Origin of the sequence: Trinickia symbiotica (assembly GCF_002934455.1) — a bacterium.
Lineage (GTDB): Bacteria > Pseudomonadota > Gammaproteobacteria > Burkholderiales > Burkholderiaceae > Trinickia > Trinickia symbiotica.
In genome coordinates, this window is record NZ_PTIR01000015.1 from 114329 (window position 1) to 171999 (window position 57671).

At 59.7% G+C, this 57671-nt stretch carries 47 protein-coding genes and 1 pseudogene (2 of these 48 running past the window's edge); 17 read left to right on the plus strand and 31 right to left on the minus strand.

What is annotated here, in order from left to right:
• Positions 1 to 681, plus strand: the 3' portion of a protein-coding gene (locus tag B0G57_RS20760; RefSeq protein ID WP_018440509.1) for a porin. 465 nt of this gene lie to the left of the window's left edge; only the last 681 of its 1146 coding nucleotides appear in the window; its start codon lies off the left edge, out of view; the stop codon is at positions 679 to 681.
• Between the two features lie 180 nt (positions 682 to 861).
• On the opposite strand, the gene B0G57_RS20765 is transcribed toward B0G57_RS20760, so the two are convergent.
• Complete coding sequence (locus B0G57_RS20765) at positions 862 to 2088, minus strand: Bcr/CflA family multidrug efflux MFS transporter (RefSeq protein WP_018440508.1); 1227 nt, start codon at positions 2086 to 2088, stop codon at positions 862 to 864.
• A 529-nt stretch (positions 2089 to 2617) separates the two neighbouring features.
• On the opposite strand from B0G57_RS20765, the gene B0G57_RS20770 reads away from it, so the two are divergent.
• Positions 2618 to 3466 (plus strand): helix-turn-helix domain-containing protein, encoded by an 849-nt coding sequence (locus B0G57_RS20770; protein ID WP_158256625.1) that lies wholly within the window; start codon positions 2618 to 2620, stop codon positions 3464 to 3466.
• A gap of 4 nt (positions 3467 to 3470) precedes the next feature.
• On the opposite strand, the gene B0G57_RS20775 is transcribed toward B0G57_RS20770, so the two are convergent.
• From B0G57_RS20775 to B0G57_RS20835, 13 genes are all read right to left on the minus strand, one after another.
• Complete coding sequence (locus B0G57_RS20775) at positions 3471 to 4943, minus strand: PAS domain-containing protein (protein ID WP_018440506.1); 1473 nt, start codon at positions 4941 to 4943, stop codon at positions 3471 to 3473.
• Entirely contained in the window at positions 4940 to 5392 is a 453-nt protein-coding gene (locus B0G57_RS20780) for a response regulator (protein ID WP_018440505.1), read from the minus strand. Before B0G57_RS20780 ends, B0G57_RS20775 begins: the two co-directional genes overlap by 4 nt.
• Before the next feature lie 310 nt (positions 5393 to 5702).
• Entirely contained in the window at positions 5703 to 7079 is a 1377-nt protein-coding gene (locus B0G57_RS20785) for a sigma 54-interacting transcriptional regulator (RefSeq protein WP_018440504.1), read from the minus strand.
• Positions 7080 to 7214: 135 nt separating this feature from the next.
• On the minus strand, positions 7215 to 8228 hold the full coding sequence (locus tag B0G57_RS20790; RefSeq protein ID WP_018440503.1) for a helix-turn-helix domain-containing protein: 1014 nt from the start codon (positions 8226 to 8228) through the stop codon (positions 7215 to 7217).
• Between the two features lie 287 nt (positions 8229 to 8515).
• On the minus strand, positions 8516 to 9589 hold the full coding sequence (locus B0G57_RS20795) for a glycosyltransferase family 4 protein (RefSeq protein ID WP_018440502.1): 1074 nt from the start codon (positions 9587 to 9589) through the stop codon (positions 8516 to 8518).
• Positions 9586 to 10851 (minus strand): oligosaccharide flippase family protein, encoded by a 1266-nt coding sequence (locus B0G57_RS20800; RefSeq protein WP_018440501.1) that lies wholly within the window; start codon positions 10849 to 10851, stop codon positions 9586 to 9588. The genes B0G57_RS20795 and B0G57_RS20800 overlap by 4 nt, the downstream gene beginning before the upstream one ends.
• 35 nt (positions 10852 to 10886) lie before the next feature.
• A complete protein-coding gene (locus B0G57_RS20805; protein WP_018440500.1) occupies positions 10887 to 11321 on the minus strand; it encodes a hypothetical protein in 435 nt (144 codons plus the stop codon).
• A gap of 66 nt (positions 11322 to 11387) precedes the next feature.
• A complete protein-coding gene (locus B0G57_RS20810; protein WP_018440499.1) occupies positions 11388 to 13637 on the minus strand; it encodes a polysaccharide biosynthesis tyrosine autokinase in 2250 nt (749 codons plus the stop codon).
• 28 nt (positions 13638 to 13665) lie between these two features.
• A complete protein-coding gene (locus B0G57_RS20815; RefSeq protein WP_018440498.1) occupies positions 13666 to 14970 on the minus strand; it encodes a WcaI family glycosyltransferase in 1305 nt (434 codons plus the stop codon).
• On the minus strand, positions 14967 to 15935 hold the full coding sequence (locus B0G57_RS20820; RefSeq protein ID WP_158256626.1) for a helix-turn-helix domain-containing protein: 969 nt from the start codon (positions 15933 to 15935) through the stop codon (positions 14967 to 14969). Before B0G57_RS20820 ends, B0G57_RS20815 begins: the two co-directional genes overlap by 4 nt.
• Positions 15936 to 16167: 232 nt before the next feature.
• Entirely contained in the window at positions 16168 to 17295 is a 1128-nt protein-coding gene (locus tag B0G57_RS20825) for a polysaccharide biosynthesis/export family protein (protein WP_018440496.1), read from the minus strand.
• Positions 17296 to 17406: 111 nt separating this feature from the next.
• Positions 17407 to 18792, minus strand: a complete 1386-nt coding sequence (locus tag B0G57_RS20830) for an undecaprenyl-phosphate glucose phosphotransferase (protein ID WP_018440495.1) — start codon at positions 18790 to 18792, stop codon at positions 17407 to 17409.
• 93 nt (positions 18793 to 18885) lie between these two features.
• Positions 18886 to 20460 (minus strand): mannose-1-phosphate guanylyltransferase/mannose-6-phosphate isomerase, encoded by a 1575-nt coding sequence (locus tag B0G57_RS20835; protein WP_018440494.1) that lies wholly within the window; start codon positions 20458 to 20460, stop codon positions 18886 to 18888.
• Positions 20461 to 21040: 580 nt separating this feature from the next.
• Between B0G57_RS20835 and gmd the strand changes: the two genes are divergently transcribed.
• The 4 genes from gmd (at position 21041) to B0G57_RS20855 (ending at position 25284) form a co-directional block, all read left to right on the plus strand.
• Positions 21041 to 22135 carry a GDP-mannose 4,6-dehydratase gene (gene gmd / locus B0G57_RS20840; RefSeq protein ID WP_018440493.1) on the plus strand — a complete coding sequence of 365 codons (1095 nt, stop codon included), beginning with the start codon at positions 21041 to 21043 and terminating at the stop codon, positions 22133 to 22135.
• An 18-nt stretch (positions 22136 to 22153) separates the two neighbouring features.
• A complete protein-coding gene (fcl, locus tag B0G57_RS20845) occupies positions 22154 to 23158 on the plus strand; it encodes a GDP-L-fucose synthase (protein ID WP_018440492.1) in 1005 nt (334 codons plus the stop codon).
• A 158-nt stretch (positions 23159 to 23316) separates the two neighbouring features.
• Entirely contained in the window at positions 23317 to 24366 is a 1050-nt protein-coding gene (locus B0G57_RS20850; protein ID WP_223258616.1) for a glycosyltransferase family 4 protein, read from the plus strand.
• A gap of 33 nt (positions 24367 to 24399) precedes the next feature.
• Complete coding sequence (locus B0G57_RS20855; protein ID WP_035468588.1) at positions 24400 to 25284, plus strand: glycosyltransferase family 2 protein; 885 nt, start codon at positions 24400 to 24402, stop codon at positions 25282 to 25284.
• A gap of 52 nt (positions 25285 to 25336) precedes the next feature.
• Here the strand turns inward: B0G57_RS20855 and B0G57_RS20860 are convergent, their stop codons facing one another.
• The gene (locus B0G57_RS20860; RefSeq protein ID WP_317615658.1) at positions 25337 to 26815 is read right to left on the minus strand and encodes a glycosyltransferase family 4 protein; all 1479 of its coding nucleotides are present in this window, start codon (positions 26813 to 26815) and stop codon (positions 25337 to 25339) included.
• A 167-nt stretch (positions 26816 to 26982) separates the two neighbouring features.
• On the opposite strand from B0G57_RS20860, the gene B0G57_RS20865 reads away from it, so the two are divergent.
• From B0G57_RS20865 to B0G57_RS20880, 4 genes are all read left to right on the plus strand, one after another.
• Entirely contained in the window at positions 26983 to 28257 is a 1275-nt protein-coding gene (locus B0G57_RS20865) for a glycosyltransferase family protein (RefSeq protein WP_018440488.1), read from the plus strand.
• Between the two features lie 16 nt (positions 28258 to 28273).
• On the plus strand, positions 28274 to 29494 hold the full coding sequence (locus B0G57_RS20870) for a glycosyltransferase (protein ID WP_223258615.1): 1221 nt from the start codon (positions 28274 to 28276) through the stop codon (positions 29492 to 29494).
• A gap of 200 nt (positions 29495 to 29694) precedes the next feature.
• The gene (locus B0G57_RS20875; RefSeq protein ID WP_223258614.1) at positions 29695 to 30126 is read left to right on the plus strand and encodes a putative colanic acid biosynthesis acetyltransferase; all 432 of its coding nucleotides are present in this window, start codon (positions 29695 to 29697) and stop codon (positions 30124 to 30126) included.
• 413 nt (positions 30127 to 30539) lie between these two features.
• On the plus strand, positions 30540 to 32219 hold the full coding sequence (locus tag B0G57_RS20880) for a hypothetical protein (protein WP_102606806.1): 1680 nt from the start codon (positions 30540 to 30542) through the stop codon (positions 32217 to 32219).
• 66 nt (positions 32220 to 32285) lie between these two features.
• Here B0G57_RS20880 and B0G57_RS20885 read toward each other — a convergent pair whose 3' ends face one another.
• A complete protein-coding gene (locus B0G57_RS20885) occupies positions 32286 to 33596 on the minus strand; it encodes a hypothetical protein (protein ID WP_018443318.1) in 1311 nt (436 codons plus the stop codon).
• A gap of 40 nt (positions 33597 to 33636) precedes the next feature.
• A complete protein-coding gene (locus B0G57_RS20890; RefSeq protein ID WP_018443317.1) occupies positions 33637 to 34821 on the minus strand; it encodes a glycosyltransferase family 4 protein in 1185 nt (394 codons plus the stop codon).
• Positions 34822 to 35933: 1112 nt separating this feature from the next.
• On the opposite strand from B0G57_RS20890, the gene B0G57_RS20895 reads away from it, so the two are divergent.
• Positions 35934 to 37838 carry a hypothetical protein gene (locus B0G57_RS20895; protein ID WP_223258613.1) on the plus strand — a complete coding sequence of 635 codons (1905 nt, stop codon included), beginning with the start codon at positions 35934 to 35936 and terminating at the stop codon, positions 37836 to 37838.
• Positions 37839 to 37914: 76 nt separating this feature from the next.
• On the opposite strand, the gene B0G57_RS20900 is transcribed toward B0G57_RS20895, so the two are convergent.
• Complete coding sequence (locus B0G57_RS20900; protein WP_399276799.1) at positions 37915 to 38076, minus strand: ATP-binding protein; 162 nt, start codon at positions 38074 to 38076, stop codon at positions 37915 to 37917.
• 488 nt (positions 38077 to 38564) lie between these two features.
• On the opposite strand from B0G57_RS20900, the gene B0G57_RS20905 reads away from it, so the two are divergent.
• Genes B0G57_RS20905 through B0G57_RS20915 form a run of 3 tightly spaced genes read left to right on the plus strand, consistent with a single transcriptional unit; the run spans position 38565 to position 42360 of the window.
• On the plus strand, positions 38565 to 39605 hold the full coding sequence (locus B0G57_RS20905; protein WP_018442825.1) for an ABC transporter substrate-binding protein: 1041 nt from the start codon (positions 38565 to 38567) through the stop codon (positions 39603 to 39605).
• A gap of 10 nt (positions 39606 to 39615) precedes the next feature.
• Positions 39616 to 41880 carry a HAMP domain-containing histidine kinase gene (locus B0G57_RS20910; protein WP_018442824.1) on the plus strand — a complete coding sequence of 755 codons (2265 nt, stop codon included), beginning with the start codon at positions 39616 to 39618 and terminating at the stop codon, positions 41878 to 41880.
• A 24-nt stretch (positions 41881 to 41904) separates the two neighbouring features.
• Entirely contained in the window at positions 41905 to 42360 is a 456-nt protein-coding gene (locus B0G57_RS20915) for a response regulator (RefSeq protein WP_018442823.1), read from the plus strand.
• A gap of 23 nt (positions 42361 to 42383) precedes the next feature.
• Here the strand turns inward: B0G57_RS20915 and B0G57_RS20920 are convergent, their stop codons facing one another.
• From B0G57_RS20920 to B0G57_RS20940, 6 genes and pseudogenes are all read right to left on the minus strand, one after another.
• Positions 42384 to 43112, minus strand: a complete 729-nt coding sequence (locus tag B0G57_RS20920; RefSeq protein WP_223258618.1) for a methyltransferase — start codon at positions 43110 to 43112, stop codon at positions 42384 to 42386.
• 48 nt (positions 43113 to 43160) lie between these two features.
• A pseudogene (locus B0G57_RS32380) lies at positions 43161 to 43409 on the minus strand (methyltransferase family protein); the annotation flags it as partial.
• Between the two features lie 76 nt (positions 43410 to 43485).
• A complete protein-coding gene (locus B0G57_RS32280; RefSeq protein WP_018442821.1) occupies positions 43486 to 44247 on the minus strand; it encodes a DUF6875 domain-containing protein in 762 nt (253 codons plus the stop codon).
• Between the two features lie 15 nt (positions 44248 to 44262).
• The gene (locus B0G57_RS20930; protein WP_223258612.1) at positions 44263 to 45375 is read right to left on the minus strand and encodes an ATP-grasp fold amidoligase family protein; all 1113 of its coding nucleotides are present in this window, start codon (positions 45373 to 45375) and stop codon (positions 44263 to 44265) included.
• Positions 45376 to 45509: 134 nt separating this feature from the next.
• On the minus strand, positions 45510 to 46028 hold the full coding sequence (locus tag B0G57_RS20935; protein WP_020566448.1) for a winged helix-turn-helix transcriptional regulator: 519 nt from the start codon (positions 46026 to 46028) through the stop codon (positions 45510 to 45512).
• 58 nt (positions 46029 to 46086) lie between these two features.
• Complete coding sequence (locus B0G57_RS20940; protein ID WP_026230067.1) at positions 46087 to 47625, minus strand: MFS transporter; 1539 nt, start codon at positions 47623 to 47625, stop codon at positions 46087 to 46089.
• Between the two features lie 311 nt (positions 47626 to 47936).
• On the opposite strand from B0G57_RS20940, the gene hemL reads away from it, so the two are divergent.
• Genes hemL through B0G57_RS20955 form a run of 3 tightly spaced genes read left to right on the plus strand, consistent with a single transcriptional unit; the run spans position 47937 to position 51027 of the window.
• Complete coding sequence (hemL, locus tag B0G57_RS20945) at positions 47937 to 49220, plus strand: glutamate-1-semialdehyde 2,1-aminomutase (RefSeq protein WP_018442817.1); 1284 nt, start codon at positions 47937 to 47939, stop codon at positions 49218 to 49220.
• Between the two features lie 17 nt (positions 49221 to 49237).
• Positions 49238 to 50368, plus strand: coding sequence for a bifunctional diaminohydroxyphosphoribosylaminopyrimidine deaminase/5-amino-6-(5-phosphoribosylamino)uracil reductase RibD (gene ribD, locus B0G57_RS20950; protein WP_026230066.1), 1131 nt, complete (start codon positions 49238 to 49240; stop codon positions 50366 to 50368).
• 20 nt (positions 50369 to 50388) lie between these two features.
• Positions 50389 to 51027 carry a riboflavin synthase gene (locus tag B0G57_RS20955; protein ID WP_018442815.1) on the plus strand — a complete coding sequence of 213 codons (639 nt, stop codon included), beginning with the start codon at positions 50389 to 50391 and terminating at the stop codon, positions 51025 to 51027.
• Between the two features lie 41 nt (positions 51028 to 51068).
• On the opposite strand, the gene B0G57_RS20960 is transcribed toward B0G57_RS20955, so the two are convergent.
• The 7 genes from B0G57_RS20960 to B0G57_RS20990 all read right to left on the minus strand — a co-directional run.
• On the minus strand, positions 51069 to 51533 hold the full coding sequence (locus B0G57_RS20960; protein WP_018442814.1) for a YaiI/YqxD family protein: 465 nt from the start codon (positions 51531 to 51533) through the stop codon (positions 51069 to 51071).
• A 139-nt stretch (positions 51534 to 51672) separates the two neighbouring features.
• The gene (locus B0G57_RS20965) at positions 51673 to 52578 is read right to left on the minus strand and encodes an intradiol ring-cleavage dioxygenase (protein WP_018442813.1); all 906 of its coding nucleotides are present in this window, start codon (positions 52576 to 52578) and stop codon (positions 51673 to 51675) included.
• Positions 52575 to 53636, minus strand: coding sequence for a maleylacetate reductase (locus B0G57_RS20970; protein WP_018442812.1), 1062 nt, complete (start codon positions 53634 to 53636; stop codon positions 52575 to 52577). Before B0G57_RS20970 ends, B0G57_RS20965 begins: the two co-directional genes overlap by 4 nt.
• A gap of 59 nt (positions 53637 to 53695) precedes the next feature.
• Complete coding sequence (locus B0G57_RS20975; protein WP_018442811.1) at positions 53696 to 55066, minus strand: MFS transporter; 1371 nt, start codon at positions 55064 to 55066, stop codon at positions 53696 to 53698.
• Between the two features lie 172 nt (positions 55067 to 55238).
• Complete coding sequence (locus B0G57_RS20980; RefSeq protein ID WP_018442810.1) at positions 55239 to 56231, minus strand: amidohydrolase family protein; 993 nt, start codon at positions 56229 to 56231, stop codon at positions 55239 to 55241.
• A 19-nt stretch (positions 56232 to 56250) separates the two neighbouring features.
• Positions 56251 to 57486 carry an acyl-CoA dehydrogenase family protein gene (locus tag B0G57_RS20985; protein ID WP_018442809.1) on the minus strand — a complete coding sequence of 412 codons (1236 nt, stop codon included), beginning with the start codon at positions 57484 to 57486 and terminating at the stop codon, positions 56251 to 56253.
• Positions 57487 to 57589: 103 nt separating this feature from the next.
• Positions 57590 to 57671, minus strand: the end of a protein-coding gene (locus tag B0G57_RS20990; RefSeq protein ID WP_018442808.1) for a flavin reductase family protein. Its footprint extends 410 nt past the window's final position; only the last 82 of its 492 coding nucleotides appear in the window; the start codon falls outside the window, past its right edge — the gene reads right to left on this strand; its stop codon occupies positions 57590 to 57592.

Consider the following 57671-nt stretch of genomic DNA (forward strand, 5'->3'; position numbering starts at 1 on the left):
AAGTACGTTTCGCCGAAGGTATACGGCTTGCAAGCCGAAGCCATGTACGCGTTCGGCGGTCAGGCTGGCGCGTTCAGCAGCCAAAGCACGGTCGGCGGCGGCCTGAGCTTCTCCACGGGTCCTCTCTATGTGGGCGCGGGCTATTTCTACGCCAAGGACCCGGCGGTGCAGTTCAACGACGGCAACTTCCTGGGTAACACGACCCCGCCGTCGCTGGCCGCGGCCCCCACGGACGGCATCTGGGGTCTCGTCGGTTCGCCGAGCAACATGCAAGTCATCAGCGCTGGCGCGACCTACAACGTCGGACCCCTGCTCGTCGGCGGCAATTTCTCGAACGTGCGGTTCGACAACGCGAAAGGTGTGGGTGGCAATACGGTCTGGTTCAACAGCTATGAACTGTGGGGTCAGTACAGCCTGACGCCGGCGGCAACGCTCGGTGCCGGCTATACGTTCACGAACGGCAAGGACCACGGGACGGGCCAACGGCCGAAGTATGGCCAGGTCAATGCGATCGCCGACTACGCATTGTCGAAGCGTACCGATGTCTACCTGCTGGGCAGCTACCAGCATGCGATGAGCGGCGGCGTCACGGCGGACATCTACTCCGGGCTCTTCGCCGGCGGCGCGAGCACGAACTCGAACCAGGTATCGGCCCGCGTGGCCATCCGCCACAAGTTCTAAGCAGCAACGGAACAACAGCAAAAACAACTCGCCGGACGGCAGGGCTTCGGCCCTGCCGGGACTCGACGAGATGCGCAGTACCCTCCGAAAGCGCCGCTTCACGCGGCGCTTTTTTTATCGGCTATCGATCGAGCGAGAGGCCCGAGGCACAAGGAGCAAAGGGCAACGGTCAACGGTCAGCTAGCGTGGCACCGCCGTCCCATGCGCCGGCAACGCGTGCCAGCGTATGACGATCGTCCGCCCGACGTAGCAAAGCACGCCTGTCGCCAGAATCGTGATGCCCAGCCCCTTTGGCGTGCCGTTCTGCAGGGCACCGACGATGAGGCTCGCGAGCGCGCCCAGCGCCAGCTGCGCGGCGCCGAACACGGCCGCGGCGGCTCCCGCGTTCTTCGGATAGCGGTGCATGAGATCGGTGGTGCAATTGGCTGTCAGCACGCCCACGACGCCGACGACGAAGAACAGCGACGCGACAATCGACAACAATCCGCCCCACCCCGTCAGGCACGCAACTGCCACGGCGAACGAAGCGATGCAACTGACGAGCGATGCGCCGGCCACGAGCCGCAGCGATCCGAAGCGCCCGATCAATCGCGTATTGAGGAAGTTGCCGATCATGATGCCGACGATGTTGAGTCCGAACAGAAACCCATAGTGCTGCGGCCGGACGTGGAAGTAGTCGATATAGACGAACGGTGTCGCCGTGATGTAGGCGAACATCGAGCCGAACGCCATGCCGCCGCAAAGCATGTAGCCGAGCGCGACGGGATCGGTGACGAGCCGCCCGTAGATCGCGAACGACGCCCATACATCGACGCCCGCGCGTTTTTGCGCCGGCCATGACTCGCGCACGCGCGTGAATGCAAGCGCCGCGCAGAGCGCGCCGAAGACCGCGAGCACGACGAAGACGGCGCGCCAGCCGCCGAGCAGCAGCAATTGGCCGCCGATCAGCGGCGCGAACAGCGGACCGAGACTCGTCACGATGGCGATCATCGATAGGACGCGGGCGGCGTCGCGCGGTTCGTGCACGTCGCGCGCGATCGCGCGTGCCATCACCGAAGCGGCGCCGGCCCCGAGCGCTTGCACGAAGCGCACGCCGACGAGCAGTTGGATCGAGCCCGCGCTCGCGCAGACGATGCTCGCGATCAGAAAGAGCGCAAGGCCGACGAGCAGCACCGGCCGCCGGCCGAAGCGATCCGAGAGCGGCCCATAGAGCAGCATGCCGAGCGAGAAACCGGCCATGAAGCTCGTAAGCGTTGCCTGGGCGGCCGCGTCTGGAACGCTGAACACGCGCGCGATCGATGGCAGGCTGGGAAGATACATGTCGACGGCGATCGGGCCGCAAGCGGCGAGCGCGCCAAGCAGGATGATCAGCCGGATATCCGGCGTGCGCCTATCTGTCGGGGTCATTCAAGGTGCTCGAAAAAAAACGGAGGCCCGTCAATGAAAGTTCTTCGGCTCCGAGCCGCAACCGTGTCGCAATGAACCGCGAAGCAAATCGAAAGGCTGATTCTACGCGAGCCGGACAAGCCGGTCTGGTCACCGTCAAGGACGCGCCGCGTCGGTCCCCACGGGGCGTAACGGTCGACCGCATGACCGTCCGCGACGGCGATCGACAATAGCCCAACCAACTACGAGCGGATTTCGTCCGATGTTTTTTTGAATCTCAAAACGGAGCCGGATGAAGGCGAATCACTGCTCAATATCGCCAAAAGCAGAAAGTTAAACCAGAAACACCACGCTTTCTGAAAGGGACGAGGAAACGTTTGCGCGTCAAGCCTCTGATGGCCGAGCGTAAGCAGGTTCGCGTCAAACCCGCCAACGAAACCTACGATTCAGACAAGGCGCACACCCAAGGCTGTAAATTATGAATTTTGCCTCTCGCACCGTTAGAATCGAACTAAACGCTGGCGTGGTTTTTTGGCGAGGGACCAATGAAATGCTGTGGGCCGTGAATGGAGCTGGTCACCGCAAATGTGAACCAGACAACAACAAGGTTGGCATGACCGCTGGAATCGATGAATGCTCCGACAGCAACCATCGTGTCGCAATACTCATTTGCGACGGCTGCTCCATGACGCATATCGTCGATATGCTTACGAAAGCTTGCGCACTCTTCACTGAAAACGGGCAATTCGCCGAGGACGGATGCCGGCTGAACATCCAGATATTGTCGAGCCGTACAGGATTCGTCTCGTGCGGCGACTGGTCGATACCCGTTTGGGCGGAAGCGCTGGAAAGTGCGACGCCGAGCGAGTTCGAGATGATCGTGATCGCACAGCGGCCCGCATTTGAGAAAACAGCGGAGCTCTCCAGCGTGCACGACTGGCTCGCGCAGGCAGGCCCCGACGTAAAGATTATCGAGCTCGCCCCGGACGCGAAGAAGTTCCTCGCCGGGCACCCGGCCCTGACCGAAGGCGCGCGGCCGGTTCACCACAAGACTCCTCAGCTCAGCGAAAGAATCGAGGCCTCCATTCAATGGTTGAATGAGCATTATGCGGAGCGCATCTCAATATCAGCGATCGCGCAACGCGCATCGATGAGCGAACGCAATTTTCTGAGGCGATTCAAGGCCGAGGTGGGGCAAACCCCGAGCCAATACTTGTCGTCGATTCGGTTGGAGAGTGCAAGGCAACTTCTTCTGCATACGAACCTGCCAGTCGACAAGATCGCCCGTCACTGCGGATTTTTCAATGGAGATCATCTGAGAAAGCAATTCCTCAAGTATTTCGGTATTTCTCCCGCCAAGTACCGCGCGACGAAATCCGAAAGACCTGACCTCCTGTAGTTACTTAATTCTCGGCGACCAATGCTTCGAGAGGCAGAATGGCGGTCAACGAGAAACCCGCGCCCGGCGCCGTTCGAATCCGGATTTCGCCATTCAACCGGGCAGCTCGTTCACGCAGTCCGAGCAAGCCGAGCGAATGTCGGCTCGGACTTGCGTCGCGCGCGGCACCACGGCCATTGTCGCTGATCCGCACGATGCAGTACCGGCTGTCGTGCTCGATCGCGACCACGACTTCAGTTGCGCCCGAATGTCGCGCAACGTTGGTCAGCGACTCCTGGACGATGCGGAAGACCTCGATCCTGCTTTCGCGGCTGAATGCCATGCCGGCAACATCGAAGCGGCTGGTTACGCGCATGCCCGAGCGTATCGAAAACTCCTTGATCAGCCATTCAATGGTCGGAATCAACCCGAGATCGTCGAGCATCGCCGGGCGCAGGTCGGCCGAGATTCTCCGCACGGAGTCGATCAAACCATCGATCAATGTATAGATGCCGCGCAAGCCCACCGAGGATCGTGACGACACCTCCATGTCGAGATCTTGCTCGAGCAGCGTCACCGCCATTTTTAGCGCGGTCAGTTGTTGCCCCAGATCGTCATGGAGTTCTCTGGCAATGCGGGCCTTTTCCTCTTCTCTGACCTGTTGCGTATGCCCCGACAATCGCTTCAGTTCTTCGCGAGACGTCCGCAACGCCTCCTCGTTTCGTTTGCGATCGCTGATGTCGATCACCCAGCTCACCATGCGATAGGGCTTGCCGGCAAGATCCCAAAGCGCCTGCCCGCGGGACTGTACCCAGCGGAATTGACCCGATCGGGTCGACACACGATATTCCACGTCGAAGGGTCGCCGGTGCTTTAGATGCGCGTTCAAGGCCTCCCTGACCTTGCCGGTGTCGTCCGGATGAATCGCATCGAGATGCGCCCGCCTCTCATTGGGTAGCTCATGATCTCCATATCCCAGAATCGCCTTGAATTGAGGCGAAAAATAGATTTCGTCCGATTGCAGATTCCAGTCCCACAGGCCCGCGGCTGCCCCTCGTACGACAAGCTGAAATCGCTCCTCGCTCGCCGCGAGTGCCGCAGCGGCACTGTGCCGCTCTATGGCGTAGTGAATGGCGCGCCTCAGTAACGACGGTTCGATGTCCCGCTTGAGTAAATAATCCTGCGCGCCCTCGTGTATCGCCAGCAAACCGACGGACATGTCGTCGAGCCCAGTGAGCACGAGCACCGGCAGATCGGGGGCCTGCCGATGAAATGCGCGAAACGTATCCAGCCCTTGCGCGTCGGGCAAGCCCAGGTCGAGGAGCACGACATCGACTCGTGCCGCGCGCAACTGGGCCGCAGCCTCCGACAGCCGCTCGGCCCTCAGCAAGCGAAGCTTGAATGCCGAAACTTCGGAGAGCGCATCCTCGATGAGCCAAGCATCTGTCGGACTGTCTTCGACGAGGAGAACCTGAACTTCCGCGTCGGGTGAGTTCATGGCTTGACCGGAGGAAGGGTAACCACGCTGAACCAGAAGTCGCTGATGCTGCGCACTACGTCCGTGAACTTTTCGAAGTCGACTGGCTTGGTGATATAGCAATTCGCGTGGAGACCGTATGACCTCAGAACATCTTCCTCCGCTTTCGATGTCGTCAAGACCACGACCGGGATATCGCTCAACGCGGGATCGCGTTTCAATTCCTGAAGCACTTCCCGACCACTCATTTTCGGCAGATTCAGATCGAGAATGATGAGTCCTGGTCGGTGTGCGGAGCCGTTCGGCCCTCGTTGCTTCAAATAGCGCATCGCAGCCACTCCGTCTTCAACGACATGGAGCGGATTCAACACGCGGTACTCGAGCAACGCCTCGCGCGTCATCATCGCATCCGAGGGGCTGTCCTCCACCAGAAGAATGTCTACGAGGCTGCGCGACATGTCGATCACCATGCACCGTCCCTTCGCATCGTGCGATTGAAGGCTTTCCCAACGGTAGCTCTCGGCAAGGCAAAGCGCTTGACTTCGGCTTCCCGCTCACGTGTGCCAACAAGCACGACTTTGAAGAATGAAGCTCCAAAAAGTATGCGCGCAGCTGCAAACCGACTGAGCGTGTCGTCTAGCCGCGGTGGCAACCGAAACCCAAGTCGACAAGAAAAAAATGACTGAGAAATGAATTGCAGTATAGACGGCGACATCGGCTCGACAAGAAGAAAAAACAACTGATATCGCTGACGTTGATGCTGCCCAACATCGCGCGGGGTTATGCGCTGATTCGCTCGTTATCGAAGATCCGATACTTTCGCATCTTTTCCCACAAGACCTTCCGACTGATCCCCAAATACTGTGCCGTTTCCTGGCGCCGCCACCCGTTCGTTGCCAGCGCTTCGAGCACGCGGCTCCGATCGGCCATGTCCAACCTGTTTCGCCCCATGGCTGATTCGGATATCCGTTCCGCCAATGTAGCCTGTATTCTCTGCGCGTTCGCGAGCAGACTGCGTAACCGCGGGGCGTCCCAGGCCCGAGTCTGCATCACCGTGACCCCGACTCTCTCGGCCAGGTTACGGAGCTCTCGCACGTTGCCGGGAAATCGCATCTGCGAGATCGCGGTGCACAGCCACTGCGGCACGTCTGGCAGCGCCGCACGCAGTTCGTCACCCAGCATCGCGGCGATGACCGACTTGAAGATGGCGATCTTGTCGATCTCGCCCCGCTCCTCGAGCGACGGAACATGCAACTCGATGACGGCGAGCCGATAGTAAAGATCGGCCCGAAATGCGCCGTCCCTCACGAGGTAAGGAAGGTCCTTGTTGGTCGCCGCGAGAACACGAAGGTCCACCTGCACCGGCGTCCCGGCCCCGACCCTCGTCACCGCGCCATCCTCCAGCACTCGCAAAAGCTTCACCTGCTGATGGAGCGGCAGATCGCCGATCTCGTCGAGAAACAATGTGCCGCCGTGGGCTCGTTCGAAATAGCCCTTGTGCGTACCCACCGCGCCCGTAAACGCTCCTTTTGCGTGGCCGAAAAAAAGCGATTCGAAGAGGCCATCAGGAACCGCGCCACAATTGACAGGCACGAACGATCCTATGCAGCGACGCGAGTGCTTCTGATGCAGCAACTGCGCAATGCGCTCCTTTCCGACCCCCGTCTCGCCGCGGATCAGGACGCTCGTATTGAAATCGGCAACCATGTCGACTTCACGAAGTAATGCCCGCATACATTCGGACTGTGCCACCATCGCACCGGCGTCAGTCGCTCGGGTGGCACTCGCCTGCAATCGCACCGCGAGATTCGCGACCATGGTGCGTAGCCCCGCGCGTGAAAAATCGAGCGGCAATGCATGGAAGTCTTGCGGCAAAAGCTGACCTGGCCCCCGTGGCACTTCGCCGATCCAGATGATCGGCATCGAGATGGCGCGCTGGCATTCGCCGATCGCCGCGGCGGATCCGTCGATCACGGTGGTGCTTATCATCGCCAGCGATGCGCGCGACGGACTTGCCGTCGCCGGGATCGCCAGCTCGTCGGTCGGAATGATGTTGATGTCGACACCGTTCAGGTAGCGCGCAACACGGTCGGCGAGGTCGACGTCCCCTCCCAGTACATAGATATCGAGTTCGCCAATTTGGTCAGCGCCTTTCATCTTTCGCTCGTCAGTGGACGGGCCCGCTTGCACGACTCGTAGCGAGCGTTAAGTCTCGCGAAGTCGGTGCGCAGCCCTGAGAATCGTTTCCAGCCGATTGATTCGGATTGTTTCTTTCAAAAAGTCAACCGAAAATTAATCGACACCCATGTCAGCGGCCGACCGCATGATACTGACTCGCGTCGAACGGTATTCCGCCGGTGTTATGCCAAACCTTTTCAAAAATTGCTTGCGCAAATGATCGCCGTTAAAGAGGCCACAGTGGCGCGCAATTTTGTCCATCGGCAGCGCGGTATTGTCCAACAAAGACCTGGCGCTCTCCAATCGGACCTTCGAGAGATACTCGTGGGGGGTCATCCCGACTTCACTCCTGAATCGGCGCTGGAAATTCCGCTCGCTCATCAACGCCAGCTTGGCCATCTCCGATATGGATACACGTTCGCCGTAGTGCTCTTTCAGCCACTGAACGGCAGTCTCGATCCTCTCGCTAAGACCGGAAATTTCGGGTTGTCCAGCGGAGACCGCGAGGGTTCGCATACGCAGCGCGATCGAAGCCTTCAATGCCGTTTGATGCGTGCTGCGCTCCGTTTCTGAAGCGATCTGCCGGCTCTTCGCTGTTCGCCCGTTGCGTTCGGCGCCAGCGTGATCCAGCGCACTCGAGGCTCCAGGTAAGCCGGGAAAGCCCGCCACCATTACCGCTCCGGCTTGCAAAAAAAGCGGGATTATCTCACTCTTTCCGTCAGCGTCCGCGAGCCATGAAAGAATTTCCGCGTCGCAAGTGGCCGAATCGGGAAATGGCTGCGGCACGACGATTGCATCGAAATCGGCCGGGTCGACATCGCTAACGGCGACAGACCATACCGGCATCGAGGAATTTTCCCGAAAAACGAAACCGGCGTGGCCGGAGACAACTGTAATGCTCCCGTTTTGGCAATGGGTGGCCTGCTCCTTTCCGACGCCAAACCGCTCACAGGTCCTCGCCAAGGTTTGCGCGACGTCAATCAATGGAAACTCATCATGCACGAGAATAGCGACACGTAGGCCGCTGCCGAAGTTCGCCGTGAAACGGTTCCCGATGTCTTGTTGCTCGGCGACGGGTTGGTACGCGTACTTCACTGTTGGCTGGCTTTCGCTCTTACTTGAAGTCATAAACCCCTCGTTATGGCTGGCAAGTCGACGTTCCGCACCGCGTCATAAGTCTACCTATATCTTTTTCCGCCCACAGGGGTTTTGTCGGAACGGTAGGTTTTGTTGGCAGAATTTGCGTGAGTCAATCTCATCCGCATGAGGGCAAAATCCGGAAATTCTTTCCAATTGTCAACAACAAACGAGCGATTATATATATGTAATATTCACCAAAAATCGGGACGCGGAAATATACAGACCTGCCTGTTCAGTTCCGGTGTCATTGACGTGCTTCACCTGCGGCCCCTACATCAGGCCCCTCGCCCATACACCACCCTCGACGCGATCGATCCGTACTGGTCCGCGGTATCGGCGAGCGTCAAACCATGGAGCCGGCGTTCAGCTCTGTCCTGCCGTAGCGCCACGACGAGCGCGCGCGCATAGGCCATCGTGTCGTTCGCTTCGATCAGTTGGACGTTTTTCAGCCGCTTCGCGAACACGAATGAAGGAATCGCATTCGCAACGATAGGGACCCCGGATGCGAGCGCTTCGATAAACGCAATGCTGTGCGCTTCCGAGAGCGATGGCATAGCGAATACATTGGCTTCCGACAGCAGGTGCGGGATATCCGAGCGCGGACCTTCGACGGTCACTCGATCCGCAATGCCCAGTTCGTGCGTAAGCTCGATCACCGCTTGGTGGTAGGCCGGATCTTCGATGACGCCATACAACCCGAGGCGAGCCGTCGGCACTTCCCTCAGCACCTCTCTAAACGCTCGCACGGTTTGGAGTTGGTTCTTGACCGCCGTATAACGTCCGAGCTGCACCACGTGAGCCGAAGCCTTACCGCCCTGTGGGCGGCCCACAGTTGAAAAGCGCGAGACGTCCACGCCGTTCGGAATGACCGACATTGCGGGATGAGCGCCGACTGCCGCGATATAGTCGTCGACGTTCGCCTGCGAGACGCCGATCACCGCGCGCGCGCGTCGGCGCAAGATTCGCTCTACCCCGCGGAATACCGGATACGCGAAATCGTTCGTGGCCGAATGCATGACAAACACGATCGGAACAGCGATGGGGAGAGCGCGCGCATAAAACGACGGAATAGTCGCATGCGCAAAGACCACGTCGGGTCGAAAGCGCCGAGCGACTCTGAAGAGATGCCATAGCTTTCCTAGCAGAGGATATCGTCGCCGTGGAAACCGGCATACGACGCCGTCTTTATCGAGGGCTGCGCGCAGTTCGGCGAAGTCCTCGTGTTCGGGCAAAAGCGAAGTGACCCCGACGGGGTGCCCTTGACGGCGCTGATATGCAGCAAGGTCCTTTACCAGCACTTCAGCGCCTGACAACCGCGGCGCCAGCACGAGATGAAGTATTCGCATCATGACCTCTTGACGAGCCGATAGAGCATCAGCGCCGCCGCAGCGCCAAGTCCTGCTGTCATCGACCAAGCAAGCCCGACTACGCCGTAGTGCCTTGTTGCGATCGGCACCATCACGGCAAGCATGATGACCTGAAGCAGCGAACCGTGTGTTGCCGCTTTCGCGTCGCCTACTGCGCGCAGGTACGCTACCAGTACCGCAATCAGAGCACCAATAGCCATGTTGACAACAAAGATCCTGAAGAGCGGAACAGCAACCAACCACGATCGGCCGAGCAACAATGATAAAAACGGTCCGGCGAACGCACGCAATAGCAGGACGATCGCCGCCAATCCCACGGTCGCGAGCGCAAGATATCGTTTGACGAGGAGGGCCGCCTTTGCCGGGTCGAGCCGGTGATTTGCGGAGAACGTCGGGAAAAGATATTGCGACATGGCGATCGCAGCGTCCGCAAGCAGCAGCTGGGCGAGCCTCGATGACATTTGATATGCCCCAAGCTCTGACGGCCCGAGCAGTCTTGCCACGATAACTTTGTCGAACTGGTTGAGGAATAGGCTGACTACACTTGACGCCCAGATCCAACGACTGAAGTGGAGGTAATGTCCGATTCCCGACCACGACAGACGAACCTGCGGTCTCGGGGTCATCGCCGTCCACGTCAGCGTTGTCTTCAACGTCTCCCCGGCGATCGCGCCGATCAGCGCCGAATAGGCCCCTATACCACCCACAGCCATACCGATGCTCGAGCAGCAATCCACGAGCGCTACAGATATTTCGACGCCGGCGACCTGCGCAAACCGACGCTCGCGTTGCGTCACGAAGTAAGCCGGCGATGCAAGACCTCGCATCAGCGGCGGCACAGCCGCAAGTTGCAACAGCATCAGCGCTCCGCCGAGATGAAACGCGCTTGCCATAACCGGAGCGAGCAAGAGGAGGCAAAGCGAGATGCATAGGCCGCGCGTCGCGAGCGTCGTCAGCACCGCACCGAGTTCGGCTCGGCTGGGATCGTTTCGCCCTTGCACGATCGCCTGCGAGAGGCCGGTATCCGAAAGCGACTCTGCGATAGCGATTGCAAGCAGCGCCACGCCGATGCTACCGATGGCCGCGGGCCCGAGAATGCGTCCGAGCAGCAGGAATTTCGCCGCAACGAGCGCACGCACGAATGCCTGCTGCAAAAGCACCCAAGTCGCGGCGCTCGTGCCAAAGCCCGCTCGCACGGATAGTTGCGGCAACCCGATCGACCGAAATAAGTTCGTTAGCTGCATGGATCGAGAGCGATTCGCGTTGGCCTTGTGTTCATTTACCGTAATTTGGCGGGACAAACATTGATCGGGTAACTCCTGCATCCGCGCAGCGATACACGCTTCTTGACTTTGCGCGCGGCGAGGAAGGGATAGCTCGACATCGGCGGCGCGGGTTCGACGGACAGGTTCGCGAGCGACGGCACGAGGTGCCGATTGTCGTCCGGTATCGAAGGTGCAAGCAGATCTTGGTCCGCCCGAGACGTCGCACCCGCTGCCGCAGCAGGGCCAAGTTGCCACATATCGTTGTGAATTGCGCTGCCCGTGCGTGGATCGACCAGCCCCGGATTGGTTGACCGATCGAGTTCCGCAAAACCGGTGCCGCCGTACGCAAATGCATCGCCACGGGCGCCCGAATAGGGCGATGAATCGCCTGCGAAGCAGTAAGCAGCATGAACGACCAGTATGCAACAGACGGGCAACAGCTTTGTCATGGACACCTCGTAAAGGTTGACCTGTTACACGGCGGGGAAGCGTGAGAGACGCCTCCACGCCCTGATTCAAACCTTGGTCTGGTTGCTATAGATGTAGTAACCGTACTGATCGTGCCGAAAACGGCTGTATCGTGAGCCGTAGGTTCGATGGCTCGTATTGAGCTTGATGCCGTTCAGAACGACTCCTTTCACACCCACTCCCGCAAGCGCGAGGCGCCTTGTCGACTCCTCGATCTCGCCGAGCCGGTTAACGTCGGCGCGAGTGACGATGAAGACGGTGCCCGCAAGCGCACCAAGCGCCTGCGCGTCCGACACAGGCAGGACCGGCGGCGAATCGATGAGCACGATGTCGTAGCGCTTCCCGACTGTCTCGAGCGCGACGCGCAGCGCCGGCGATAAAACGAGCTCCGAGGGATTCGGCGGGAAAGTGCCGGTCGCGATGAAATCGAAGCCACTCCCGATGCCACGTCTCGTGACCTCTTCGATGGTCATTTTCCCGCCAATCCATTCGGATAGGCCGTCCTCACGCGCCACCTGCAGGTACTCGTTCAGGTTCCCTCTATGCAAATCGCCATCGATCAGCAGCACTTTCTTGCCACCCGCAGCCAGAACCTCGGCGAGGTTCGCAGAAATGAATGACTTGCCAACGCCAGGGGTGGCACCCGCCAGCATCACGACATTGTTTCGGGCACCGAGCATGGCGTACTGCAAAGCCGTGCGCAGGCTGCGCAGACTCTCGACGGACGGGTCATGCGGTTCGCGATGGACGAGAAGCCTCATCGGCGATCCGCCACGCCGCGCTTCGCTTAAAAGCGCTTGTTGGCGTTCGCTGTAGGGAACGGTGACTATGACATTGAGCCCAGTAAGCTGCTCGATTTCGTGAGGGTCCGACAGACCTGCGGCGAACGTCTTCCGTGCGAACGCGACGACCACACCCAACACAATCCCGCCAATCAGGGAAAGCAGGATGATGATCGGCACTTTCGGCTTGACCGGCCGCTCCGGAACTACGGCATCGTCGACCAGGCGCACCGTACCCGTCTTGCCGGCTTTGATCACCCTCAACTGCTGCGCGCTATTTAGCAGGCCCGTATAGAGAACAGTGTTGACTTGGACGTCGCGCATCAGCCCGACCGCCTGCCGTTCAAGATCCGGCAATTGCTTGATCTCTTGCTCGGATTGACTGGCAGACGCCTCCAACTCAGCGATCTGCTTGTCGAGCGCAGTCACACTCGGATGAGTCGCCGAAAAGCGGGTGAGTAGATCTTCTCTTTGCACGCGTAGGTCCACCAATCGCTCCTGGATACCGCCCGCCTGTGTAAGCAGTTGGCGACCCTCGGCCCCGAGGTCGATCGTTCCATGCTCGTCCCGGAAACTCGTGTACTTTGCCTCCGAGTCTTCGAGTTGCTTCTTCAGTTGCGGCAACTGTGCGTTGAGAAATTCAAGAGACTTCTCCGCATCGGCGACTTTTCGCTCCCTGTTCTGCGTAACGTACGCTTCGCCGATTGCATGCAGGAGGTCCTTGCACCGGATGCGCTGAGTGCATTCGAGCGACACTTCGATCACATCCGATTCCTTATCCTTTTCGGAGATAGCAAGTTGCTCCTGCAGTTTCTCGATCGTTTGCAGCGGCGACGCGTGCGTCAGATTGAAGCGAATACCTGGCTTGGCCGAGATGGAAGCGACTCGCAGGGAGACGTCGCCCGCGGGAAGGTGAAATGTTTCGAGTCTCCCTACACTTCCTTCGAACGTGTGCTCGCCGTCTGGCCCCGTCACCCGGTATGCGCCGTGCCCCAGATATTCGAGTTCGAATCGTTTTCCGTACAGGCTCTCGGGAACGTCGAATGCACCAACGTCGGCCTGCTCTCGCCCCCATGCGAAGCCTCCCCATCCCAAAACACCAGGGTCGGACAAACCCTTGCTCCGCGAGGCAATGAACGCGCCAATCACTGGAAAGTAGCGAGGCTCGGCACTGTAATCCCAATGAACCGCATCGACCGCTCGCGACACCACGAGTCGAGATCGCAGGATGTCGATTTCTGTCGCCGCCGCCGTCTTGATGTCAAAGAGCGAAGAGACATCGCCGAGCAAGCTCTTCGTCGAATCCGCGGAAGCCTTTTCGACTTGGATCAGCAGATCCGCCCGATACACGGGCTTGGCGAGCAGCGCGTACGCCGTGCCGAGCAGCGTGGCAGCCACGGCGAAAACGAGAATCAACCAGCGGGCCTCGATAAGGAAATCGACGTAATCGGTAATGGAGATCGCATCTCCTTCAGGTTGCAAAAAATTGCTCTTTGGCTGATCTAGTGGCTTCATTGCTTTTCCCTAAATAGACCGCTTGTCGTCAGCTGCCGCACAACTGCACGAGCGAGTTCACAAAACGCTCCATCACATGGCGACGATCCAGATTCGCTATCGCGTATTGACGTCCGCGCATGCCGCACCGGCTCGCAAGCTCCGGTTCGTCGATCAATGCCTCGATCGCCGCGGCAAACGCATCGCGGTCGCCTGGCGCCACAGCGACGCCGCATTGCGATGCGACGGTGCACACGTCCGTTCCTTCTTCCGCGATCGCAACGATCGGTCGCCCGCTGGCCAGCATTCCGGCCAGCTTCGAGGGCATCACAAGATCCGCGACACTGGCACGCTGGGGCAAGAGATGGACGTCTGCACAATCGAGCAATTCCGCGAAGGTATGTGCGGGCTGCAGCGGGAGGAACGTTACATTTCGCAATCCTGCACAATGCTCGACCAACGCTGGCCGCCCCGAGCCTTCGCCGCAAAACACAAAACAAATGTCGGCACGCCGCGCGAGACGCCGCGCCGCGTCGGCCAGTACCTCGAGCCCCTGCTTCTGCCCCATGTTTCCGGCGTATAGACAAACTTTCGTGCCTGCAGCGAGACCCAGTTCTTTGCGATACCGATTCCCTAACCGGTCGTTGCGAGGTTCGGCGATATCGACCCAATTGGGCAACGTGACGAGCTTGCGCGAATCCACGCCTTTTGTCTTCGCACGTTCGACCATTTTCGTGGAGATCGACGACACGACGTCAAATCGGCGCATCAACCAGCGTTCGGCGCCAAGCGCAAGCCTCTTCAACCAAGCCGATTTCACCAGCCCGAGCCCGAACGCCGCATCGACTTCGTAATCTTGCACGTGGAGCCAGCACTTGGCACCGACGAGTCGCCCAGCGACCAGCGCGATCGGTGCACACATCAGACTGGGCTCGACCATCCATATGACATCGGGCCGCCAGAGCAGAAGCCGCGCCATGACTGGCAAGGTCGCCGCCACGAAGCTGGCGTGATGTATGAGGCGTTTAATCCCGCTCGGCCGAGCCGGCACGTAAAGCGGACAACGGTAGACCGTGATGCCAGGCCTCGTGCGGTCGATTGCATACCGATTGCGAAATCCATCGAAAATTCGCCAGCCAGGATAGTATGGTTGCGCGGTAACGACTGCGGCTTCGCCGCCGTGCTCGCGCAGCGTCTCGACGAGTTCGCCAGAATACTTTCCCACGCCAGTCAGCTCCGGTGCGTAGTTCAAGCTGTACACGAGAATCCGCAGCGGGGCTGCGCCGCTCACCTGCTTTTGTCTGCGCCGCCGAACCCCACGGTCGACGTCCTGCGCTTGATCGACATGGCTCACTCTTCACACTCCATTGCTGCAGGCGTGCCTTGCAGGGTCCTTTGCTCATATCCGGGGGGACGGGGACGGGTCGGCGAGGTGGCGTCGTCATCCCGGGGCTGAGTGCGGAGCCGATACTCCGTCGGCGACGCGGCGAAGCGTTTGCGGAACATCTTCGCGAGCCGATCGCCATTGCGCATGCCCGTGCACCGTGCAATGTTATCGACTGGCAGGTTCGTCTTCGCAAGCAAGTGACAAGTCAAGTCCAATCGTGTCTGCAGAAGGAATTCTGAGGGTGTGACGCTCATCTCACGCTTGAAGCACCGCAGGAAATTGCGCTCGCTCATGGCTGCGATTTCCGCGGCATCGGCAATGGTGACCGGGTGCTCGCAGTGCGCAAGGAGCCAGCGTGCCGACGCGCGGACCTTGTCGCCGACCGTTTTGCCGCTGACTTGACTCAGAAGCGGAGCGAGTTCACTGCCGAAACCCGGAGATAACCGCTCTGCCACCGCGACGGCGACATCGAGTCCCCAATCGCGCTTCACTTGCACCAGCGCCGCGCACATCGCCCGATAGGGATCGTCGTTGACGCTCGAGTGCCCCTGCTTGACGTGCCGCTCCATGCTGATTCGCTGCCCCCACCCCGACGTGCGCGGCCGCCGTGCGCTGGCGGCTCCAAGCTCAATTCGCGCTCCGAAAGGATCCATCGGCGCGGTATTCGGATAGAGAAGACGGACCAGCTTGATGAGCCGCCGATCGCGTGCCGCATTGCCCTCGCCTTCCTTGCCCATGATGAAGGCAGCATGCAGTTCCCCGACCTCGCGCGGATCGAGCCGATCCGTGCATGCCTTCGCCGAAGAAGCGCAGGCGATGTCTCCCCCATCGAGCGACAGCAGGCGAAGGTCGTAGGATCGAGACTTGCCCATCTCGGTGCAAGCAACCTCATTGGCCATCTGGAATACCTCGGTCACCATCGCCAAAGCCAAGAAAGAAAAATCCTTGAGCAACAGCAATCCGATTCGACGGCTGTGCGTCGCCGGGTCAGGTGTCAAAGGTTTCGACCCGTCGGCCCGGATATTTTCAACATCGATGTAAGCCATATTCGATCCCCACGATTCAATCAAGTCACGTTGTGTCCTGAAACCACATTCCCGTCGCCCATCAAATCTGTCGCCCGAGGGTCGTTGAACCTCGCGCCTCGCTCCGAGGCCGGGCCTATTACTTCGTCAAGATCGCCCCTGTCAGCCCTGCGTCGATCGCCGGCAGCAGCAAAGAGAGGAAGCGGTTGAATCGGACGAGCCCGTTGCCGTCTACATAAACGATGTCCTTCGGCCTTAACGTGAACTGGTTGGCCAGCACCATTGCGACCGGCGAACGTGCGTTCAAGTGGTAAACCTCGGGCTTTCCGCCGAGAGAACCGCGAATGACGAATATCTGGGCCGCGTCTGCGCTGGCGGGATTGATGCTCCCGGCTTGCGAGATCGCCTCGCCGAGCGTCAGCTCGCCATTGATCGTCGGCACGGCCGTCGTTGGCCGATTGACTTCACCGAGCACGTACGCGCCGTTGTCGGCGCGCGTGGATACGCGCAGCAGATCGCCCTTTTTCAACATGATGCCGGCTGGGTTCTGCCCGCGCGCGATCATTCCGGCCAGATCGAGCGGATACGACATGCCATCGCGCACAAGCTTCACTTGACTTTCATCCGCATTGGCCGTGAAGCCCCCTGCCCGATTGATCGCTTCGTAGACCGTCATTGGCACATCGTTGATCTGCACTGCACCGGGCGTACGAACTTCACCGTCCACGTAGACTTGGTTGGAGCGATACGACTCGACGCGCACTGTTACTTGCGGTTTCACGAAGCGCCCCGGCATCGAAAGCAGTTCGAGCAAGCGCTGCTGGGCCTGCTCCACCGTCAGGCCAGCCACATGGAAGGTGCCCGCGTACGGGAACTGCAGATTGCCTTTTTCGTCTATGACGAATCCTTGCGCGGGATCGGACGGCCTTGCATTCGTCTGCTGCATCGTACCCAGCGCTGCCGCGAGCTCGGGGTGATCCCAGACCGTGATCTGCAGCACATCGCCCGGGCCCAGTACGTAGGGATGCGCAGGCCCGATGAGCGAGCTGATCAGATCCGACTCGCCGTCCTTCCTCCCCGCTTTCAATTCCTTGATCAGATCGATCGTGATGTCTTCGATCGTGACGGGAAGATTCACAGGCGACGTCTGCGCGTTGCCACTCGATAGAGGCAGCGTCGGGTTGTCCGGCATCCGCATACCCGTTGCGACGCTGCATGCCGAAAGCAGTGCAGCGCATCCAATGACGACAATCGTCAAGCGCTTCATAAGTTTTTCTCCACAACCAGTCAGTCATGCTCGCATCGTCGTTATTTCGACGAGCTTCCCGAAAAGCACACCAAGCCGTCGACGCATGTGGGCCGCTCGCCCGGCAATCACTCAATAAGCGTTCGGATGCGCGAAGCCTTTTACGATCGTCGCCGCGATGATTCGAATGTCGAGTGCAAACGACCAATTGCGCAGGTAGTAAAGATCGTGCTCGATACGGCGCTGCATCTTCTCAACGCGATCCGTTTCGCCGCGCAGGCCGTTGATCTGCGCCCAGCCGGTTATTCCGGGCTTCATCCGGTATCGATGGATGTAGCCATTGACGATGCGTCGGTAGAAGTCGTCGTGTTCCAACGCGTGCGGACGCGGCCCTACGACTGACATTTCGCCGCGCAGCACATTGATGAATTGCGGCAACTCGTCGAGGCTCGTGCGCCGCAAGAAAGCGCCTACCTTCGTGATGCGGGAATCGTTGCGCGTCGCCTGACGAACCGTGCCTGGCGTCTCCGTATGCACGCGCATCGTGCGGAACTTGAAAATGTTGAATACATGTCCATCCGCGCCCTTGCGCCGTTGCTTGAAGAGAATGGGCCCCGGCGACGAAAGTTTGACCGCGATCGAGATCACGAGCAGAAGCGGCACCAGGGCGAGCAACGCGAATGCGGCGAACACACGGTCGAACACGTCCTTTTGCATTCGCGAGCCGGGTGAGAGCGGCGAGGCGACGAGATTGATCGCCGGTACGCCAATCAGATCGACCATCCCACCGTCGAAGACCTCGAGGCTGCGCACGTCGGGGAATAGGCGAATGTTCAGCAGATCGTCGCGGAACTCGTTAAGACAGTCGAGGATCATCGCTTCGTCGGACAACGGTAACGCTATCCACAGTTCGCGGACGTCGCTCGCGCGCACGTGCTCGGCAAATCGGGTGAAATCGTTGAACGCAGCGAGGCCCGCGCAGACAGCAGGAGAGATGCCGCCGCCGCGCGAGTCGAACACGGATACCGCACGAAACCCGCTGCCCGTCGAGCTCTCAAGTTTCCGAATGATCTGCTCGCCGTGCTCACCGCCTCCCACGACGGCGACGGACCGTAGATTGAGTCCGGCATGCCGCACCCGTGCGAGCGCGGCGCCAGCCGCGAGACGCGAAGCGATCATCGCGCTTCCCGTCAGCGCGCTCCAATCGAAGAACCAAAGGCGGGAAATAGCGCCGCTCGCATGCAGCGAAAACATCAGGATCAGCCCCGACGCCTGAACCACGAGCCACGCCAATGCAACGCGGCTCGCAAGCCTGGTCAATGAACGCCCCCGCCATGATTGATAGACGCCGAACACCGGGAACATCGCTAATGCACCGGCCTCGGCGAACGCCACGAAACCGGCATGGTTCGGGTTGGCAACGAGCGCGTCCAGCCGCATCTGCGAGGCAATCTGAGCACCTGCCAACACCAGTACGACGTCGAGAACTCGCGCAAGCGATCCCGGAATGGCAGCCATAACGCATCTCCAACATCCAATCTGGACCGAGCGGGAGCATGCCTGTCACGGCCAGTGCTCCTGCCATCGAACGACTACGCTTGATTTGATGGGTCAGGCTCTGCCGTAGCTGTCGTCGAAACGCACGATGTCGTCTTCGCCGAGATACGCACCTGATTGAACCTCGATAATCTCGAGCTGAAACTTGCCGGGGTTTTCCACGCGATGGATAACGCCGACCGGAATGAAGGTCGACTCGTTCTCGCTGACGAGGAATTGCTCAGTGGCGCGCGTGACGAGCGCCGTGCCTCGAACGACGATCCAGTGTTCAGCACGATGATGATGTCGCTGCAATGACAGCCGGCATCCAGGATCGATCACGATGCGCTTTACCTGAAAGCGCTCCCCGTGATCGAGCGAGTCATAATAGCCCCATGGTCGCTGGACCTTGCGATGATGATCGGCCTCAGGAGCCGCCTGCGCCTTGATGCGTTCCACCAGCGCCTTCACGTCTTGCACATGCGCACGATCCGCCACGAGCACAGCATCGTCGGTCTCGACCACCACAACGTTCGTCACGCCCACGCACGCAACGAGCCGTCCCTGCGCATGTGCAAAGCTGGACTTCGCGCCTTCGAAGAAGACACGGCCTTTTGACACGTTGCCGTCGGCGTCTTTATCGAGCGCTTCCCAGACCGCGTCCCAGGAGCCGAGGTCCGACCAACCCGCATCGAGCGGCACAGCCACGGTCGGCGCAAGCGCCTCGTCGCCGGCCAGGTGCTCCATGACGGCGAAGTCGATCGAGTCCGAAGGCGCTTTGGCGAATCGTTCGCCATCGGGGTGAAAGAACACGCCTTCCCGCGTGCCCGACTCGACCGCCGCCATGCACGCGTCGTACATACGCGGCTGCAGCGCCTGAAGCATGTCGAGCCAGACGGTCGCGAGGACGACGAAGATGCCGCAATTCCACCAATACGCGCCTGACTCGACGTATTCGAGGGCGAACTCGGCAGTCGGCTTTTCGACGAAGCGATCGATGGCGAAGGCGCCATCGCCGACCGAAGCTCCGACGCGCATATAACCGAAGGCTGTGTCGGGCCGCGCGGGCGGCACGCCGAGTGCGACCACCGCGCCGCGCTGTGCATGATTCGTCGCGATAGCCAGCGAGCGCGCGAACGCATGCAAATCGACAATCGCATGGTCTGCCGGCATAGCGACCAGGATCGCGTCCTCACTCTGAGCGGCGAGCATAGCCGCCGCCAATGTCAGTGCAGGTGCCGTGTTACGACGCATCGGTTCGACGATGAAAGACGCGTCTATGCCACACTCTCGCATTTGCGCCGCGGTCGCAAAGCGTTGGTCGGCGCCGCAGACGACGATGGGATCCGTCGCCGCGCGTATCGCGGTGAGCGCCTGCGCTCGCCGAACAGTTGCCTGCAACAACGTATCGTCACCGAGTAGGTCGATCAACTGTTTGGGATATTGCTCTCGCGAAAGCGGCCACAGACGGGTACCAGCACCTCCCGCCAAAATGATCGGGGCTAGCGGAAATGCGAAGGGCATCGCGATGCGGCCACCTGTCTGGCCGGTCAGCAGCCCCGACCTTGCGACTGGATCGTCCGTCGCGCGGTCCGGGGGCAAATCCAGTCGGCCGCGATATGTGACGATGTCCGGTATCCCCTGCTTCATAGTGGTCCTCGTTTCTCGTTCGATGGTCTAAGTTGTGCCGCCCGTCCCCGACGGGCGCTTCTCCGAGCGGTTGCGATACTCGGCGACCCCGGTGTCTGCGTGACAATCTGCAGAATGTGTGCCAACCCCTAGGCAATGCGTCCGGAAAACAATCGTGATAGCCGCGCTTGCGGCTTCGTGATTGGCGAATTGCGTCGACGCCGTTCGAAATGGCAGTTGAAGCATCATTTATTTTTTTCTCGAACGTGTCGACTCGTTACGTAACGATCTCGTAACGCCAGGTGTCCAAAAAAGAGTCGTGCCGGCATTCGCCCTCGCCGAATCTCAGCGCGCACGCAGACGACCGTTCAGGGGCACCGTCTGACCATGACGGACGACCGTGGCACCGCGATCTTGGCGCCAGAAATTGCGGACGAACACTAAAGGCAGTGGCGGTAGCTATACCCGCATAGCCGCTGCCCGCCATTTTTTCGCCTTGCCTTGCAAGGCGTCATGCCGGGCGGCATAGTTCGCCGAAACGAGTCTTCCGAGTCGATTCTCCGACAGGGTGACGGGGCTGCCTTTGTCTTAAAAAACGTTAATGGGGGTCTGCGTGAAAGTCGCATTAATCACCGGCGTGACGGGTCAGGACGGCGCTTATCTGGCCGAATTCCTGCTTAATTACGGCTATACGGTACATGGGATCAAGCGCCGTACATCACTTTTCAATACCGACAGAATCGACCACCTTTACGAGGATCCGCACGAGCCCAATCCTCGCTTTTTGTTGCATCACGGGGACTTGACCGACTCGTCGAGTCTGATCCGCATCATTCAGCACGTCAAACCCGACGAGATTTACAACCTGGCGGCTCAGAGCCACGTGGCTGTCTCGTTTGAAGAACCGGAATATACGGCCAACTCTGACGCACTCGGCACGCTGCGCATTCTCGAAGCTATCCGCATCCTCGGGCTCGAGAAGAAGACACGGTTCTATCAGGCCTCGACCTCCGAGCTGTACGGTCTTGTCCAGGAAATACCCCAGAACGAGACAACGCCCTTTTACCCGAGGTCTCCGTATGCCGTCGCAAAGCTATACGCATACTGGATCACGGTGAACTACCGTGAGGCGTACGGCATCTATGCCTGCAATGGCATCCTTTTCAACCACGAATCGCCGCTTCGGGGCGAAACGTTCGTCACAAGAAAGATCACCCGGTCGCTTGCGCGGATCAAGCTCGGGTTACAAAAATGTCTTTACATCGGCAATCTCGACGCCAAGCGCGATTGGGGCCACGCGCGCGACTACGTCGAAATGCAGTGGCTCATGCTCCAGCAGGACGAGCCCGAAGACTTCGTCATTGCGACCGGCGTCCAGCACAGCGTGCGTGACTTCATCAACGCAGCCGCGAGAGAGCTCGACATGCCCATCGCCTGGCGCGGCAGCGGCATCCACGAGAGAGGCTACGACACGAACGGGAACGTGATCGTCTCCGTCGATCCACGATATTTCAGGCCGACGGAAGTCCAGAGCCTGCTGGGCGACGCCACGAAGGCCCGCGTACGGCTCGGATGGGCGCCGCGCACCAAATTCGCCGATCTCGTCGCCGAGATGGTTCGCGAAGATTTACGCAGTGCCGAGCGTGACGAGCTCGTGCGGGAGCACGGCTATGAAACGTTCGCGTTCAACGAATGACTTGCGAAGAGGCCACCCATGAATCAATCGATCGACAGAGACGCGCCGATCTATGTCGCCGGCAACCGAGGTATGGTGGGATCGGCAATCGTCAGGCGTCTGCATACGCTCGGCTACACGAACATCGTGACGCGTGATCGCGCTTCACTCGACCTGCTCGATCAGCAAGCCGTTCGGCGCTTCTTTCGCGAGGAGAGGCCCGCCTGCGTCTTCCTTGCCGCGGCCAAGGTCGGCGGAATCTACGCCAATAGCACCTACCCGGCCGATTTCATCTACAACAACTTGTTGATCGAGACGAACGTCATTCACGCAGCGAAGGAAGCCGGCGTCGACAAGCTTATCTTTCTGGGTTCGTCGTGCATCTATCCGCGCGATTGTCCGCAGCCGATACGCGAGGAGTATCTGCTCACCGGGCCGCTGGAAAAGACGAATGAACCTTACGCCATCGCCAAGATCGCCGGAATCAAGCTGTGCGAATCATACAATCGCCAGTACGGAACGCATTACATCAGCCTCATGCCGACGAATCTGTACGGCCCGAACGACAACTACGATCTGCAGACGAGCCACGTACTGCCCGCTCTGTTGCGCAAGGCGCATGAGGCGAAGTTGCGCGGCGACTCGAAGATCGTCGTCTGGGGCAGCGGAACGCCGCGCCGCGAGTTCCTCTATGTCGATGATATGGCCGACGCCTGCGTGTTCCTGATGGAGAGCGGCGCGACGGAGGGCATCTTCAACATCGGCGCGGGTGAGGACGTGACGATCCGCGAGCTCGCCGAACTCATCATGCGCACGGTCGGCTTCGAAGGCGATATCGTCTTCGACACGAGCAAGCCGGACGGAACTCCGCGCAAGCTGCTTTCGGTCGACCGTATGCACATGTTGGGCTGGCGCGCCACGACGTCGCTGTCCGATGGAATTCGCCGGACTCACGAAAGCTATCTCGCTGCCTGCGGCGCTACATCGTCCCACCCCGACAACGATGCGGTGGCGAGTGAGCTTGCGCTATGCCGGGACGAGTAGGCGGCGCGAAAAAAATGCGCCTCCAATTCGTTATTTGGAATGTCGTTGATTACCACGTACCGCGGTATCGCGCCGTCGCTCAGTTGGCGACAACGCAAGGATACGAAATCTCGCTCATTGAGATTTTCGGACGTTCGAGGGCATATGGTTATCCGCAAGTGGAGCGCGACAAGTTTCTTGCGGAAGGCTCCGTCCAAGCGATCACGCTTTTCAAGGATCACGCGCATGGCGAGAAGAACTGGCTTCTCGTCTTGATGCGGCTACGCAAGGCCCTGCGCGCCCAGCGCCCCAATATCGTCGTTACGCTCGGCTACCACACGAGCTACGCGATCTACCTCTGCGCCGCCAAGTTGCTGCGTCGTCGGTTCAAGCTCATGTACATGTCCGATTCCAAGCACGACGACGGCAAGCGCTTCGGGCTCAAGGAATGGTTCAAAAAGCTCCTCGTATCGCATTTCGACGGCGCTTTGGTCGCCGGACAAAGGCATCGCCGGTACGCGCAGTCACTCGGCATACCACTTGAACGCTCTCGCGTCGGCTTTGACGTCATCGACGTTGGTTATTTTCGCGAGGCGGCACTGCGCGCAGCGGGATGCCCGGCGCAAGCGCGCACGCTTTTCGGATTGCCCATGCGGTATGTGCTGTGCGTCAGCCGCTTTGTCGAGCGCAAGAACGTGTCTGTCGTAGTCGAGGCCTTCGCGCGCTCAACACTGGCACACGGCGGAACATCGCTCGTGATAGTGGGCCAAGGGCCACTCGAGGATGCGATTCGAAAGAAGATCGACGAGCTCGGGGTCCGCGAGCACGTGACCATACTCAAAGAAGTACTCAACAGAGACATGCCCTCGCTCTATGCGCTCGCGGATTTTCTCGTCCTTGCAAGTGCATTCGATCAATGGGGCCTCTGTGTCAATGAAGCGATGGCGTGCGGCTGCCCAGCGATCGTATCGGAGACATGTGGCTGCGCGAACGAACTAGTGCATGACGGAATCAACGGCTTCGTCGTCCGGCCAGGCCATATTCAGGAGCTGACGGACAGGATGAAGCAACTCGGCGAGGATAGTGATCTGCGCCAGCATTTTGCCGCCGCTGCTCTGTCGACCATTCGCAATTGGACGCCCGCACTCTTCGCAAAGAACGTCCTTGCACTCGCGGATGATTTGTTACGCATGATACGCCCCTCGCGTGATGAGATATCGGCTGAATAAGCGAGAGACAAGCAAAAACTCGGGAGAATGACTATGAGCGGCGTTTCTGTCCTCATCCTGACCAAGAATGAAGAGAACGACTTGCCAGGGTGTATGGAAAGCGTCATTGAGTGGTGCGACGACATTCATGTCTACGACTCTTTCAGCACGGATCGGACAGTCGAGATCGCAAGTCGGCTCGGCGCACGCGTCACACGCAGGCAGTTCGACAATTGGGCCAGCCACCAGAACTGGGGCCTTGCGAACATTAAGTTCAAGCACGAGTGGGTACTGTATCTCGATGCGGACGAGCGCATTACCCCAGCGCTGGCGAAAGAAATCCTCGCTGCCGCAGCCGCCCCCGGCGATTTCGTAGCATTCGACGTCAGGCGCAGAGACTTCTATAGGGAACGCTGGTTAAAGCACGTGCAGGCCACACCTTACTATATCCGGCTCTTCAAGCCCGCGTATATACAATATGACCGACTGGTCAATCCAGTCACGATCGTCAATGGCAAGAAGGGTCGGCTCAGCGGGTACCTCGATCACCAGCCTTTCAGCAAAGGCATTGCGCACTGGGTTTCCCGGCACAATTCATACAGTTCGCTTGAGGCGGACCAGCTTCTCATCAATGAGTCGAAGTCAGAAAAATTTGAGCTATCTAAGGCCCTCCTCTCGAGGAACTTCGAAGTCCGGCGCTACCATCAAAAGGGATTGTTTTCCAAGTTGCCGTTCCGCCCGCTGCTGAAGTTTTTCGTGCTTTATGTCGTGCGCCGCGGATTCCTCGACGGCGGCCCAGGCTTTTCCTACGCTCTGCTGCAGTCGATCTATGAATACTTCATCGTGCTGAAGGTAGATGAGCGCCTCGAGCTGAGAAACGCAGCCGATCCACTTCTGCAGAACGAAAATCGCGCGCTTTCGGGCGATGCGCAAACATGACGCCACGAACGCCACCTGCCACGCCGTCCGTGCGGCCCTCCGATCGTTAGTATCACGCAGCCGCTTGCGACAGCACCTTGCGGGCGACCCATAAGTATTGATTCGCGGTGTCGTCCAGGGTCATGCCTTCGAGCCGCCGTTCGGTCCTGCCCTGCTGCATCGCCGTCAAAAGCGCTCGCGAGTACGCTACCGGGTCGTTCGTATCGACCAATTGCACATTCCCGAGCCGCTCCGCAAACGCAAACGACGGAATGGCATTCGCAACGATGGGAATTCCCGATGCAAGCGCCTCGGCAAAGGCGATGCTGCTCGCCTCGAAGGTTGACGGCATCACGAATACATCTGATTCGGCGAGCGCTTGCGCGACATCGGTTCGCGGCCCGTTGACCGCCACTTTATCCGCGATACCAAGACTGCGCGCAAGGTCTATCACCGATTGGTAGTACGCGGTGTCCTCGATGATGCCGTAAAACTCCAGGCGCGCCGAAGGCATCTGCGCGAGCACCTCTCGAAACGCGCGCACGGTATGCAGTTGGTTCTTGATCGGCAGATAACGTCCAATTTGCACTATCCGCGCAGCACCGTCGGAATCGTCAGAGCGAACTGCAGCCGCGAAGCGCGCCACGTCCACGCCATTTTGAATGACCATCATGAAACGATGCGTTCCGATCGTTGCGATGTATGTGTCCACGCTCGCCTGCGAAACGCCGATCAGAGCGCGCGCGCGTCTGCTCAAGATTCGCTCCGCCCAACGGAACGACCAGTGCTTGAAATCATTTCCCCCGGAATGCATGACATAGACTATTGGCACGGAGATCGGAAGCAAGCGGGCAAACATCGCCGGAATCGTCGCATGTGCAAAAATCACGTCTGGGCGAAAGCGCCAAACGACTCCAAAGAGATGCCACAACTTTCCGATCATGCGGTGCCGTCGCCGCGGAAACCGGCAGGCCACGCCGTCTCGGTCGAGCTCTGTACGCAGGGCGACGAAGTCGTCTTGCTCGGGCAAAAGCGACGTCACCCATACCGGGTACCCCTGCCGGCGCTGAAGCGTCGCAAGCTCTTTCACGAGCACCTCGGCGCCTGACAACCGTGGCGCCAACACCAGATGAAGCATCCGCATAGTGTCCCCCATCTCTATAGTGCATCGAAGCGCGGCACATTCATGACCAGACCGAATTGATTCGAGCAATTGGGGTTGACTTTGCACAAAGTATGCCGGCCAGAGAGGCAGTTCTGCGGTGCCGAGGCCGAGGGCGCATTCGCCACCTCGCTGTTGACTGGTCGAGCCGAACTCGCGAGGACTGCAACATCCAAAGCGGCTTTGCATATTCCGCGAGTGAGCTCTCGTTACGTTACGGTTGCGTAACGCGGATCCAATGCCCTTTCGATCTCCTGTACGCTCAATGTACGATCTACGATCGCGCCTCGTGGTATCGGCACACGCCCGGCAGATTTGGCACGCTCCTTCTATCGGTGCACAGTTAAATGTCTTCGCACGCGAGGATTCCCGGAAGCTAGGAGTCGACAAACGCGTTAAGGCCGTCCTAGTGCTTATCCGCCAATTTCAGGCCTCATCTTGCACCGCATTAGGCAAGCCGGCATAGTTTGCTAAAGACCATTGCGATGACATTTAATAGAGATCAATATGCGCGTCGAATTCGTCATCGGTAATACAGGCGACGCCCGGGGCGAGGAATGAGTCAACGGGCCCTCGTCATCGAACCTGATTTTTCTGGCCATCGCTGGCGCTATGTCGAATGGACCATCGAAGCGCTTATCGAAGCCGGATACGATTGCACGCTCTCGACTGACGCGCGCAACCGCGAGCATCCGCTCATCCGGTCATACCAAGAGCCGCGATCCGGCGTCTCCTTGGTCTGGCTTTCCGATGGAAAGGCGCCGTCGTCTATCCTGCGACGGCTGTTGAATCGAGCGAAGCAGGAGTTTGCCTTTCACACTTTATTCGCTTCGGCCTACCGCGCCGCGAACGGCAGGGATTCCGTCGATCTCATTGTGGTTCCCTACGGTGACTACATCCTCAAAGCCGTGGCTATTCTGGGTTCACCCTTCGGCGCAGCACGCTGGATGTGCGTCACGATGCGACAGTTTTTCCATATGCAAGAGGTCGGCGTCGCGGTGCCTCGTCGCCCGCTGTTCGATTTACTCACGAAGCAACTCTTCATGCTCGCCCTATGCCGAGGGAACCCAGCCGCGGTGCTATCGATCGATCCAACGCTCCTCCTTTGGCACCAATCGTCGCGATTGGCTGGCAAGCCCCCATCGATCTACTATTTGGCCGACCCCTTCCCCGAGGTAAGCCCGCGCGACAAGTCGGCCGCAAAAGCGCGCCTCGGGATAACTGCCGATCGATCGATTCTCGTCTATGGGGCAATCTCCGAGCGCAAAGGCATATTCGAGCTACTGGGCACGTGCATGACGCTTGACGGCCCTCCGCTGATCATCATCGCGGGTGAACAAGACGACGCAGTGAGTCAGTACCTTTCGTCGTTCGGCGATCGACTTGCTGACCGGATTGCTGTGTTCAACCACTTCATATCGGCGGAGATGGAGGTGGACTTGTTTTCGGCATGCGATGTGGTCTGGATCGGGTATAAGGACCATTACGGCATGAGTGGCGTACTGGTTCAAGCTTACAAGTTCGGAAAAATCGCGATCGCAAGCTCCGCTGGACTGATCGGTTGGTTTGCAAAGCGCGACCAAATGGGCCCGCTCCTCGACGATCTCTCCGCGTCGACGATCCGGTCCGCCATCGACGACGCGATCCGTCAGTGCCAATCAGACGCCCCGTCGTCCGTCCGGAAAGATCGAGCGAAACTTCTTGCCCAACACACCGTCGTCAATTTCAAAGAAACGATCAAACGAGCGGTCGGCAACTGTGCGCCAGCTGTCGATGGACACGACGCCGACGTGGCGTGCACCTGCACGGGCGCATCGCAATCCGCCGGCTGACCAAGGCACCGAGATCATGGGCTTGAAAATTCTGCATGCTATCGCCAGCGTGAATCCGGCATATGGTGGGCCGATAGAACATGTTATGCAGATCGCGCGCGTACACAGGAGTCATGGCAACTCGGTCGAGATCGTGTCGCTCGACAGCCCAAGCGATCCTTGGGTCGCGGACTGCAAGGTTCGTTGCCATGCGGTCGGGCCGGGACTCGGAAAATATCGCTATACCCCCAGGCTCATCTCATGGTTGGAAGCGCATGTGTCGACTTTCGACGTCGTGATAGTCAACGGTATATGGAACTACATCTCGTTTGGCGTCTGGCTCGCGCTCCGCGGCTCGACGGTACCGTATTTTGTATTCGCGCACGGGATGCTCGATCCGTACTTTCGGAGGCAATACCCACTCAAGCATTTGAAGAAATGTCTGTACTGGCCGTGGGCGGAATACAACGTACTGAGAAACGCCAAGGCCGTATTTTTCACGAGCGAAGAGGAAATGCTGCTCGCTCGTCAGTCGTTTTGGCCATATCACTGCAACGAATATCTAGTCAACTACGGGACCGGCAGCGCATCGGGGGACGCGGAGCAGCAGCGCGAAGCGTTCCTCACCCGCTTTCCGCACTTGCGCGGCAAGCGAAGTCTGCTGTTTCTTGGCCGTGTCCATGAGAAGAAAGGTATCGATCTGACGCTGAAGGGGCTCGCTCAGTGCATAGCGGAGACGCCAATCAGCCGGACGACCGATGTGCATCTGATCATCGCGGGTGCGAACGACAACAAGCACGCCGCCGAGATCAAAGCACTTGCCAAAAAATTGGGATTGGAAGACAGAATTACATGGACAGGCATGCTGAGCGGCGATTTGAAATGGGGAGCGTTTCATGCGTCGGACGCGTTCGTCCTCAACTCTCATCAGGAGAACTTCGGGATCGCAGTGGTGGAAGCGCTGTCCGCCGGCCTGCCAACGTTGATCACCAACAAGATCAACATTTGGCGCGAAATCGAGCAAGCGCACGCCGGCTTTGTCGATCGGGATGACACTGCCGGCGCGGCCAGGTTGTTGAACCGCTGGCTCACCGCTCCACACGATGAGTGGGCCGATATGCGCATACGTGCTCGAGATTGCTTCAACTCGCGATTCCACGTCGGTGCAACGTTGCAGTGCCTGGAGAACGCCTTTGCAACTTACGGCATCGAATACGAAGCGACACGTCGTGCAGACCTTCTCCCATCGAATGCGTAATTACCAAGCGCTTTGAGCCATTGATGACACAAACGCAAACGCAAGCGCGTACGACTCGACAAGCAGAAGACTTGCTCGAGGGAAGAACACGCTTCAACGGGCCGACATTCACTTTGGTGAACCGGTTGAGGCGGGCTGCGTGGCAGTTGTTCAGCCTGCTATTCTTCAGATTCTCGCCCGTTCCGTGCCATCGATATCGATTGTTGCTGTTGATCCTCTGGGGCGCCAAAGTATCCCTGCGCTCGGGTGCCCATGTTTATCCGGACGCGCGGATTTGGGCTCCATGGAATTTGGCGCTCGAGGAATATGCTTCGATCGGCCCTCGGGTGAATTGCTACAACATCGCCAAGATTACGGTAGGCCCTCGTGCGATTGTGTCGCAGGGGGCCTATCTTTGCACCGGGACGCACGACTACGACGATCCTGACTTCCCATTGTACGCACGGCCGATTGCACTGCAGGCGCGTTCGTGGGTATGTACTGAAGCGTTTGTAGGACCGGGCGTCACTGTGCATGAAGGTGCTGTTCTTGGCGCGCGCGCCGTTGCCACCAAGGACATCGACGCATGGCAGGTTCATGCGGGCAATCCTGCTTCATATAGGAAGACGAGGAATCGAATACCGGGGAATTAGCGTAATCGCGCGACCGGTATCGAGGGTCCCGCACGCTCGGCAGGCGGCCTCTCGTTACGTACCGTTGAGGTAACGCCGTCCATAACCGACGACTTTAATCAGGCGATACCGTGCGTACCAGATCTGCTTGCGCTCCGATCGTTCGGCGTCGCGCCGCGTTGCGACTTCTTGTCGCTGGCTCATCTGCCATTGTGAGTGTTGGCCTTCCGGGCACTCATGCGCAAAACGCCCGGCCCACCCTCGTTGCCAAATCGCCAGACGGCCAAGCGGGCACGCGCATGCCTCAGCGCTCAGCGTCGGCTTCCGATTCGATGCCTACGGCGGCTGTCATTTGCACGGACGCGTCGACGACATTTGGCGGCCGCGCCAGCGGACTTATCACGGCCAATACCCCAAGCTCCGACGGCACACGTATGTTCACGGAAGGCAGCCGCTTCAGCATATCGTTCGTCACCGCTGCGCCGGAACCCGACGATGTAGTGTGGTCGATCCGGGACCATATGGATCGTATCCAGGTCAGTGGTACGTTTCACGTCGCGGGAGGCACTCGCACGACCACACTTTCATGCAAATCGACGTTGAGCGGCTATTTCGCCGTATCGGCAACGCTGTCCAAGGCCGGGGGAACGTTGCCGCGTACTGGCACCCGTCCATCCGGAATCGCAACGTTCGGGATCTTGCCAAATTCGTCGACATATCTTCCGGCCGTGACTCTCGCGCATATCGACCAGCATCGTTTTGGCATGCAAGGATTCAACGGCCGCGCGCGGTTGCTGGCGGCCCTGGGGATATCGCAAACGATCGACGATCGGCAGCTCTCGGTTATGGAGCCAGCGGGACCAAACAAATGGAAGCCATCGGTTGCCGACGTGGATCCGATCTACAAGCGCGGACAGGTGATGCGACTCGTGCGGCTCGATGGCATCCCCGCATGGGCAAGTCCTGCCGGAAGAGATGAGGATCGCAGCCACCCTCCCATCAACCTGAGCTACTACGAGCACTATATGGCACGAGTGGGTGCAGACACCGAAGCCATTCGCCAAGTATTTTTCCCGAGTCAGCAGAACAACTACTATCAGGTAACGTGGGAGCCGGACTGGCAAGACTCCGCCGCCAACTTCGTCGCAATGTATGCGGCCGTCTATAAAGGGTTGCACTCGGCCGATCCGCACGCTGTTGTCATGGGGCCGACCAGTCCGGTGCCGGGGGCCTACTGCACCGTGTATTGCACGGCCAACTTGTTGAGCACATATGCTTCACTCGGATTGGCCAATTACATCGACGGTGTCACCACCCACGGCTATTACGCTTACCCGGCTTCCGCCGCAACACCGCCAGAAAAGTACGACACCGATCCCAACCCGTCCAACGTGGCCCAGGCCCTCGATCAGCAGATGCGCGCCTTGCGGGCGCAAATGCAATCGATGAAGCCCAACATGCGGTTGTGGTCCACCGAGCTCGGCATTCGCTACGATCCGGGCGCAGCATATGGCCCGAATTACCCCTCGGCCAATCAGTTGTATGCGCAGGCCGCCGTTGCCACCCGCGCCCATCTCATCATTCTCGGCGAAGGCGCCCAGGTCACCTACTTCTTCTTCGGCGCCGACTACCCGGGCGATCCCGGCTACGGCACCTTCTTCGACCTGGACCACTCGCAAGGCTCGTTCACCGCAACCAATCTGAGCCCCAAGCCCGAGGCCATGGCATTCGCCGCCATGACGCGCATCATCGACGGCACACAGACGTTCGGGCGACTGAACGGCCTGCCTCCGATGGTCTATGGGTATGCCTTCCAGCAGCTCGGCGGCGGAAAGGTCATCACCGCTCTCTGGACCCACAACAACGCGGTTTGGCCAAACTCGAACGGTACCTATAGCCCAACCTACACCAACCGCTACGCCCTCGCGGTCGATGCACCGGGAACGAATGGCTTTGTGAAGGTGATCGATATGATGGGCAACTCGAGTCAGGCCGCTTATGTGGACGGCATCACCGCCCTCACCCTGACCCCATCACCGATTTACGTCATCTCTTCGAACGCAAACGTGGTCAAAGCCAATGTTACTGCGCCGGTCGGTTACAACGGCCAGTGACCACGAAGCGGTGCCGGCCGCCACACCCACTGCGGAAATTGATTTTTGAATCACATCGAGGCGAAATCAACGCGCCGTGCCACTTCCCAAATCGGCCTGCGGCCAAGCGGCGGAAGTTGGTATCGAGGTAGTCTGCCGCCTGTTTGCCAGTTCTCGATAGACGCCGGGAATGTATGCCATCACGAGGATATAGACGATGGGCGCCCCGGTGATTGGCTCGGAAACGAGCGCCGTTACAAGAATCGGGATACAAGCCGCGACTTTTCGCCAGCTACCTCGGGAACCTGGCCGCCATCCAGACAAGATCAAGAACTGGCATAGGAATCCGAAGACCCCCGTCATACCGATACTGGACAGCAAGCAAATACCGTCGTCCTCGCCACTGCTACTGAACAATCCGGCGCCGACCGGATTGTCACTTACTGCCTGAACCCCTCTGCTCATGGCATTTGCTCTGTCGGTGACAGAAGTGCCGTGGGTCTGAAGCTTATCCGTCAACCCGATGTACGGCGTGTACACTGCCGCCGGATATGAGAGACCGATCATGATTGCAGCCACGACCATTCGCCCCAAGCGAAAGCGTGGCGAACCAAAAAGATAGATCAACCCAATCGTCAGCACGAACAGGACAACGCCAAGCGACGAGAACGCGAGGATGATTCCTGAGGCGAGGCCCAACAATACAAGCCAGGAACGTCGAGTAAATGCCTCGTACGCCAGAAAGAAGCAGGCGAACGCCTGGTAGATGCCCGCTTCCCGGAAGAACCCGCAGAACCGATCGAGGCTCGTGGTCCCCGATACGAAGTCCGTGTACAGCATCGATAGGGGGAAATATATCGCGCCGGTTGCCGCCGTCGGATCAATGGTTTGGTCGGTGTAGCCCTTTATATTCAACGTATATAAGAACAGCGGATCGCGGCTGCCCAGCACGGAGGTCAGGATGACGGTCACAAGACTCGACAGCCCGAGAAGCGACACCACGGTGCAAAGCTGCCGGAAGAACACGCCGTTTGCCCTGGTGTCCATCAAAATCATCGAATATGGAACAACGACCACAATCGTGGTGATAATGTCCTTCAGCGCGAACTCCAAGTTGGAGCGATTGTTCAACACGGTGAGGGGTCCGACGTACAACCAGTAGGCCGCCATGAACGCGCCCAGCATCAACATTTCTATGCGCAGTTGCGGACTTGTAAAGCGCTGCTTCTTGCGACTCACGATCAGGTATGCCCCGGCGAGCACGACCGCGACAACCATGGCTATCGACGAAAAATTCTCTCCGAGAGCTGCAGGGCGCATCAAGAAAAGGTCGAGCACAAGCCCCAAGCTGATCACGTCCTCGAGGGGAGGAATTCTCGTGGAGATACGTTTCTTCATAGTCGATCCTTGTGTCCTCTCACGAGAATCTGCCGCACATTTACGCTGGCATATACGCAGCCGTTTCAGCTCCGGCCAGCGATTCCGCCAGCTCTATCACGTTCGTCGCAAAGAACTTCGGCGTCCACCGACGAATCGACCATGCCGCGTTGTCCGAAAGCCGTTCCTGCATGCCTGGAACCGTCGCGAGTTGCACCATCCGATCCGCCATTGCAGAAACGTCGCCAGGCTCGACGATGAAGCCATTGAGCCCTTCGAGCACGAGTTCATTCGCCACGCCGCAAGTTCGTGTCACGATGGCGGGCCTGCCGGCCGCAAACGCCTCATTGATGCAAAGCCCCCATTGATCGAATGCGCTGCCAAGCACGACGAATTCGGCAAGCGAATAGAGCCCCGGCATGTCCGAGTTCACGACCGAATTGAGCACCACGATGTGATTTTTCATGCCTCGCCGATCGATTTCATCTCGGATCTGTCCCTCGCACGGACCTTGTCCCACCAGGACTAGAGAAAGCCCTGCAGCATGCAGGCCGGATCGAAAGAAGGCCTCGATCACTAAATCGACGTTCTTCCGCTTGACGAATCTGCTGACACAAAGAACGTATCGTTCCGGTAGGCCAAAGCGCTCTCGAATTGTCGATGCACTCGCAAGCGCTGCGCGCGCCTTTTTCGAAAAATAATCAACATCGATGACGTCGAATCCGATTCGCGACCGGGCCATCGGAATACCGAGCGACTTTGCATACGCCCGATGCTTCTCGCCTGCGACGAGCGCTCCGTCGTACCTCGACACCACTATTCGCTTCAAGCCTTCTTTGATCAGGTAGCGCTTGCCGTCATCTGCTTTCGAGTCCGACATGTAGATGAGCGCAAATCGCCTTCTCAACAGCTTCGCCAGTAGAAGAAAAAATGAATAATTCGAGTTGTAGCCGTGCGTCACCACCACATCGGGGTTGAACCGCCGCAGCGCCGCGAATACGCCGGCACCGATGCGGCACCAGTGCCCGTCGGCCTCACAAGCACCCTCCAGCAACGTAACCGCATTCGACGGGGAGCTGTTGAAGAACGCGGCGCGGCGCGCCTGCGGAAAATCGTACAGCGGGGATCTGCTGAATCCTTCGACGAGCGACACCTGGTGTCCTCGATCAGCGGCAAGCTCAGTCAGCGCTTCGTACCGGGGCACGTGATAGTCGCCCAGGTTGCCGATGACGAATAGTATTCGCATTGGATCATCAAACCTTCTGTTATAGAGTCGCAGGACTTGGTGGGCTCCGCCCGTGTGTGCGCCGGGACGATCGGGAAGAAGCGCATCCCTGCTCTGCGGCTGCTCCAAACCGTGACCGTCCGCTTATCATCTCAAAGCAACTTCATTCGGGCGATGGCGACACCGATGCATCGCAGACGTGGGAACGCCGAAGGAAGCTGACGATCGCCGATATCTGGCATAAATATGACGCGTCGCTGAATGGTCGGCAATCATCGCGATGAAAATGGCGGATAACGGCTACGGTGTTCTCGATGAAACCTCGCCACTCATCAATATCTCGCCGGGCCTCCCCAAGTGCGCTGCCCCCCGGCCCGAACGCACCGCAGACTAGTCCGCTCGGGGGCACTATGCAGCGCAGTTGCTGCCAGCACGAACGGCGAGCGAAAGGCGCTGCCTTCATCAAGCTCTGTACAAGGTTTCTTGACGCAGCGCAAAGTTCATCCTGAAAAGTGCGCCAAGTCGAAATCTTGCCGCCCCTTCGCCCCCAGAGAACATCGACCTCATTCAGTCGGTCCGCTTATGAACGCCGCAGCGACTTAGTAGAGAAATACCCTGACACGTCCCCGCTCCGCGATTATTGATGTGATCCGCGCTCCGGTGATTCGTATGAAAGCGCCGACAACGAAACCACCGCCCTCCGTACGCCGTAGGAAATCGCTGACATTTGAGCTACCGATTAGTACTCGACGATATTGATTTGCGGCCGACTTAATAGATAAATACCCTAGCATCTTGCCTCGCCGCGATTATTGATGTCGTCCGAGCGCCGTGTCACGTAGGAAAGCGCCGACAACAATCACCAGCCCCCGACACAGTAGGAAATCACCGACATTTGCGTTACCGATTACTACGCAATGTTCGGTAGCGCACGAATTGAATCGACATAAGTCTTGCGGAATACTTCGTTCAAACAAAAACAGGCGGACTGCTTCACCGACCGTGGTTATCTGTAGTCGAATCGATAACCACTCTAAACGAAGCCATCGACGAGATTTCCCGTTTCAATTAGCCACTGGATTGGCAAGGGAATCTTTTTGCCTTTAATTCTTCACTTATGAGCGTGAAATTAAATGAAAACCTCTTTCTCTTGCCCGTCGGTATTCTCGCCTTCGAAGGCCGCTGAATCGATCCCCGCGCCGAAATATCTGGCTGCAGTCCTGTACGGCATTGCAATGCTTGGGTTGCCCGCAGCCTACGCAGGCGTGCCGACCAACTCCATCATCTGCTCGGCACCCAAAGCAACCGCGGGTGGCACTGCCCACGGCTTGATCACGGCTGATACGCCGGACGCGAACGGCATACGCATGTTTGCCCAAGGCAGCACCTTCAGCCTGTCCTTCGTGACAGCCGCGCGTTCGGCGGATCAGGTTGTATGGGCGGCGCAGGACCACTTGGGCAACGTCCGAGGCAGCGGCACCTTTCCTGTCGCAGCCGGGACGCAGACGAATACGCTCTCATGCAAGTCCTCGGCGGGGGGCTACTTTGCCGTGACTGCATCGCTGAGCACGTCAGGCGGAACGCTGCCTCGAGCGGGCACCCGCCCGATGGGAATCGCTTCGTTCGGGATCCTGCCCAACGTGTCCGCCGTTCTTCCCGCCGCCGTGGTCACCCATCACGATCAGCGTCGTTTCGGCATGCAGGGGTTCAACGGGAATGCCCAGGCGCTCGCCGATCTTGGCGTCTCGCAGCTGATCGACGATCGAGAGCTCTCAGCGATGGAACCCAATGGGCCCAACACGTGGACGCCGTCGGCCCCCGCGTCGTCATACTGGAGCAATACGGTCTCGCGCCTTGTCCGGCTCGATGGCATTCCCGCATGGGCCAGCCCGACGGGCGCCACGACCAGTTCTTACGCCCCGACGGATTTAAATTACTACCAGAACTATATGGCACGAGTGGGAACGGACACCGAAGCCATTCGCCAAGTATTTTTCCCGAGTCAGCAGAACAACTACTATCAGGTAACGTGGGAGCCGGACTGGCAAGACTCCGCCGCCAACTTCGTCGCAATGTATGCGGCCGTCTATAAAGGGTTGCACTCGGCCGATCCGCACGCTGTTGTCATGGGGCCGACCAGTCCGGTGCCGGGGGCCTACTGCACCGTGTATTGCACGGCCAACTTGTTGAGCACATATGCTTCACTCGGATTGGCCAATTACATCGACGGTGTCACCACCCACGGCTATTACGCTTACCCGGCTTCCGCCGCAACACCGCCAGAAAAGTACGACACCGATCCCAACCCGTCCAACGTGGCCCAGGCCCTCGATCAGCAGATGCGCGCCTTGCGGGCGCAAATGCAATCGATGAAGCCCAACATGCGGTTGTGGTCCACCGAGCTCGGCATTCGCTACGATCCGGGCGCAGCATATGGCCCGAATTACCCCTCGGCCAATCAGTTGTATGCGCAGGCCGCCGTTGCCACCCGCGCCCATCTCATCATTCTCGGCGAAGGCGCCCAGGTCACCTACTTCTTCTTCGGCGCCGACTACCCGGGCGATCCCGGCTACGGCACCTTCTTCGACCTGGACCACTCGCAAGGCTCGTTCACCGCAACCAATCTGAGCCCCAAGCCCGAGGCCATGGCATTCGCCGCCATGACGCGCATCATCGACGGCACACAGACGCTCGGGCGACTGAACGGCCTGCCTCCGATGGTCTATGGGTATGCCTTCCAGCAGCTCGGCGGCGGAAAGGTCATCACCGCTCTTTGGACCCACAACAACGCGGTTTGGCCAAACTCGAACGGTACCTACAATCCTACCTACTCCACGCGTTATTCACTCACAGTCGACGCCCCTGGGACCAGCGGCTACGTCGAATCGCTCGATTCAATGGGCAACCCGACGAAGCTCGCTTACAACAACGGCGTAGTTCAACTCCAGTTGACCGAATCGCCGCAGTACATCGTCTCTTCCAACGCGAACGTGATGAGCGCAAACGTCACCACACCGCTCGGGTATACCGGGCAGTAATACCCTGCAGCCCGGCGGCAACGTCGGGCTCATTTTCGAAACCTCCAAGGCGTCGTGACTGCGGCGCCTTTTTTCACTAGCGCGGTACGGTAAAAAAGAGCCTCGGGCGTATTCCGGGTTCGGATCCCGCCCAAACGCGGCCGCCGTCGCGTTCGACAAAGGGTCTGCACAACGCGAGTCCGATGCCCGTGCCAGCATATTCACGGCGTGCGTGCAGTCGCTGGAAGACCGCGAAGATACGCTCGAATTACTGAGGATCGATCCCGATGCCGTTGTTGTCGGCGCGGAAACGCCATTCTTCGTCCCTTGCTTCCGCTCCACCTGAAAGCTGAAAGACCGAGCGATAGCGTCCACGATTCGATTTCCTTTGACCTACCATGCCGTCTAACGCCTATCCCCACAGCCCAACTTTGGCTGAAAATTCTGCGTGAATACCTACAATTTCGCCATCAGCACCGTCGAGACGGCGGTCGCAAGACCGATCTTTGCCAGGCTGCAATACGCGAAATTTAATTCAGTGCCCCTCTCGAGGGAGGTGCATCAATCCAACATTAATGCGCACCCTGATCCAACTTCAAGATCGGCAAATACACTGAGCGCAATCTCTTGTGAACGCGCATTTGCCTGCTTGTCACGCGCCTGTGCGCGTCTATACTTCACTCGATCAATCGCGGTTTATCGGTTCGTGCCAAAGGTGCTTTACGGCCATTGTCCGAGGGGCCTACGATGAAGGTGAAGCCTGTTACGAGGGCCGGTAGAAGAACACCGATTTATGCCATCGTTGGCTTTGTCGCGCTTGCGGGAAGCGCGGCCTTCGCATGGCTCGGCCACAGCTCGCCGAAGCCATATGACATCGAGCCCCCAGAACGCATTGTCATCGCAAATATTGAGTACACAGGTTCTTGCCCCGTTGTCGTCGCGCAAGCCAAGGGATACTTCAAGAGCGAGGGCGTCGAGGCCACGGTGCCGCTGTACTTGAGCGGTAAGGCAGCGCTCGATGCGCTGCTCAGCGGAAAGGCCGACCTGGCCATATCGGGTGACCTGCCGGTCGTGCTCGCCGTGATGAACGGTCAACCGTTATCCGTGGTCACGACCGTTGCCCGGGCGGAGAACGATATCGGCGTAGTCGGCAGAGTCGACAAGGGGATCACCACACCGGCCAGTCTCAAAGGCAAGCGAATCGGCGTCACGCTCGGGACCGGTAGCCACTTTGTCCTTGACGTCTTTCTCGCCAGACACCATCTGACGCTTGGCGATGTCACTTTGCGCGATCTCACGCCAGCGGCGCTGTCTGGCGCGCTCGCCCGGGACGAAATCGATGCCGCATCGGCTTGGGAACCGATCCTTGGAGCATTGCGAACTCAGTTGGGTGCCGATGGCATGACCTTCCTCGCAGGCGACATCTACAGCACAACGCTCAATCTGACAGGCATGCACGCCTATGTTGCCGGACATCAAATAGTCCTCCAAAAAGTCGTGCGCGCCCTGATTTCTGGAGCCCGTCTCTGCCGAAATCAACCGGACGAGGCTCGCGCGCTGGTCCGCGCTGCTTTCAATGTCGGCGCGGCCGAGTTGAATGCGACATGGCCCGACTATCGGTTCCGCGTGACGCTCGATCAAAGCCTTCTGCTCGGACTCGAGGACGACACACGGTGGGCGATCAGGGACGCGCTGACTCGACGCACGGACATGCCCAACTACCTCGACTACGTCGATCTGCATGCGCTGGAGGCGGTGGCGCCCGCAGCGGTGACTCTCATTCATTGATGGCGCGCCTATGAAGATATCGAGTCGCCTCGCGCTGACCGGACTATTTGCGGCGCTTGCCATGGGGATCATCGGCACCATGCTGTTCATCGCCAGTCAGCAGGTCAAGACGGACCTCGCGAACAACGAAACCGCCAGCAGCATTTTGAACGCGGTCAGTTCGCTCCGATACCTCACGCTGGAGTACGTGCGCGGCCACGAAGCGCGCCCGCGCGCCCAGTGGCAATTGCGAAACGCGTCACTCGCGAAACTCCTCTCAGATGCGACGCGATTTGCCGGCGGCCAGGAGATGGCCACGGTCGACGACCTTCGCCATCGACAAGCGAACATCGAAGCATTGTTTGATGAATTGCTGCAGGATCGTAACGGAGTGCAAACCGTCGGGACCAACGACGCGGTGATGCAGGAAGTCGAGATCCGACTGACAGGGCAGATCCTGAACCGCACACAGGACATGATTTCCGACGCGCTCAGCCTTTCCGACAGCACGAGGCGCAGCGTGCGGAACGCCCAGGAGCAGATGAACATAGCGGCCATGCTATTCGCAGCGGTGGCGGTGGTGACGCTCGTGGCAACAGTGATTCTCGTGCTGCGAAGGATCATCCGGCCACTGGCGCTGATGCGTGAGGGCACGGTCATCGTCGGAGCGGGCGACCTCGAGCACCGGCTCGCCGTTACGTCGAGCGACGAGATTGGGGAGCTTTCGCGGGCGTTCAATCATATGGTCGAGGCGCTCAGAAAGACCACGGTTTCGCGAGATCAGCTCGAGCACGCAAATGAAATGCTTCTGCAGGAGGTGAGCGAGCGCAAGCAGGCCGAGGAGCGCTTCCGACAAGTCGTCGAGGCAGCGCCCAACGCAATGATCATCATCAACCGCGATGGCCGAATCGTGTTGGTGAACTCTCAAACTGAAAAGGTGTTCGGCTACGCTCGGGACCAACTCGTTGGGCAAGGCATCGAGCTGCTCGTGCCCGAGCGGTATCGGCGCGACCACCCAGGATACCGGTCCGCATTCTGCGAGAATCCGGGCAACCGCCCAATGGGTGCGGGCCGGCACCTGTACGGGCTGCGCCGGGACGGCACTGAAGTGCCGCTGGAGATCGGCCTCAATCCGCTCGAGACCAGCGAGGGAATGTACGTTCTGGCGGCCATCGTGGACATCACCGAGCGCAAGCGGCAAGAGGAACTCTTTCGCGCAACTGTCGAATCGGCGCCTACCGCGATCGTCATGGCGGACCATACCGGGCGTATCACACTGGTCAACGCGTTGACCGAATCAATATTCGGATATGAGCGCGATGAGCTGATCGGCCAGCCTGTCGAAAAGCTGCTACCGCAACGTTATCGCGCCGCGCATCCGGGACTTCGCGACAGCTTCTTTTTCGCGCCAAGCGCGCGCCGGATGGGCGAAGGTCGAGATCTCAACGGTCAGCGCAAAGACGGCTCGGAATTTCCGGTGGAAATTGGACTCAATCCGGTTGAGACCTCCACCGGCTCGTTCGTGCTTGCGGCCATCGCGGATATCACGGAGCGAAAACGGGCCGAGGAAGAGCTGCGCCATCGAACCGAGGAGCTAGCCCGGTCCAATCGCGACCTCGAACAGTTCGCCTACGTCGCTTCGCATGATCTTCAGGAGCCGTTGCGAGCTATCGCCGGGCCCCTTCAGCTCTTGCAACGGCGCTATCTAGGGCAACTCGACGCACGGGCCGACGAATATATCGGGCACGCCGTCGACGGAGCGAGCAGGATGCAGACGCTAATCGACGATCTGCTTGCATTCTCACGCATGGGAAGGTCCGCGGAACCGTGGGAACCGACGGAATCCGCGCAGGCGCTGGAGTACGCACTCGGAAATCTGAGCGCCGCGATCGAGGCGAGCGGCGCCCAGATCGTCCATGAGGATTTGCCGGTGGTTCATGCGATTTCCACGCAGATCTCCTTGCTCTTTCAGAACCTGGTGGGAAACGCGATCAAATTCCGCAGCAAAGACCGCCCTTTGCGAATTCACGTGGGAGCCGACGCTCGCAGCGATGCCTGGGTGTTTCATGTCAGGGACAACGGAATCGGCATCGATCCGCAGTATTTCGAACGAATTTTTCTCATTTTTCAGCGCTTGCACACGCGTCGCGACTATCCCGGCACGGGAATCGGACTGGCACTGTGCAAGCGCATCGTCGAACACCACGGTGGCCGTATCTGGGTCGAGTCCGATCCGGGCAACGGCACAACGTTCCTTTTTACACTGCCGCGTGACCCGGGCAGTCCATCGAAATAGCCGTTCAACCGGATAGAGGTATCCATGCTTGTCGATGCAAAAGGCAACTTGACCGATATCCTGCTGGTGGAGGATAGCCCGACCGATGTCATGATGACCCGCGAAGCCCTCGAGGATTACAAAGTGCTCAACCCGCTTCATGTGGTGGAGGACGGGGTGACTGCCATGGAGTATCTCAGACGTCAGGGGATATATGCGACGGCTCGCCGACCAGGCATGATCATCCTCGATCTCAACCTGCCGAGAAAAAGCGGCCGGGAGGTGCTCGAGGAATTGAAAGCCGATCCGGAGCTCGGCACGATCCCGGTCGTGATCCTCACCACGTCCAAGGCAGAGGAGGACGTGATCCGATCTTACGGCCTACATGCGAATTGCTATATCAATAAGCCGGTGGACTTCTCGAAATTTACGGAAGTCGTTCGCAGCATCAACGATTTCTGGCTCGGCGTGGTTACCCTGCCCCCGATCAAGCAGCCTTGAGTCCCTAAGCAAGACGAAGGCAGTCAGCAGGCAACGAGCGCACCATGACTAATGGCGGGTGCGTCGTACTCGGCTATCAAAGAAAATCCCGCTTCCTTCAGCCAACGGCGGTGGTCGCTGGCGGGATAAGCCATCCCCTCACCACTCGCGACTGTGAGGAAGTAGAGCGAAGACTTCACTGCCTGCAGGCCACCGGACTCGTCGGGATCACACATCAAGGTCCAAATGAAGAGCCGTCCGCGGGCCAGATAGGCGCGTGCTTTTTCGTAGAGAAACCCGATCTTTTCCGGGCCGAAGATTTCCACCACGTGCGAAAACATGACCCCATCGCAACCGGGCGGCCACGGATCCGAAAACATGTCCGCCGCGACGCAAGTGATCCGCTGTGAGAGCCCGAGCGCTTCGACTTTTTGGCGCGCTTTCTGAACGACGGACGGAAGATCCAGAAGAACGACTTTGAGCGATGGGTACCTTTCGACCAGCCGGATCGCATTCGTTCCATCGCCGCCGCCCACGTCAAGCAGCGTCGAAACCTCCGCCAGTTCCTTCATGTCCATCATGCGCGGCGAGAGACGCGTATAGGCGCCCATCCCCTCATGGAACAGCGCCTCCATTCCCGGATTTTCAGCCATACGTTCATACAGCGTCGGAGCGTCGCCCTTGAATTCATCCAATCCAGCGTTACGCCGCTCGAGCAATGCTGTCGTGAAGTGCAAGCAGGCCCTGTGCTGGATTTTGTCGTTGAGATGCACGAACGGCACCATCGAGCGCAGCGAGTCTCGCAACAGGCATCGCTTCGCAAGCGGTAGATTATGCATTACTCCTGATCCGTCGACGCGGACGAGCTGCAACGCCTTGAGACCCAACAGGAGGACGCGGCACCCGTACTCGTCGATCCCGAGGCTCTCAGGCAACGACGCCACCGTCGCTCCTTTCTCGATGACATCGAAGACCCCCAGGTCGCACGCAGTCGATAGGACCTGAGTCTTGATATAACCGTTCATGATCTCGCACAGCGATTGCCACTCTTCCCATGAAAGCTCGTCCATATCCGCTCACAGCTTGCTGTCGTTGGTAAAAACTAAGATTCGATCGACCCGAGTTGCCCTGGCGCTCCGAGGCGAATCACCGCGAAGCCACTGTATCGGCAGGATCGTTCTCGGAGACGAGCTGCGACTTGAGCTGTTCGATGCGCGCTCGTATGCGCGCGATCTCGCCATCGGGTAACAGCTCACCCGCAGAGCCCAGGTAGCACTCGAGCTCATGAATGCGTTGACCAGCGGATGCTGATTCCCGATCGATGAACAAGATGTCATGCGCGGTCGTCGACCGTATGGCAAAAAATGGCACGTCCGCACGCAAAGGAAATATCGTCTCCGAATGCGCCCCACGGACGGCGCTTAGCGGATGGAACTCCCCGATCATCAGCCCCGCGGTCATATAGATCGGCTTTAGAATCGAGTGCGCGCAATCTATGAACTTGTAGTACGAAGCCGCAGGCAGTCCCTTCGGAAAGACGCACAACGACAGTAAATCGGATCGCCCAGAAAAACTCGCCGAGATTCGCTTGTAGACCTTCGGTACTTGCAGCATGATTTCGATAAACGTCTCGAAGTTCATGTCGCCGCAGTCGAACGCACAGAAGTATAAGGCTGGCTCCTCATGGACCGGCCGTGCGAACGGACAAACGGCTCCCCTACGTCCGAGGTGAGGGTGCGGGTGCATGACGAATCGCTTCATCCAATCGAGTCCGGCATGAAACGTCGCCACAACCTCGGCATCCGCGATCGAGTGTATTCCGGTCGACAAGCACAACGACCGTTCAATTTCGATAAGCGCGGCCTCGATCTTGGATTGGACTGGGCCGGAATTTCTGACAATGTTCATCGTATTGATCGCAAGTCAGTTCATCATTGCCTTGAAAAGACGCCCCCATTCGTAATCGTAGCGATCGGGAGAAAACGGAAAAATCCCTCCACCTGGCGTGAACGTCAGCTCGCCAAAGTAGATTTTGTCGTCGAAGACATAAAGATCGACGCGGACGTAGCCGAGCCCTTCCGCCAATCGCGTGGCGACTCTGATCGCCTCTTCCCAATTTGGCGGGGGCGGCGGAGGAAGACCACTTCCGGGGAATTCACCCAACTCCAGGTCCAGCGTACACCACTGCGCGTCATAAAGATCGATGCGCTCATTCCCAAAGCGGTCTTGCACGACGCCTGTATAGATGATCGGCCCGTCAGCGGTATTGCCGAACATGTTCATCTTGAAGTCCGGCGGAACCTTGCCCGAACTGTCAACAAGCAGCGTTTCGAAGAGGATACGTGGCTTGATCGCACGATAGTGCCGCTCCCGCCCTTGGCGGTAGTAGTCGGTGCCGAGCCACCTGTCAGCTATTGCACGCAGTTCGTCGAATGATCGCTTCGATTTGTCCCAAACGATTTCGACGAACGCCGACCCGTGATTCGCTTTCATGACAAAGGAAGCCGGGAGAGAATTGAAAATTTCTTGTGTGAATACGTCCGGCGCCGCAATCAACGGAATCAAATATTTCTCACCGATCCTGTCCCTGACGTAATCGCGAACAGCCAGCTTGTCGGCCAATTTGCTCCAGCGCGGATTCGGATGAAGACAGCGGTCTAGAATCAGCTCGTTGAACGTCTCAGGGTTGCCGAATTTCGGAAAGCGCCCGATTTTCCTGCGGTGCGACACAGCTAAGAACACATGATCCGGCATGAGGAACTTCAGTCGACCGAACCATCTATTACTTGCATCGTGCATGGCTTGCTTCAACCACGTCATTCGCTTGGCTTCAAACGAATCGTTGCGCCCTGCAATGGCGACGGAATCTCCTCCGTGGGCCCATATCTCTCTCTTTAAAAAATATTTTCGCGCCACAATTTTCCCCGCTTTCGTTGGAGCTTCAGCCATCGCGCTGTCAGAGCCGTTTCCGCAGTTGCTTTTTCTCTTGCAACTGCCGAGCAGCGTTACTTTTTTGTTCTGCAGAAAGCGTGCCAACGCCTGGCGATTTGTTCGCGAAAGAATTCGAGGATCGTAGCGACGGCCTTCTCGATTGACGGAATGGCTGTGAGCACATCGCCGCGTGTGGGCTCGTTACGTAACGTTGACGTAACGCAGGCCATCATGGATGGTTAGGTGTGCCGATCTTTGGAGTCTTCGTTATGATCTTCCCCGGCCGGCTCCACGTGGTCGTCGGGTCTCTCCTCCTCGGCCGGTAGCAGCACCGTATCGGCCGGTCCCAATAGTCGCCCGTCTTGCGAGCGAACCTCGAGGCGCTTTAGCGGCAGTCCCTGCTCTTTGTCGACGAGCCGTACGTACGACTCGGAGGGTTCGAAGAAATAATCCTCTCCCCACTGCCTCAATGCGACGAGAAGCGGAAACAACCCCTGGCCTTTTTGCGTCAACACGTATTTCTGGTAGGGGCTGCCATCGGACGCTGGAGCTGCCTCGAGGATGCCATGTTCGACGAGCGTGCGAAGCCGCGCGGACAAAATGTTCTTGGCGAGCCCGAGACTTTTCTGGAATTCGCCGAAGCGCTCGAGGCCGTTGAAGGCGTCCCGGACGATGAGCAGAGACCACCAATCACCAATCGCGTCCAAGGGCCGCGCGATCGAACACGGCACCTCCCTGTGACTCGTTCGCTTCACCATGACGCGCCTCCGCACCACCATCCAAAACAGACATCTATTCTAAATGAGCGTGCAAGCGTCAGGTGTCGGCAGGCTGCCGCGCGCCTCGAGCGCGGAAAATCATGGCGCTGCTCGCACCGAGGACCCATACACCCAATCCGCCGTAGAGCATGACCCAGCGGAAACCGTGCACCAACGAGGCATGAGCGATCGCGCCGGACGCGTCAATATGGTCGAATCCCGGGAAGCGGTGAGCAAGCCCCGGCAGATTCCCCGCCGCGATTCTCTCGGCCAGCGCTTGCAGTTGTGCGGCATCAAGGGAGGCTGGCAACGCGACTCGCAAATAGTCGGCGATGCCGGCGACGAGCACGAGCCCCATGAACGCGATATTGATCGCGAGCGTGATTAATCGTGCGCTGATGTCCATGCCCGAGGCCATGCCCGCGCGGTTGGACGGAACGGAGCCCGTGGTGGTGTTCGTGGTGGGCGTATTGGTCAAGCCTAGGCCGACACCGGCGATCAGCGAGCCGGGAAGCATCGTCAATCCGCTAGCGTGCGTGAACCCTGCACCGAGCCGCATCAGCATGAAGCCCAAACCGATCGTGAACATGCCAAGCGGAACGATCACAGCCGGCTGGTAACGATGCGAAAGACGCTCGGCGAATGGTGGGACCACGAGCGTGGGAAGCGTATAGGCCAGCAACGAAAGCGACGCGACGACGATATGGTAGTCGAGCGCGCTTTGGTAATAGATCGGCAAAAAGATGATGAACGGCCAGAAGCTGAAGTTCATGCCGATCGAACCCATGATGGCGCCCGAAAACCTTCTGATGCGGAAAACCGAGAAATCGAACATAGGATGGGGGTTGATCTTCTCGACGAGCAGGAAGGCGATGAAGCTCGCGATGGTAGCGGCGATGACGTACAAGGCGATGCGGCTCGCAAAGCCGAACTCCGATCCCTGTGTGATGTAGTACGTGAGGCCGAACACGGCGAGCGAGAGCGTAACGATGCCGAGAACGTCCAGTTTCTTCGCCTCGGGATCGCTGGATTCGTCGACGCTGCCGAGCGCAAGAACGAGCGTAAGAATCGATATCGGCACATGAATCAGAAACACCCACTGCCACCCCGACAGCGCGGCGATCGCGCCGCCGACGATCGGTCCGAAGCCCAAGCCGAAGCCGAGAAAGATGCCCCAGATGCCGAACGCCTTGATTCGCTCCTGGCCTTCGTTGAACTGGTGCGAAAGAATCGCGATCAGGCAGATGAGCATCGCGCCGCCTCCCATCCCCTGGACGAATCGGCCCGCGATCAGGAGCGGCGCACTATGCGTCAGGCCGCAAAGCAACGACGCGAGCCCGAATACGATCACGCTGACGACGAAAAGACGCTTTCTGCCGTACCGGTCCGCCAAGGTTCCGGAGGCCATCAGCACGGTAGTGCACGCAATCGTGTAGGCGTTCATGATCCACTGCAGGTCCCTGAAGTCCGCCTGCAACACCTTTTCGAGCGTCGACAAAATCACCGGCACACTCGAGATTTCGAGCGCAAACATCAGTTGGGCCAGGCACAGCGCCGCCAAGGCAATGGAGTTCTTGCCGGAGCGGGAGTAAGAGATATCCATGGGTCATTCTTCCGAGAGGGTTGATGGACCGACAGCGCCACGAATCCGCGTGGCGCGAAGGACTTTCGCTGCGACGACGTGGTTTCAATATGAAACCCATCGAATGCTAGGCAGATAAGTTTTAATTTGCAACCATGCTCTCGTAAGGGGAATCGTCTTCCGTCCGCCTGCCAGAACCACCTCAAAACGGCACATTCGCCGGCTCCGGTACAATTTGACGATTCGCTCCGCCCGCGCGGTGCGCCGGCTTGCAGTCCGCCGGTCCGCCCTGGTGAGCCTCTTTACATCGACGCAGGCCCCATCTCATGACCAGCAACGAAGCTCTTTTCGAACGCGCCCAACGGTCCATTCCAGGCGGCGTGAACTCCCCGGTGCGCGCGTTCCGCTCGGTCGGCGGCACGCCGCGGTTCGTCGCGCGTGCGCAAGGCCCCTATTTCTGGGACGCCGAGGGCGTGCGCTATATCGACTACATCGGTTCATGGGGGCCGATGATCCTCGGCCACGTTCATCCCGAGGTCCTCGAAGCGGTGCAGCGCGTGCTCGCGGACGGTTTCTCTTTCGGTGCGCCGACCGAGGCCGAAATCGAAATCGCGGAGGAAATCCGCAAGCTCGTGCCGTCGATCGACCAAGTGCGCCTCGTATCGAGCGGCACGGAGGCGACGATGAGCGCGCTGCGGCTTGCGCGCGGCTTCACGAAGCGCGAGCGCATCGTCAAGTTCGAGGGCTGCTACCACGGCCATGCCGACAGCCTGCTCGTGAAGGCTGGCTCGGGGCTGCTGACGTTCGGCAATCCGACGTCGGCCGGCGTGCCGCCTGATATCGCGAAACATACGAGCGTGCTCGAGTACAACAAAACGGAGGCGCTCGAAACCGCGTTCGCGGCATTCGGCGACGAGATCGCCGCCGTGATCGTCGAGCCCGTTGCGGGCAACATGAATCTCGTGCGCGGCAATCCCGATTTTCTGCAAGCACTGCGGCGGCTTTGCACGCATCACGGCGCCGTGCTCATCTTCGACGAAGTGATGTGCGGCTTTCGCGTGGCGCTGGGCGGTGCCCAGGCGCTCTACGGCATCGAGCCCGACCTCACCTGCCTCGGCAAAGTGATCGGCGGCGGTATGCCGGCGGCAGCGTTCGGCGGCCGGCGCGACATCATGGCGCACCTCGCGCCCGAAGGCGCCGTTTATCAGGCCGGCACACTCTCCGGCAATCCGATCGCGGTCGCCGCGGGCTTGAAGACATTGCAGCTCATTCAGGCGCCGGGATTCTACGAGCGCCTGGGCGAGCAGACGGCGAAGCTCGCCAGCGGCCTGGCCGTCGTGGCGCGGGCGGCCGGCGTGACGTTCTCGGCCGATGCCGTCGGCGGCATGTTCGGCATCTATTTCACCGACGAAGTGCCGGCGAGCTTCGCCGACGTCTCGCGCAGCGACATACCCTGCTTCAATGCGTTCTTTCACAAGATGCTCGATGCGGGTGTCTACTTTGCTCCTTCGGCCTACGAAGCCGGTTTTGTTTCGATTGCGCACGACGATGCCGTCATCGACGCCACGCTCGACGCCGCACGCAGTGCTTTCGCGGCGCTTGCCGCATGATGCGCAAGCCGCACTCGATGTTTTCGGAAGACGACTTCAGCCACATGAAGCGCGCGCTGGCGCTCGCGCGGCGCAGTCTCTTCACGACGACGCCGAACCCGCGCGTCGGCTGCGTGCTCGTGAAAGACGGTGTCACGATCGGCGAAGGATTCACGCAGCCAGCCGGCCAGGATCATGCCGAAGTGCAGGCATTGAAGGATGCGCGCCGACGCGGCCACGATCCGCGCGACGCTACCGCTTACGTTTCGCTCGAGCCCTGCAGTCATTTCGGCCGCACGCCGCCGTGCGTCAATGCGCTGGTCGAAGCGCGCGTCGCGCGCGTGATCGCGGCGATGGAGGATCCGAACCCGCAGGTGTCCGGGCGAGGGCTCTCCATACTGCGCGAAGCCGGCATTGACGTGCGCTGCGGATTGCTCGCCAATGAAGCACACGAGCTCAACATCGGCTTCGTGTCGCGGATGACGCGCGGACGACCCTGGGTGCGGATGAAGGTCGCCGGCTCGCTCGACGGCCGGACAGGCTTGCCCACAGGCGAGAGCCAATGGATCACGGGCGCGGCGGCGCGCGCGGACGGTCACGCTTGGCGCGCGCGGGCCTGCGCGGTTCTGACCGGCGTCGGCACCGTGCGCCAAGACAATCCGCAACTGACCGTGCGGGAAGTCGAGACGCCGCGTCAGCCGCTGCGGGTGCTCATCGACAGCCGGCTGGCCTCGCCGCTCGAAGCACGGATTTTTGAAGGCGCGCCGCCGCTCGTCTTCTGTGGACGCGTCGATGCCGATAACGGCAGCCGCGCCGATGCGCTAGCGGCGCGCGGCATCGAAGTCGTCGCGCTCCCGAACGAGCAGGGAAAGGTCGACCTCCCGGCCATGCTGAAGGCGCTCGGCACACGCGGGATCAACGAGTTGCACGTCGAGGCCGGGCACAACCTGAACGGCTCGCTGTTGCGGGAGGGATGTGTCGACGAACTGCTCGTCTACCTTGCGCCGAGCCTGCTTGGTGTCGATGCGATGGGCATGTTCGATATCGCCGCGCCTGCCACGCTCGAAAACCGCGTGCGGCTTGCGTTTCACGCGGTCGATCGCATTGGCGACGACTTGCGCATTGTCGCGCGCGTGACGGCGCAAGCGCCGCGCACGCCGCAATCCTGATCAACGAGGAAAGACACATCATGTTCACCGGAATCGTCGCGGCCGTCGGCCGCATCGAAGCGATCAAGCCGCTTGGTCACGACGAGCAAGCGGGCGTGCGGCTGACAGTCGGGGCCGGCTCGCTCGATCTCGCCGACGTCGCGATTGGCGACAGCATCGCCATTCAGGGTGCCTGCATGACGGTTGTCGCGAAGACGAACAAGACGTTCGACGTCGAGGTCTCGCGCGAAAGCCTCAATTGCACGGTGGGGCTCGCGCAGCAGGATGTGGAAGTCAATCTCGAGAAAGCGCTCACGGCGCATGAGCGGTTGGGCGGGCACATCGTTTCGGGGCATGTCGATGGGCTCGGGACCGTGACTCGGTTCGCGCCAGTCGGCGAATCGCATGAACTGCGTGTAGTCGCGCCGAAGGAAATCGGGCGGTACCTCGCTTATAAAGGCTCGGTTACGGTCAACGGTGTGAGCCTCACCGTCAACAGCGTCGACGATCGTGAGGACGGGTGCGAGTTTTCGATCAACCTGATTCCGCATACCGTCGAAGTGACGACGCTCAAGCATCTTGCGCCGGGTAGCATGGTCAATCTCGAAGTGGATTTGATTGCAAGGTATGTGGAGCGGATGCTCGGGGCGTCGAAGGAAGGCTCTGAGCCATTGAAATGATTCGGTTGGTGTAAGAGTCGCCTTCGCTGCCGGACGCACCGTCAAACGCCCGCAGACGCCGGTCCACGCCGCGCAAGAAATCGATCCAGCTGCGCAGCGAATGCCTTGCTATCGGATGGGGCATAGGCCGTCGGGCCGCCGGTCGCGACACCTGAGCCGCGGAGCTGATCCATCACGTCTCGCATGGTCAGATGCTCCAGGATGTTCTCGCGGGTAAACCAATTTCCCCGCGGATCGAGGACATACGCTCGCTTATCCAACGCCGCCGCTGCGAGCGGTATATCGGCGGTAACGGTCAGATCGCCAGGCCCGACCAGTTCAACGATTCGATTGTCCGCGGCGTCGAACCCCGCTGGGACCTGCAACGCTTTGATAAAGGGGGAAGGCGGCGTGCGTAGAAACCGATTTGCCACCAGCGTCACGCACACCTTGGTACGCCGCGCAGCCCGAAAAAGAATGTCCTTGACAACAACGGGACAGGCATCTGCATCAACCAGCACTTGCATCGCGGCGCTTCCAATGGAACGAGGTGGCCGTCATCTTACCGTGTGACGCGAGGCGAAAACGGCTCGTCTCGCAGTCCACCTCAACGAACTCACGCTTTGAATCGTACGGGGCGTCGTCCTCCCCGCCCAAGGCAGGCGCCTATCGCGAACCTTCCTGTTTTGAGCGTTGCAGGACAAATCGCGGCGCCGCGAGCCAGAAGGGGCCAGATAGCCCGAATGAGTCGGCCCGCGCGGGATCCTCTACTTTGTCGAACCGCCCGATTAGGCTTTCTTTCACACCAAAGACAGCGTCTTCGGCCAGGTACGGACAATCGGGGGCGAACACGTGGGTAATCACCGTTTCGTAACCGGGCGCCTGAATGATGAAATGAATGTGGGCCGCACGATTCGGATGCCGGCCGAGCTTCGCGAGCAGCTTACCCACCGGCCCATCGTCCGGAATCGGATAGTCGCGCGGCTTCACCGTCCTGAACCAAAAGCGACCTTGCGCGTCGCTTTGAAACTTGCCGCGCAGGTTGCCGTCGGGCTGCAGGCCCTTTTGCTGAACGTCGTAGAACCCATCGTCGTTCGTCTGCCAAACATCGACGACTGCCCCCTCCACCGGATTGCCTTCGATGTCCGCGACTTCCGCTTGCACGACGAGTGGCTCGCCCTTCCCGTCCAGGCAGATGTTCGCTCCCGACGGCGAGAACGGAACCCCCTCGACGAAGAACGGGCCGAGGATCGTGTTTTCCGTGGCGGCTCCGGGGCGGCGATGGTTGATGGCGTCGACGAGCATTGAGATGCCGAGAACGTCGGAGAGCAGGATGAACTCCTGTCGCCAATCGGTGCACATATGGCCGGTATCGGTGAGGAATCGGATTGCGGCAAGCCACTCCTCATGGGTGGGCCCAATTTCCTTGACCGCCGCGTGCAAATGCTTGACGACGATTTCGGCGATCTGACGCGTTCGCGGATCGACCTCGGTCCCGATCCTGGCGTTGACGATGTCGGCCGAATGCTCTTCATCGAATAACGGAAATGCCGCCTTCCCATGTGCGCTCATGATCCTGCCCCTTGATTTACGCTCAGATCGATCGACGGTGCGTCCCCGAGATAGGCACGCGTGAGGAGGGCATGAAGCTGTGCGCGCTCCAATGGCCGCGGATTCCAGTACGGGTTCGCCACCGCCAGTTCGACGCATCGGTCGATGCCATCCTCAGGCATGCCGAGCTCCCGTAACCCGCGCGGCGCCCCTATGGCGCGATTGAGGTTGTAAAGCGCCGCCGGCACGTCGTCCACGCCCAATGCATCGCGCAGCCGCGCCATAACCTCCGGTATCGCCGGGGCGTTGTAGGCCAGTGCATGCGGGAGAACCACGGCGTGGGTCTCGGCGTGAGGCATGTCGAAACTGCCGCCCAGCGTATGGCAAAGCTTGTGATGAAGCGACATGCCGACCGCCCCCAAGCAGATGCCGGCAAGCCAGGCACCGTAGAGCGCGCCCGTGCGAGCGGCCCGATCGTGGGGATCGGCGCATATGGCCGGCAGTGCGTTCACGAGCGCGCGAATGCTCTCTAGCGCGAGCACAGCGACGATGGGGTTCGCGTCGCGCGCGTAAAGCGCCTCGACCGAATGCGCGATCGCATTGATGCCGCTCACGCCGCTCAGGTGCACCGGCAGGTCCATCGACAGATCCACATCGTAGATCACCGTCTCGGGCAAGACTTTCGCGCTACGCTGAGTCGTCTTCACGCCCCCCTTCGTTTCACCGAGGATGGGCGTCATTTCGGACCCTGCATACGTCGTCGGCAAGACGATCTGTGGGAGGTCGGTGCGAAGCGCCAACGCTTTGGCCAGGCCCGTGGCGGAACCGCCGCCGATAGCCACGATGCCGTCGCAACGCCGCTCGCGCGCGAGTGCCAGCGCTTGCTCCGTCACTTCGACGGGCGTATGCATCCGTGCGCCGGCGTACGTGCCTGCATGCAGGTCGCCGAGCTCGCGCGATATTTCGCCTGCAACGCCTTCGTGGGCCGGACCGCAGAGAATGAGCACGCGCGACATGCCGAGTCTCAGCGCTTCGTCGCGCGCGCTCGAGCGCGTGCCCACGCCAAACAACACGCGCATGGGCAACGCTTCATACACAAAAGGTAGGTTAGAGATCATCGCTTTCCCGCTTGTGGTCATCACCCTCGCGCCGCACTTGCAATCGGCTCGTCGGCCTCGCCTTGTCGTGGCTCTTGTCCAGTATCGCTCTTCGTCGCAAACACCACGCATGCGGCAGCGCCCGCCGCCGCAACGGCGATCGCGGCCAGCATCGCGTTGGAACCGCCGAACACCTGTTGCAGCGCGCCGCCGATGAAGGGGCCGAGAATGGCTCCGAGCCGCCCGATAGCGAGCTCCATTCCGACCGCGGTTGCCCTCATTTGCGTTTCATAGGAGGCCGCCGTGAAATTGTTGAGCACGAATTGCCCACCGATGATACAAAAGCCGGCTGCTGCGCTGAATGCGAAATTGGTCCAGTGCGTATGAAAGAAGACGAGCGCCAGCACGGAAAGCGCCCCTACCGCCCACCACGCGCAAAGCCATTGACGCGGACGATTCGAGCGATCGACAAGGTGACCGCAGACGAGGCCGCCGACGAACGACATAACCTGCATGAGCGCGCCGAATGCAAAGCTCGCGGCGAACGTTTCGCCACGCGCCTGCATCAGTGTCGGAATCCATCCGGAGAGTCCGAATATGCAAAAGAGGCTCAAGAAGCTCGTGGCACAGATCGCGATGGACTGCCTACGGTAAGGCGCCGCCAGCAATGCGAACACCGGAGCTCGCGCGAGCGCGCGATGGCGCGCCACGCCGTGGTCGCGATATGCCGCGGCCCGATCGGGGCGAAGCTTGCTTAGAATCGCTTTGAGTTCTTCGTCGCGCCCGCCGAGCAGCAGGAATTTCGGCGATTCGGGCAAATAGCGATGGACGAAAGGGATCAGCAAGATCGATAGCGAGCCCACCCAGTAAAGCCCTTGCCAACCCGTGCGAGGGGTCACGAACACCCCCACGATGCCGGCAGCCGCGCCGCCCGCCGCCCAGCCCAGCGCCACACCCCAGAGCGCGAACGTATTGGCGATTCGCCGCGGCGCGAGTTCATTGATGTACGTGGTCGAGAGCGGCAGCAGCACCCCGAGGCCGAGGCCTGTCAAGACGCGCAGCGTGCAAAAGCTGGCAAAGGAATGGCCCGCGATAGCGGTCAGCAGGGAGAAAATCGTCGTGATCCATAAGCCGCCGAGCAGCGTGATACGCCGGCCCCACCGGTCCGCGATCGCTCCGTGCACGGCCGCGCCGAGCAGAAAGCCGACGAGCCCGCTCGAGACGAGCATCCCTGCCTGCTGCAACGACAGGCTCCATGGCCCGCGCACGTAGTGAATGACGTAGGCCGGATTGAATGTGTCATAGCCGTCGAACAGCGTCAGCAAGGCCAACAAGATGCCGAGCTTGACGTGCATCGGGCTGACCGGTGCATCCGATAGTTCTTCATGCACGTCGATGACTTCGTCATACATGGTGTCTCACTCCGTTTATATTCCTGATGCACAAGCGGCATCGGTCGCGCTTCGGTCGCGCTTCGGTCTCTTCTCGTCACCCCCTGCCGACACTGCGGCCGGTGAGCCAGGCATGGGCCGTAAGCAGAATGCTCGCTGCAGCCGCCCATGGCCTCCGCGGCCTGGCCCCGAGTCAAACGTCGCCTAACTTGAAAAGCCGTGCCGCGTTGGTCCGGCCGATCTTGATTCGGTCGTTTTCGCTGATCGATGCGTCGTCGAACCATTGCGCCGCGTGGTCCACGTTTTCGAAGGGCCAGTCCACCGAAAAGAGGATGCGGTCGGATCCGATCTCGAGCATCGCATCGATCAGCGTTTGCGTGCGGAAGTTGCCCGAAGTCGTCAGCCAGAAATTCGCGCGGAAGTATTCCGCGATGGGCTTCTCGGCTGGGTAGCTCGGCTTGGTCTTCACCCATGCGTTGCGGTTGTCGACACGCCACATGCTATAGGGCAGCCCCTCGCCCATATGGCCCAAAATGATTTTCAAGCGCGGATGCTCGTCGAAGAGTCCAGAGCCCATCATGCGTAGCGCGTGAACCGCCGTCTCCTGACCAAATGCCCACGTCGGGCCAAGCAACCATCGGTGGCCTTCGTAGATCGGTGCATGCGCGGGGAGCGGATTGCGCGGGTGCAGGTAAAACGGCACGTCCAATGCCTCGACCACCGCCCAGAATGGGCGAAACTGCGGCAGATCGTAGTAGAGCACGTCATCACTGCCTTCCGTTTGCGAGAAACCGTTGACGAGGGCTCCGACGAAGCCGAGCTCCTCCACGCACCGCTCGAGCTCACGGGCCGCAAGCTCGGGCGATTGCATCGGCAGTGCGGCAAACCCTTTGAAGCGATCAGGACGCTTCGCGATCTGCTCGGCAAGAAAGTCGTTCGCCCGCCGAGACAGATCGTAGGCCGCCTTCGTGTCACGAATGGCCTGCACGGTCGGGGCATTCAGAGAGAGGATCATGAGCTCGATGCCGTTTCGATCCATTTCCTCGATACGGCGGCCCTGGATGTCGAGAAGGCGGCTCTTCAATTCGCCCCAGTACGAAGGCGGGACGAATCCTGCCGAATCCTGGACCGTCTCCTCGATGGCAAAGTGCTCTTCCAGCGCGATCTTGCGCGTTGCTTTAAACATCGTCCATGCTCCGTTCGCGTCAATATTGACCCTTGGGCTCGAGTCCGAGCGCCATCTGCCCGTACATCGTGCCCACGGTGTCCCAATTCATGCTGATGTGCCGGCCCACCGCATTGGCATCTCGCCAAGCGCGTTGGATCGGATTGGCGAGGTCGAGCCCCTGCCCTCCGGTCGACGCATTCAACGCCTCCGTCGCACGGATGGCGAGCGAGACGGCGAACGCCTGGCCGAGTCGGCTCTTGATTCGCTCTTCGACGGACACTGCCTCGCCGGCGTTGACGGTTGCCTCGCGATCGCGCAGGTCAGCAATGAGAACCCGGCGCGCCGCTTCCGCGCTTGCGGTCGCTTCCGCCACCCGCAATTGGATCGTCGCGAACTCGGCCATGCTGTTTTGCCCGCCGGCAACGGCGCCCCGCGTGACGCGTCGTGCAGTTCGCTCGAGATAGTCCTCGAGCGCGCCTTGGGCAGCGCCCACGGCGACCGATGCCAAGCACGACGGGATGGTGCTCAGCATCGGAATGGAAAATCCGGGATGGTGACGATAGAGCCTCGCGCCGGGCGTCTCGCCGCTTGTCGTCTCGGAAAAGAGAAGTGCCCGATGTGCCGGCACGAATACCTTGTCGAGAACGAGCGTTTTGCTGCCGGTCCCTGCAAGACCGATGACGTGCCAGGTATCTTCGATCGTGTAATCCGTCTCCGGCACGAGCAGGAACGCCGGCGCCGGCTTCTCGCGGTCACCCTCCGCAGGCAACACGGCGGCGCACAGAGACCACTGTGCGCATTCGCATCCGCTCGCGAAGCTCCAGCGGCCGCTGATCAGATAGCCGCCATCTGTTGCCTGCGCTTGGCACACGGGCGCATAGGAGCCGCAAACGAGCGCATTGGGGTTGGCGGCCCAGACGTCATGTTGAGCTTGGGCGGGAAAGGAACCGACGAGCCACTGGTGCGCTGCGAGGAGCCCGGCCACCCATGCCGTCGATGCACATGATTTCGCCAAGTCGATATTCAGATCGACAAGCGCGGAAAAATCACCTTCCAAGCCGCCGAAGGCCCTGGGCTTGACGACATCGAAGTACCCCGCGTCGCGCAGTGCATCGATGATGTCCATCGGAACCCGGCGCTCGGTTTCCACTTGAGCGGCGCGGGCCTTGATCGATGCGGCAAGCCCAGCTATGCGAGTGCGCAGGTTTTCAACCGAGGGACGGTCGACGCCGCGCTGCGCGGCCGCCCCTGCTTCTCGTTCTACAACGATCATGGGTCACCTCCAATTGTCAATTGTGTCGGCGGCTTCGGCGAAGCGGGCACCGCAAAGCCGTTGCTAACCGCCAGATGCGTCTACGATGCGCGCCGCGTTTGCACTAGCAATAGGCGGCGTTTCGGTAAAGGAGCGGCCGCGCGTCATCACCGAGCATCACGTCGTCCGCACTGCCGATGAAGATC

What these genes read in the sequence shown, in the direction of transcription:
- B0G57_RS20765 (WP_018440508.1), bottom strand. Translation starts at nt 2,088, where the DNA reads ATGACCCCGACAGATAGGCGCACGCCGGATATCCGGCTGATCATCCTG.
- B0G57_RS20770 (WP_158256625.1), top strand. Translation starts at nt 2,618, where the DNA reads ATGCTGTGGGCCGTGAATGGAGCTGGTCACCGCAAATGTGAACCAGAC.
- B0G57_RS20775 (WP_018440506.1), bottom strand. Translation starts at nt 4,943, where the DNA reads ATGAACTCACCCGACGCGGAAGTTCAGGTTCTCCTCGTCGAAGACAGT.
- B0G57_RS20780 (WP_018440505.1), bottom strand. Translation starts at nt 5,392, where the DNA reads ATGGTGATCGACATGTCGCGCAGCCTCGTAGACATTCTTCTGGTGGAG.
- B0G57_RS20785 (WP_018440504.1), bottom strand. Translation starts at nt 7,079, where the DNA reads ATGAAAGGCGCTGACCAAATTGGCGAACTCGATATCTATGTACTGGGA.
- B0G57_RS20790 (WP_018440503.1), bottom strand. Translation starts at nt 8,228, where the DNA reads ATGACTTCAAGTAAGAGCGAAAGCCAGCCAACAGTGAAGTACGCGTAC.
- B0G57_RS20795 (WP_018440502.1), bottom strand. Translation starts at nt 9,589, where the DNA reads ATGATGCGAATACTTCATCTCGTGCTGGCGCCGCGGTTGTCAGGCGCT.
- B0G57_RS20800 (WP_018440501.1), bottom strand. Translation starts at nt 10,851, where the DNA reads ATGCAGCTAACGAACTTATTTCGGTCGATCGGGTTGCCGCAACTATCC.
- B0G57_RS20805 (WP_018440500.1), bottom strand. Translation starts at nt 11,321, where the DNA reads ATGACAAAGCTGTTGCCCGTCTGTTGCATACTGGTCGTTCATGCTGCT.
- B0G57_RS20810 (WP_018440499.1), bottom strand. Translation starts at nt 13,637, where the DNA reads ATGAAGCCACTAGATCAGCCAAAGAGCAATTTTTTGCAACCTGAAGGA.
- B0G57_RS20825 (WP_018440496.1), bottom strand. Translation starts at nt 17,295, where the DNA reads ATGAAGCGCTTGACGATTGTCGTCATTGGATGCGCTGCACTGCTTTCG.
- B0G57_RS20830 (WP_018440495.1), bottom strand. Translation starts at nt 18,792, where the DNA reads ATGGCTGCCATTCCGGGATCGCTTGCGCGAGTTCTCGACGTCGTACTG.
- B0G57_RS20835 (WP_018440494.1), bottom strand. Translation starts at nt 20,460, where the DNA reads ATGAAGCAGGGGATACCGGACATCGTCACATATCGCGGCCGACTGGAT.
- gmd (WP_018440493.1), top strand. Translation starts at nt 21,041, where the DNA reads ATGGGGGTCTGCGTGAAAGTCGCATTAATCACCGGCGTGACGGGTCAG.
- fcl (WP_018440492.1), top strand. Translation starts at nt 22,154, where the DNA reads ATGAATCAATCGATCGACAGAGACGCGCCGATCTATGTCGCCGGCAAC.
- B0G57_RS20855 (WP_035468588.1), top strand. Translation starts at nt 24,400, where the DNA reads ATGAGCGGCGTTTCTGTCCTCATCCTGACCAAGAATGAAGAGAACGAC.
- B0G57_RS20865 (WP_018440488.1), top strand. Translation starts at nt 26,983, where the DNA reads ATGAGTCAACGGGCCCTCGTCATCGAACCTGATTTTTCTGGCCATCGC.
- B0G57_RS20870 (WP_223258615.1), top strand. Translation starts at nt 28,274, where the DNA reads ATGGGCTTGAAAATTCTGCATGCTATCGCCAGCGTGAATCCGGCATAT.
- B0G57_RS20880 (WP_102606806.1), top strand. Translation starts at nt 30,540, where the DNA reads ATGTTCACGGAAGGCAGCCGCTTCAGCATATCGTTCGTCACCGCTGCG.
- B0G57_RS20885 (WP_018443318.1), bottom strand. Translation starts at nt 33,596, where the DNA reads ATGAAGAAACGTATCTCCACGAGAATTCCTCCCCTCGAGGACGTGATC.
- B0G57_RS20890 (WP_018443317.1), bottom strand. Translation starts at nt 34,821, where the DNA reads ATGCGAATACTATTCGTCATCGGCAACCTGGGCGACTATCACGTGCCC.
- B0G57_RS20895 (WP_223258613.1), top strand. Translation starts at nt 35,934, where the DNA reads ATGAAAACCTCTTTCTCTTGCCCGTCGGTATTCTCGCCTTCGAAGGCC.
- B0G57_RS20905 (WP_018442825.1), top strand. Translation starts at nt 38,565, where the DNA reads ATGAAGGTGAAGCCTGTTACGAGGGCCGGTAGAAGAACACCGATTTAT.
- B0G57_RS20910 (WP_018442824.1), top strand. Translation starts at nt 39,616, where the DNA reads ATGAAGATATCGAGTCGCCTCGCGCTGACCGGACTATTTGCGGCGCTT.
- B0G57_RS20915 (WP_018442823.1), top strand. Translation starts at nt 41,905, where the DNA reads ATGCTTGTCGATGCAAAAGGCAACTTGACCGATATCCTGCTGGTGGAG.
- B0G57_RS32280 (WP_018442821.1), bottom strand. Translation starts at nt 44,247, where the DNA reads ATGAACATTGTCAGAAATTCCGGCCCAGTCCAATCCAAGATCGAGGCC.
- B0G57_RS20935 (WP_020566448.1), bottom strand. Translation starts at nt 46,028, where the DNA reads ATGGTGAAGCGAACGAGTCACAGGGAGGTGCCGTGTTCGATCGCGCGG.
- hemL (WP_018442817.1), top strand. Translation starts at nt 47,937, where the DNA reads ATGACCAGCAACGAAGCTCTTTTCGAACGCGCCCAACGGTCCATTCCA.
- ribD (WP_026230066.1), top strand. Translation starts at nt 49,238, where the DNA reads ATGTTTTCGGAAGACGACTTCAGCCACATGAAGCGCGCGCTGGCGCTC.
- B0G57_RS20955 (WP_018442815.1), top strand. Translation starts at nt 50,389, where the DNA reads ATGTTCACCGGAATCGTCGCGGCCGTCGGCCGCATCGAAGCGATCAAG.
- B0G57_RS20960 (WP_018442814.1), bottom strand. Translation starts at nt 51,533, where the DNA reads ATGCAAGTGCTGGTTGATGCAGATGCCTGTCCCGTTGTTGTCAAGGAC.
- B0G57_RS20965 (WP_018442813.1), bottom strand. Translation starts at nt 52,578, where the DNA reads ATGAGCGCACATGGGAAGGCGGCATTTCCGTTATTCGATGAAGAGCAT.
- B0G57_RS20970 (WP_018442812.1), bottom strand. Translation starts at nt 53,636, where the DNA reads ATGCGCGTGTTGTTTGGCGTGGGCACGCGCTCGAGCGCGCGCGACGAA.
- B0G57_RS20975 (WP_018442811.1), bottom strand. Translation starts at nt 55,066, where the DNA reads ATGTATGACGAAGTCATCGACGTGCATGAAGAACTATCGGATGCACCG.
- B0G57_RS20980 (WP_018442810.1), bottom strand. Translation starts at nt 56,231, where the DNA reads ATGTTTAAAGCAACGCGCAAGATCGCGCTGGAAGAGCACTTTGCCATC.
- B0G57_RS20985 (WP_018442809.1), bottom strand. Translation starts at nt 57,486, where the DNA reads ATGATCGTTGTAGAACGAGAAGCAGGGGCGGCCGCGCAGCGCGGCGTC.